General features: G+C 57.1%; 48 protein-coding genes (2 of these 48 cut by a window edge). 34 read left to right on the top strand and 14 right to left on the bottom strand.

Annotated elements, in window-relative coordinates; all coding sequences use genetic code 11:
- Nucleotides 1-95: the final stretch of a transketolase gene (locus tag GXP72_RS16010; protein ID WP_024908961.1), read on the top strand. Its footprint begins 736 nt before the window's first position; only the last 95 of its 831 coding nucleotides appear in the window; its start codon lies beyond the left edge, outside the window; it ends in the stop codon at nucleotides 93-95.
- Nucleotides 88-1,041, top strand: coding sequence for a transketolase family protein (locus GXP72_RS16005; protein WP_090419965.1), 954 nt, complete (start codon nucleotides 88-90; stop codon nucleotides 1,039-1,041). Before GXP72_RS16010 ends, GXP72_RS16005 begins: the two co-directional genes overlap by 8 nt.
- A 112-nt stretch (nucleotides 1,042-1,153) precedes the next feature.
- On the opposite strand, the gene pta is transcribed toward GXP72_RS16005, so the two are convergent.
- Together pta and ackA are read right to left on the bottom strand one after the other, a co-directional pair.
- A complete protein-coding gene (gene pta / locus GXP72_RS16000) occupies nucleotides 1,154-3,295 on the bottom strand; it encodes a phosphate acetyltransferase (protein ID WP_090419962.1) in 2,142 nt (713 codons plus the stop codon).
- 76 nt (nucleotides 3,296-3,371) lie between these two features.
- The gene (gene ackA, locus GXP72_RS15995) at nucleotides 3,372-4,574 is read right to left on the bottom strand and encodes an acetate kinase (protein ID WP_208763110.1); all 1,203 of its coding nucleotides are present in this window, start codon (nucleotides 4,572-4,574) and stop codon (nucleotides 3,372-3,374) included.
- Between the two features lie 337 nt (nucleotides 4,575-4,911).
- Between ackA and yfbV the strand changes: the two genes are divergently transcribed.
- From yfbV to GXP72_RS15975, 4 genes are all read left to right on the top strand, one after another.
- Complete coding sequence (yfbV, locus tag GXP72_RS15990; RefSeq protein ID WP_008502875.1) at nucleotides 4,912-5,367, top strand: terminus macrodomain insulation protein YfbV; 456 nt, start codon at nucleotides 4,912-4,914, stop codon at nucleotides 5,365-5,367.
- Nucleotides 5,368-5,458: 91 nt separating this feature from the next.
- Nucleotides 5,459-5,953 carry a YfbU family protein gene (locus GXP72_RS15985; protein WP_008502874.1) on the top strand — a complete coding sequence of 165 codons (495 nt, stop codon included), beginning with the start codon at nucleotides 5,459-5,461 and terminating at the stop codon, nucleotides 5,951-5,953.
- An 11-nt stretch (nucleotides 5,954-5,964) separates the two neighbouring features.
- The gene (locus GXP72_RS15980; protein ID WP_024908965.1) at nucleotides 5,965-6,624 is read left to right on the top strand and encodes a sugar phosphatase; all 660 of its coding nucleotides are present in this window, start codon (nucleotides 5,965-5,967) and stop codon (nucleotides 6,622-6,624) included.
- Nucleotides 6,625-6,699: 75 nt separating this feature from the next.
- A complete protein-coding gene (locus GXP72_RS15975) occupies nucleotides 6,700-8,532 on the top strand; it encodes an SLC13 family permease (RefSeq protein ID WP_090419959.1) in 1,833 nt (610 codons plus the stop codon).
- An 80-nt stretch (nucleotides 8,533-8,612) separates the two neighbouring features.
- Here the strand turns inward: GXP72_RS15975 and yfbR are convergent, their stop codons facing one another.
- A complete protein-coding gene (gene yfbR / locus GXP72_RS15970; protein WP_090419955.1) occupies nucleotides 8,613-9,212 on the bottom strand; it encodes a 5'-deoxynucleotidase in 600 nt (199 codons plus the stop codon).
- A 94-nt stretch (nucleotides 9,213-9,306) separates the two neighbouring features.
- The gene (gene alaA, locus GXP72_RS15965) at nucleotides 9,307-10,521 is read right to left on the bottom strand and encodes an alanine transaminase AlaA (RefSeq protein WP_008500204.1); all 1,215 of its coding nucleotides are present in this window, start codon (nucleotides 10,519-10,521) and stop codon (nucleotides 9,307-9,309) included.
- A gap of 938 nt (nucleotides 10,522-11,459) precedes the next feature.
- Here alaA and lrhA point away from each other — a divergent pair.
- From lrhA to nuoN, 14 genes are all read left to right on the top strand, one after another.
- Nucleotides 11,460-12,398, top strand: a complete 939-nt coding sequence (gene lrhA / locus GXP72_RS15960; RefSeq protein WP_021241557.1) for a transcriptional regulator LrhA — start codon at nucleotides 11,460-11,462, stop codon at nucleotides 12,396-12,398.
- A 630-nt stretch (nucleotides 12,399-13,028) separates the two neighbouring features.
- Nucleotides 13,029-13,469, top strand: coding sequence for an NADH-quinone oxidoreductase subunit NuoA (nuoA, locus tag GXP72_RS15955; protein WP_014171000.1), 441 nt, complete (start codon nucleotides 13,029-13,031; stop codon nucleotides 13,467-13,469).
- Nucleotides 13,470-13,484: 15 nt separating this feature from the next.
- Nucleotides 13,485-14,159: an NADH-quinone oxidoreductase subunit NuoB gene (nuoB, locus tag GXP72_RS15950; RefSeq protein ID WP_003861482.1), complete on the top strand. Its 675-nt coding sequence runs from the start codon at nucleotides 13,485-13,487 to the stop codon at nucleotides 14,157-14,159.
- An 89-nt stretch (nucleotides 14,160-14,248) separates the two neighbouring features.
- A complete protein-coding gene (gene nuoC, locus GXP72_RS15945; RefSeq protein ID WP_023312537.1) occupies nucleotides 14,249-16,051 on the top strand; it encodes an NADH-quinone oxidoreductase subunit C/D in 1,803 nt (600 codons plus the stop codon).
- A gap of 2 nt (nucleotides 16,052-16,053) precedes the next feature.
- Complete coding sequence (gene nuoE, locus GXP72_RS15940) at nucleotides 16,054-16,554, top strand: NADH-quinone oxidoreductase subunit NuoE (protein ID WP_006176513.1); 501 nt, start codon at nucleotides 16,054-16,056, stop codon at nucleotides 16,552-16,554.
- Entirely contained in the window at nucleotides 16,551-17,888 is a 1,338-nt protein-coding gene (nuoF, locus tag GXP72_RS15935; RefSeq protein WP_008500209.1) for an NADH-quinone oxidoreductase subunit NuoF, read from the top strand. The genes nuoE and nuoF overlap by 4 nt, the downstream gene beginning before the upstream one ends.
- 55 nt (nucleotides 17,889-17,943) lie before the next feature.
- A complete protein-coding gene (nuoG, locus tag GXP72_RS15930; protein WP_025913145.1) occupies nucleotides 17,944-20,667 on the top strand; it encodes an NADH-quinone oxidoreductase subunit NuoG in 2,724 nt (907 codons plus the stop codon).
- Nucleotides 20,664-21,641, top strand: a complete 978-nt coding sequence (gene nuoH, locus GXP72_RS15925; RefSeq protein ID WP_047346615.1) for an NADH-quinone oxidoreductase subunit NuoH — start codon at nucleotides 20,664-20,666, stop codon at nucleotides 21,639-21,641. The genes nuoG and nuoH overlap by 4 nt, the downstream gene beginning before the upstream one ends.
- A 13-nt stretch (nucleotides 21,642-21,654) precedes the next feature.
- On the top strand, nucleotides 21,655-22,197 hold the full coding sequence (gene nuoI / locus GXP72_RS15920; RefSeq protein WP_003861491.1) for an NADH-quinone oxidoreductase subunit NuoI: 543 nt from the start codon (nucleotides 21,655-21,657) through the stop codon (nucleotides 22,195-22,197).
- Between the two features lie 10 nt (nucleotides 22,198-22,207).
- Nucleotides 22,208-22,762 carry an NADH-quinone oxidoreductase subunit J gene (gene nuoJ, locus GXP72_RS15915; protein ID WP_008500212.1) on the top strand — a complete coding sequence of 185 codons (555 nt, stop codon included), beginning with the start codon at nucleotides 22,208-22,210 and terminating at the stop codon, nucleotides 22,760-22,762.
- Entirely contained in the window at nucleotides 22,759-23,061 is a 303-nt protein-coding gene (gene nuoK, locus GXP72_RS15910; protein ID WP_003861496.1) for an NADH-quinone oxidoreductase subunit NuoK, read from the top strand. Before nuoJ ends, nuoK begins: the two co-directional genes overlap by 4 nt.
- The gene (nuoL, locus tag GXP72_RS15905; RefSeq protein ID WP_024908969.1) at nucleotides 23,058-24,899 is read left to right on the top strand and encodes an NADH-quinone oxidoreductase subunit L; all 1,842 of its coding nucleotides are present in this window, start codon (nucleotides 23,058-23,060) and stop codon (nucleotides 24,897-24,899) included. The genes nuoK and nuoL overlap by 4 nt, the downstream gene beginning before the upstream one ends.
- A 76-nt stretch (nucleotides 24,900-24,975) precedes the next feature.
- A complete protein-coding gene (gene nuoM / locus GXP72_RS15900) occupies nucleotides 24,976-26,505 on the top strand; it encodes an NADH-quinone oxidoreductase subunit M (RefSeq protein ID WP_208763109.1) in 1,530 nt (509 codons plus the stop codon).
- 6 nt (nucleotides 26,506-26,511) lie between these two features.
- On the top strand, nucleotides 26,512-27,969 hold the full coding sequence (gene nuoN, locus GXP72_RS15895; protein ID WP_061714719.1) for an NADH-quinone oxidoreductase subunit NuoN: 1,458 nt from the start codon (nucleotides 26,512-26,514) through the stop codon (nucleotides 27,967-27,969).
- 92 nt (nucleotides 27,970-28,061) lie between these two features.
- Here nuoN and GXP72_RS15890 read toward each other — a convergent pair whose 3' ends face one another.
- Together GXP72_RS15890 and rbn are read right to left on the bottom strand one after the other, a co-directional pair.
- Nucleotides 28,062-29,066, bottom strand: a complete 1,005-nt coding sequence (locus GXP72_RS15890; RefSeq protein ID WP_024908219.1) for a chemotaxis protein — start codon at nucleotides 29,064-29,066, stop codon at nucleotides 28,062-28,064.
- Nucleotides 29,067-29,130: 64 nt separating this feature from the next.
- Nucleotides 29,131-30,048, bottom strand: a complete 918-nt coding sequence (gene rbn / locus GXP72_RS15885) for a ribonuclease BN (protein WP_208763108.1) — start codon at nucleotides 30,046-30,048, stop codon at nucleotides 29,131-29,133.
- A gap of 71 nt (nucleotides 30,049-30,119) precedes the next feature.
- Here rbn and GXP72_RS15880 point away from each other — a divergent pair, with 71 nt between their 5' ends.
- From GXP72_RS15880 to GXP72_RS15835, 10 genes are all read left to right on the top strand, one after another.
- Nucleotides 30,120-30,581, top strand: a complete 462-nt coding sequence (locus GXP72_RS15880; RefSeq protein WP_090419949.1) for a GNAT family N-acetyltransferase — start codon at nucleotides 30,120-30,122, stop codon at nucleotides 30,579-30,581.
- Between the two features lie 53 nt (nucleotides 30,582-30,634).
- On the top strand, nucleotides 30,635-30,940 hold the full coding sequence (gene elaB / locus GXP72_RS15875; protein WP_008500219.1) for a stress response protein ElaB: 306 nt from the start codon (nucleotides 30,635-30,637) through the stop codon (nucleotides 30,938-30,940).
- Nucleotides 30,941-31,026: 86 nt separating this feature from the next.
- A complete protein-coding gene (gene menF, locus GXP72_RS15870) occupies nucleotides 31,027-32,322 on the top strand; it encodes an isochorismate synthase MenF (RefSeq protein WP_208763107.1) in 1,296 nt (431 codons plus the stop codon).
- Nucleotides 32,323-32,410: 88 nt separating this feature from the next.
- On the top strand, nucleotides 32,411-34,081 hold the full coding sequence (gene menD / locus GXP72_RS15865; RefSeq protein ID WP_208763106.1) for a 2-succinyl-5-enolpyruvyl-6-hydroxy-3-cyclohexene-1-carboxylic-acid synthase: 1,671 nt from the start codon (nucleotides 32,411-32,413) through the stop codon (nucleotides 34,079-34,081).
- Nucleotides 34,078-34,854: a 2-succinyl-6-hydroxy-2,4-cyclohexadiene-1-carboxylate synthase gene (gene menH / locus GXP72_RS15860; protein ID WP_048992442.1), complete on the top strand. Its 777-nt coding sequence runs from the start codon at nucleotides 34,078-34,080 to the stop codon at nucleotides 34,852-34,854. Before menD ends, menH begins: the two co-directional genes overlap by 4 nt.
- Complete coding sequence (gene menB / locus GXP72_RS15855; protein WP_014832749.1) at nucleotides 34,851-35,708, top strand: 1,4-dihydroxy-2-naphthoyl-CoA synthase; 858 nt, start codon at nucleotides 34,851-34,853, stop codon at nucleotides 35,706-35,708. Before menH ends, menB begins: the two co-directional genes overlap by 4 nt.
- Nucleotides 35,708-36,673 carry an o-succinylbenzoate synthase gene (gene menC / locus GXP72_RS15850; protein WP_048992444.1) on the top strand — a complete coding sequence of 322 codons (966 nt, stop codon included), beginning with the start codon at nucleotides 35,708-35,710 and terminating at the stop codon, nucleotides 36,671-36,673. Before menB ends, menC begins: the two co-directional genes overlap by 1 nt.
- Nucleotides 36,670-38,031 (top strand): o-succinylbenzoate--CoA ligase, encoded by a 1,362-nt coding sequence (gene menE, locus GXP72_RS15845; protein ID WP_208763105.1) that lies wholly within the window; start codon nucleotides 36,670-36,672, stop codon nucleotides 38,029-38,031. Before menC ends, menE begins: the two co-directional genes overlap by 4 nt.
- Before the next feature lie 124 nt (nucleotides 38,032-38,155).
- On the top strand, nucleotides 38,156-38,695 hold the full coding sequence (locus GXP72_RS15840; RefSeq protein WP_024908211.1) for a YfaZ family outer membrane protein: 540 nt from the start codon (nucleotides 38,156-38,158) through the stop codon (nucleotides 38,693-38,695).
- Between the two features lie 93 nt (nucleotides 38,696-38,788).
- Nucleotides 38,789-39,988, top strand: a complete 1,200-nt coding sequence (locus GXP72_RS15835) for a nicotinamide mononucleotide deamidase-related protein YfaY (RefSeq protein WP_024908210.1) — start codon at nucleotides 38,789-38,791, stop codon at nucleotides 39,986-39,988.
- A 33-nt stretch (nucleotides 39,989-40,021) separates the two neighbouring features.
- On the opposite strand, the gene glpC is transcribed toward GXP72_RS15835, so the two are convergent.
- The 3 genes from glpC to glpA are packed head-to-tail and all read right to left on the bottom strand — an operon-like array spanning nucleotide 40,022 to nucleotide 44,044.
- Nucleotides 40,022-41,212, bottom strand: coding sequence for an anaerobic glycerol-3-phosphate dehydrogenase subunit GlpC (gene glpC, locus GXP72_RS15830; RefSeq protein ID WP_061714727.1), 1,191 nt, complete (start codon nucleotides 41,210-41,212; stop codon nucleotides 40,022-40,024).
- A complete protein-coding gene (glpB, locus tag GXP72_RS15825; RefSeq protein WP_208763104.1) occupies nucleotides 41,209-42,426 on the bottom strand; it encodes a glycerol-3-phosphate dehydrogenase subunit GlpB in 1,218 nt (405 codons plus the stop codon). Before glpB ends, glpC begins: the two co-directional genes overlap by 4 nt.
- Nucleotides 42,416-44,044, bottom strand: a complete 1,629-nt coding sequence (gene glpA / locus GXP72_RS15820; RefSeq protein WP_048992454.1) for an anaerobic glycerol-3-phosphate dehydrogenase subunit A — start codon at nucleotides 44,042-44,044, stop codon at nucleotides 42,416-42,418. Before glpA ends, glpB begins: the two co-directional genes overlap by 11 nt.
- 251 nt (nucleotides 44,045-44,295) lie before the next feature.
- Here glpA and glpT point away from each other — a divergent pair, with 251 nt between their 5' ends.
- Together glpT and glpQ are read left to right on the top strand one after the other, a co-directional pair.
- Nucleotides 44,296-45,648 (top strand): glycerol-3-phosphate transporter, encoded by a 1,353-nt coding sequence (gene glpT, locus GXP72_RS15815; RefSeq protein ID WP_024908206.1) that lies wholly within the window; start codon nucleotides 44,296-44,298, stop codon nucleotides 45,646-45,648.
- Nucleotides 45,649-45,659: 11 nt separating this feature from the next.
- Nucleotides 45,660-46,718, top strand: a complete 1,059-nt coding sequence (gene glpQ / locus GXP72_RS15810) for a glycerophosphodiester phosphodiesterase (RefSeq protein ID WP_208763103.1) — start codon at nucleotides 45,660-45,662, stop codon at nucleotides 46,716-46,718.
- A 104-nt stretch (nucleotides 46,719-46,822) separates the two neighbouring features.
- Here the strand turns inward: glpQ and yfaE are convergent, their stop codons facing one another.
- The 4 genes from yfaE to ubiG form a co-directional block, all read right to left on the bottom strand.
- Nucleotides 46,823-47,077, bottom strand: coding sequence for a class I ribonucleotide reductase maintenance protein YfaE (gene yfaE, locus GXP72_RS15805; RefSeq protein ID WP_023325749.1), 255 nt, complete (start codon nucleotides 47,075-47,077; stop codon nucleotides 46,823-46,825).
- The gene (nrdB, locus tag GXP72_RS15800) at nucleotides 47,077-48,207 is read right to left on the bottom strand and encodes a class Ia ribonucleoside-diphosphate reductase subunit beta (protein ID WP_023312514.1); all 1,131 of its coding nucleotides are present in this window, start codon (nucleotides 48,205-48,207) and stop codon (nucleotides 47,077-47,079) included. The genes yfaE and nrdB overlap by 1 nt, the downstream gene beginning before the upstream one ends.
- A 54-nt stretch (nucleotides 48,208-48,261) precedes the next feature.
- Entirely contained in the window at nucleotides 48,262-50,547 is a 2,286-nt protein-coding gene (gene nrdA / locus GXP72_RS15795) for a class 1a ribonucleoside-diphosphate reductase subunit alpha (protein WP_032646595.1), read from the bottom strand.
- 347 nt (nucleotides 50,548-50,894) lie between these two features.
- Complete coding sequence (ubiG, locus tag GXP72_RS15790) at nucleotides 50,895-51,623, bottom strand: bifunctional 2-polyprenyl-6-hydroxyphenol methylase/3-demethylubiquinol 3-O-methyltransferase UbiG (RefSeq protein WP_024908203.1); 729 nt, start codon at nucleotides 51,621-51,623, stop codon at nucleotides 50,895-50,897.
- Between the two features lie 146 nt (nucleotides 51,624-51,769).
- Between ubiG and gyrA the strand changes: the two genes are divergently transcribed.
- Both gyrA and rcsC read left to right on the top strand, forming a co-directional pair.
- Nucleotides 51,770-54,406, top strand: a complete 2,637-nt coding sequence (gene gyrA / locus GXP72_RS15785; protein ID WP_024908202.1) for a DNA topoisomerase (ATP-hydrolyzing) subunit A — start codon at nucleotides 51,770-51,772, stop codon at nucleotides 54,404-54,406.
- A 135-nt stretch (nucleotides 54,407-54,541) separates the two neighbouring features.
- Nucleotides 54,542-57,388 carry a two-component system sensor histidine kinase RcsC gene (gene rcsC / locus GXP72_RS15780; RefSeq protein WP_090419928.1) on the top strand — a complete coding sequence of 949 codons (2,847 nt, stop codon included), beginning with the start codon at nucleotides 54,542-54,544 and terminating at the stop codon, nucleotides 57,386-57,388.
- Nucleotides 57,389-57,477: 89 nt separating this feature from the next.
- On the opposite strand, the gene rcsB is transcribed toward rcsC, so the two are convergent.
- Nucleotides 57,478-57,671 carry the 3' end of a response regulator transcription factor RcsB gene (gene rcsB / locus GXP72_RS15775; RefSeq protein ID WP_003859405.1) on the bottom strand. The gene runs 457 nt beyond the window's last position, so 194 of the gene's 651 nt are visible here — the last part of the coding sequence; its start codon lies off the right edge, out of view — the gene reads right to left on this strand; it ends in the stop codon at nucleotides 57,478-57,480.

Genomic DNA, 57,671 nt, shown 5'->3' with positions numbered 1-57,671 from the left:
AGCAGCTCAGCAACTCGCACCACCTGCGATTGACCGCGGAGAGCAAAGCGGCCCTCAACGAGACGATTCGCCAACTGGAGGCTTCACATGATTAAGGTTGCACCGGCAGGACAGAAAGACGCCGTTGAGATGCGTAAAGTTTACGCTGGCTTCGTGGCAAAGCAGATTGAGGCCGGAAGTGACATCATTGCGCTCGAAGCAGACCTGATGAGCTCAATGGCGATGGACGGCGTGGCGCGCGATTATCCGCAGCACGTGATTAACTGCGGCATTATGGAGGCCAACGTCATTGGCACCGCGGCGGGGCTGTCGCTGACCGGACGCAAGCCGTTCGTGCACACCTTCACCGCGTTTGCCAGCCGTCGCTGCTTTGACCAGCTGTTTATGTCCCTGGACTATCAGCGCAACAATGTGAAGGTGATTGCCTCGGACGCGGGCGTGACGGCCTGCCACAACGGCGGAACGCATATGTCGTTTGAGGATATGGGCATCGTACGCGGTCTGGCGCATTCGGTGGTGCTGGAGGTGACCGACGCGGTGATGTTCGAGGACGTGCTGCGCCAGCTTATCGACCTTGAAGGCTTCTACTGGGTGCGGACCATTCGTAAGCAGGCGCCGAGCGTGTATGCCCCGGGCTCCACCTTCACCATCGGCAAAGGCAACGTGCTGCGTGAAGGAACCGATATTACGCTGATTGCCAACGGCATCATGGTGGCGGAAGCGCTGGAAGCGGCGCGCCAGCTTGAGCAGGAGGGCGTCAGCGCGGCGGTCATCGACATGTTTACCCTGAAGCCCATCGACCGGATGCTGGTGAAAAACTACGCCGAGAAAACCGGACGCATCGTCACCTGTGAAAACCACAGCATTCACAACGGCCTGGGGTCGGCGGTGGCGGAAGTGCTGGTGGAAACCTGCCCGGTGCCGATGCGGCGGGTGGGCGTCAAGGAGCGCTACGGTCAGGTAGGGACGCAGGATTTCCTGCAGAAGGAATATGGCCTGACGGCACATGACATTGTGTCGGCGGCGCGCGAGTTGCTGTAAATAAAAAAGGCGACCGGTTAAGTGGTCGCCTTTCTTGCCGGATGGCGCTTCGCTTATCCGGCCTACAAAACCGTAGGCCCGGTAAGCGCTAGCGCCACCGGGCTTTTTAACATTACTGCTGCTGCGAAGACTGAATCGCGGTCAGAGCGATGGTATAGACGATATCGTCAACCAGCGCGCCACGGGACAGGTCGTTCACAGGTTTGCGCATCCCTTGCAGCATCGGCCCGATGGAGATCAGGTCTGCAGAACGCTGTACCGCTTTGTAGGTGGTGTTACCGGTGTTCAGATCCGGGAAGATGAACACGGTAGCGCGACCTGCAACCGGCGAGTTCGGCGCTTTGGATTTCGCAACGTCAGCCATAACCGCGGCGTCATACTGCAGCGGGCCGTCGATCATCAGATCAGGACGTTTTTCCTGAGCAATACGGGTCGCTTCACGCACTTTCTCTACGTCGCTACCTGCACCAGAAGTACCGGTGGAGTAGGAGAGCATCGCTACGCGCGGTTCGATACCGAAGGCAATCGCAGAGTCCGCGGACTGGATAGCGATCTCAGCCAGCTGTTCTGCAGTTGGATCCGGGTTGATCGCGCAGTCGCCGTAAACGTAAACCTGTTCAGGCAGCAGCATGAAGAACACGGAAGACACCAGAGAGCTGCCTGGCGCGGTTTTGATCAGCTGCAGCGGTGGACGGATGGTGTTCGCCGTGGTGTGAACCGCACCGGAAACCAGACCGTCAACTTCGTCCTGCTCCAGCATCAGCGTGCCCAGCACCACGTTGTCTTCCAGCTGCTCACGCGCAACGGCTTCGGTCATGCCCTTGCTCTTACGCAGCTCAACCAGACGGGCAACGTAGCTTTCGCGAACCACTTCAGGGTCAACGATTTCGATGCCTGCGCCCAGCTCAACGCCCTGAGAGGCCGCTACGCGGTTGATCTCATCCGGGTTACCCAGCAGAACACAGGTCGCGATGCCGCGCTCTGCACAGATAGCAGCCGCTTTAACGGTACGTGGTTCGTCGCCTTCTGGCAGAACAACGCGTTTGCCTGCTTTACGCGCCAGCTCGGTCAGCTGGTAACGGAATGCTGGAGGAGACAGACGACGGCTGCGCTCGGAGGTCGCCGTCAGGGATTCGACCCAATCTGCGTTGATGTAGCCTGCAACGTATTCCTGAACTTTCTCAATACGCTCGTGGTCATCAACCGGCACTTCCAGGTTGAAGCTCTGCAGGCTCAGGGAGGTCTGCCAGGTGTTGGTGTTCACCATGAAGACCGGCAGGCCGGTGGCGAACGCGCGTTCGCACAGCTTGCTGACGCGTGGGTCCATCTCGTAGGCACCGGTCAGCAGGATCGCACCGATTTCCACGCCGTTCATCGCGGCCAGGCAGGCTGCAACCAGCACGTCAGGGCGGTCTGCGGAAGTCACCAGCAGGGAACCTGCGCGGAAGTGTTCCAGCATGTGCGGAATGCTGCGCGCACAGAAGGTCACGGACTTCACGCGGCGGGTGTTGATGTCGCCTTCGTTAACCACGGTGGCGTTCAGGTGACGTGCCATATCGATTGCACGGGTGGCAATCAGATCGAAGCTCCATGGCACCGCGCCCAGTACTGGCAGCGGGCTGGATTCCTGCAGCTTAGCCGGGTCAACTTTGATGACTTTCGCTTTTGACGAGTCGTCGAAGATCTCGGACAGGTCAGGGCGAGTACGACCCTGCTCATCCACCGGTGCGTTCAGTTTGTTCACGATCACGCCGGTGATGTTGGTGTTTTTCGCGCCGCCGAAGCTGCTGCGCGTCAGTTCGATACGCTCATTCAGCTGCTCTGGGGTGTCGGTGCCCTGAGACATCACGAAAACGATCTCTGCGTTCAGGGTTTTCGCGATTTCAAAGTTCAGAGACTGGGCGAACTGGTGTTTGCGCGTCGGGACCAGGCCTTCAACCAGCACCACTTCCGCGTCTTGCGCGTTAGCATGGTAGTTGGCGATGATCTCTTCCATCAGCACATCTTTCTGGTTGCTGGACAGCAGAGACTCAACGTGGCTCATCTTCAGCGGTTCAGCCGCTGGCAGATTGGAATTCTTGCGAACGATGGTGGTGGTCTGGTCTGGCGCATCGCCACCGGCACGTGGCTGGGCGATTGGCTTAAAGACGCTCAGACGAACGCCTTTGCGTTCCATAGCACGGATAACGCCAAGGCTGACGCTGGTCAGGCCGACGCTGGTTCCGGTAGGGATCAGCATAATAGTACGGGACACGGTTTATCCTCTTTCGTTACCGCCCAAATGTAGCGGGTTACAAAACAGCACCGCCAGCATTGCTGGCGGTGTGGAATCAGGCAGTCAGGCGGTGCGCGTCTTGCGCAATGACCAGCTCTTCGTTAGTTGGGATAACGATAGCCGGGCGGGTGCCTTCTTTGTTGATGAAGCCAGACTTGCCGAAGCGGGCAGCCAGGTTACGCTCGTGATCAACTTCGAAGCCCAGAACGCCAAGTTTACCCAGGGACAGTTCACGAACCATCGCTGCGTTCTCACCGATACCACCGGTGAAGATAACCGCGTCCAGACGGCCTTCCATCAGCGCAGTATAAGAACCGATGTACTTCGCCAGACGGTGGCAGTAAACGTCCATTGCACGTTTAGCGTCTTCTTTGTCTGCGTAGTTGTCTTCAACATAACGGCAGTCGCTGGTGACTTCGGTCAGACCCAGCAGGCCAGACTCTTTGGTCAGCATTTTGTTGATCTGGTCAACGCTCATGCCCAGGGTGTCGTGCAGGTGGAAGATGATCGCCGGATCGATGTCACCGGAACGCGTACCCATCACCAGACCTTCCAGCGGGGTCAGACCCATGGAGGTATCAACACATTTACCGTTACGGATAGCAGAAACAGAACCACCGTTGCCCAGGTGGCAAGTGATGATGTTCACTTCTTCAACCGGCTTGTTCAGCACTTTTGCCGCTTCCTGAGTTACATAGAAGTGGCTGGTGCCGTGTGCGCCATAACGACGTACGCCGTGTTCTTTGTACAGGCTGTACGGCAGGGCATAGAGGTAAGATTCTTCCGGCATGGTCTGATGGAACGCGGTGTCGAACACGGCCACGTTTTTGTCTTTCAGATTCGGGAAGGATTTCAGCGCTTCAGCGATACCGATCAGGTGAGCCGGGTTGTGCAGCGGTGCGAAGGATGCAGAGTCTTTGATACCCTGAATCACAGACTCGTCGATAACGACAGAGCTGGTGTATTTTTCGCCGCCGTGGACGATACGGTGACCAATCGCAGTCAGCTGAGCAGACAGTTCTGGTTTTTGTGCCAGAATAGTGTTAACGATAAAGTTCAGCGCTTCACTGTGAGCGGCGCCTGCACCTAAAGCCGCTTCTTGTTTGCTGCCGTCCATCTTCCACTTGATACGTGCTTCAGGCAGATGGAAACATTCGGCCAAACCAGAGAGGTATTCGTCACCGTTGAGCGCATCGATGATGGCGAATTTCAGTGAGGAGCTACCGCAGTTCAGAACCAGTACTAACTTACTCGACATGGAAGTACCTATTATTGATACGTGGCTAAAAAAACGTCAGTGAGTCTAACAGCGTAACGCATGATGACTCAGACATTTATGATTAACATCATGCCAAACGAACATTGTGGCATGATGGAAGAAATAACTATGATTTTATGCCATTTTGCACAATTTTCAGCCAATGGCATAATATGCAATAATTTGACGAGTTAATGATTCTCGTCTATGGCCCTATCAGGCTGGCACAGGATACCCGATACGGGGTAGAGATGACAAAATATTTTGAACGTTGTCATAGCTTGTTGTGGTTTTGCACGAAAATTTTAATTTTTATATGTGAAGTTGAGGTACAGCCATGTCGACACCAGAGAACCCGTCCGTAAATTTCTTTAGTCTGTTTCGTCGGGGACAGCATTACGCAAAGACGTGGCCGATGGAAAAGCGCCTTGCGCCTATGTTTATTGAGAATCGCACCATCCGCGCCACGCGCTATGCGATTCGCTTTATGCCGCCTGTCGCTATCTTTACGCTGTGCTGGCAGATTGCGTTGGGTGGGCAGCTTGGACCTGCGGTCGCCACGGCGCTCTTCGCATTAAGCCTGCCGATGCAGGGACTGTGGTGGTTAGGTAAACGGTCCATCACCCCACTTCCTCCTTCTATTTTACACTGGTTTTATGAAGTGCGCGGTAAGCTGGAAGAGGCCGGGCAGGCGCTCGCCCCGGTGGAAGGCAAGCCGGATTACCAGGCGCTGGCGGACACGTTAAAGCGTGCTTTTAAGCAACTCGATAAAACATTCCTCGATGACTTGTGATTGATCATCGAAACGACGACGAAAAGAAGGCACAGTAACAATCAGTTACCGTGTCTTTTTTTTAAGTGCAATGCGCTACAGGAGTCGAAAGATGGAAATGACCCATGCTCAACGTCTGATTTTGTCCAATCAGTACAAAATGATGACTATGCTTGATCCCGATAACGCTGCGCGCTACAGCCGCCTGCAGACCATCGTCGAACGCGGTTTTGGTTTGCAAATGCGCGAACTGGACCGCGAGTTTGGCGAGCTGAAAGAAGAAACCTGCCGCATCGTGATCGACATTATGGAGATGTATCACGCCCTGCACGTCTCCTGGACGAATCTCAAAGATCAGCAGTCCATTGACGAGCGCCGCGTGACCTTCTTAGGCTTTGATGCGGCAACGGAAGCGCGTTATCTGAGCTATGTTCGCTTTATGGTGAATACGGAAGGGCGCTATACCCACTTTGACGCGGGCACCCACGGCTTCAACGCGCAGACTCCGATGTGGGATAAATATCAGCGTATGCTGAGCGCGTGGCATGCCTGCCCGCGTCAGTACCATTTAAGCAGCAACGAAATTCAACAAATCATTAATGCCTGACGGAGGTGCGTGTGCAGTGTAGAGGTTTTCTGTTTGATCTGGACGGTACGCTGGTGGATTCGCTGCCGGTTGTGGAGCGTTCCTGGTGCCATTGGGCTGACAGACATGGCATCGACCATCAGGACGTGCTGAATTTTATCCATGGCAAACAGGCCATTACCTCGTTACGGCACTTCCTGGCCGGACGTTCTGAGGAAGAAATTCAGGCGGAGTTCAAATACCTGGAACACATTGAAGCCACGGATACGGACGGCATTACTGCGTTACCGGGCGCGCGCGAGCTGCTTGAGCATCTGAACGAGGCGCAGATCCCGTGGGCTATCGTCACCTCAGGCTCCATTCCGGTTGCCCACGCCCGTCATAAGGCAGCTGGTTTACCGAAACCGGAAGTGTTTATCACCGCGGAGCGCGTTAAGCGCGGCAAACCTGAACCCGATGCATTTTTACTGGGGGCTGAACTGCTGGGCCTCGACCCCGCAGAGTGTGTGGTGGTGGAAGACGCGGCCGCTGGCGTACTGGCCGGGCTGAACGCAGGAAGTCACGTCATCGCCGTTAACGTTCCGGCCGGATCTCCCCGGCTGGACGAGGCAGATTTGGTGCTGGATTCACTGACGGCCCTGTCTGTTTCAAAAGCCTCTGACGGAGTTGTAACCGTCTCGCTAAAAGTGTAATCCCATGATATGGCCCCACATTGCTGGGGCTTTTTTATGGCAAAATTCCTCATCTTCCACTGACAAGGATAAGTTGTGAACGGTGAACTGATTTGGGTCCTGAGCCTGCTTTTAATCGCCATCCTTCTTTTTGCAACGGGCAAGGTACGCATGGACGCCGTCGCCCTGTTTGTCATCGTCGCGTTTGTGCTGAGCGGTACGCTCACGCTACCGGAAGCCTTCTCCGGATTTAGCGATCCCAACGTTATCCTCATTGCCGCCCTGTTTATCATCGGGGATGGGCTGGTGCGCACCGGTGTGGCGACCATCATGGGGTCGTGGCTGGTGAAGGTGGCGGGCAACAGCGAAACCAAAATGCTGATCTACCTGATGGTGACCGTCGCCGGGCTGGGGGCGTTTATGAGCTCCACGGGCGTGGTCGCCATCTTTATCCCGGTGGTGCTGAGCGTCTCCATGCGGATGCAGAGCTCGCCGTCACGCCTGATGATGCCTCTGAGTTTTGCCGGTTTGATCAGCGGCATGATGACGCTGGTGGCAACGCCGCCGAACCTGGTCGTCAACAGCGAACTGATCCGCGAAGGATTTGAGGGCTTCAGCTTTTTCAGCGTCACCCCGCTGGGGCTGGTCATTCTGGTGTTGGGCGTGGTCTACATGCTGCTGACCCGGTTTGCCCTAAAAGGTGAAAAACAGGACAAAAACAAAGAAGGGTGGAAGCGACGCACCTTCCGCGATTTGATTAAAGAGTACCGCCTTACCGGGCGCGCGCGCCGTCTGGCTATTCGTCCTGGCTCGCCGATGGTGGGGCAGCGGCTGGATGACCTGAAGCTGCGTGAGCGCTATGGCGCGAATGTGATCGGCGTAGAGCGCTGGCGTCGTTTTCGCCGGGTGATTGTCAACGTCAACGGGGTGTCGGAATTCCGCGCACGGGACGTCCTCCTGATTGATATGTCCACTGCGGACGTGGATCTGCGCGAGTTTTGCAGCGAACAGCTGCTGGAACCAATGGTGCTGCGTGGGGAGTATTTCTCCGATCAGGCGCTGGATGTTGGCATGGCCGAGGTGTCGCTGATCCCTGAATCGGAACTGTTGGGCAAAACCGTGCGGGAAATGGGGTTCCGAACCCGCTATGGCCTGAATGTCGTGGGGCTGAAGCGCGATGGCGTAGCGATGGAAGGGGCGGTGGTGGATGAACCGATCCTGCTGGGCGATATTTTTCTCGTCGTCGGTAACTGGAAGCTCATTAGCCAGCTCGGACAAAAAGGGCGTGACTTTGTGGTGCTCAACATGCCTGTTGAGGAGAGCGATGCCTCCCCGGCGCACAGCCAGGCCCCCCACGCGATTTTTTGTCTGGTGCTGATGGTGGCGCTGATGCTGACCGATGAGATCCCCAATCCGGTCGCCGCAATCATTGCCTGTCTGTTGATGGGTAAATTCCGCTGTATTGACGCCGAAAGCGCCTATAAAGCCATTCACTGGCCGAGCATCATTCTCATTGTCGGGATGATGCCCTTCGCCCTGGCGCTGCAAAAAACCGGCGGGGTGGATCTGATCGTTAAAGGCTTAATGGACGTGGGCGGCGGGTATGGGCCGTACATGATGATGGTCTGCCTGTTTATCATGTGCGCCACTATCGGTCTGTTTATCTCCAATACCGCGACGGCGGTACTGATGGCGCCGATTGCACTGGCGATGGCCAAATCCATGGGCGTGTCGCCGTATCCTTTTGCGATGATGGTCGCAATGGCGGCCTCAGCGGCATTTATGACGCCAGTTTCTTCACCTGTGAACACGCTGGTGCTGGGGCCGGGGAACTACACATTCAGTGATTTCGTGAAGCTGGGCGTGCCGTTCACCGTGCTGGTGATGGTGGTATGCGTGATATTGATACCGGTTCTGTTCCCGTTCTGAGCATTTTGCCGGGTGGCGGCTACGCCTAACCCGGCCTACAACCCCGTAGGCCCTGCAAGCGCAGCGCCGCTGGGCGACAGTCAGAGGGGAGAATCCTGGCTAATCTCATCCAGCGATAGATGGAAGCTCGGCACAAACACCTGCATAAAGTAATCCATCTCTTCGCTGCGGCGGGATTCCAGTGTTTTTTCCAGACGCGTTTTTGCCAGTAAAAATTCGTTATTCCCCGCGGACAGCTCTTCCAGACACTTGAGGTAGGCGCAGAGCGCGTCGGCCTGTTTGACCAGCGACTTTTCATCTTCCGTGTATTGATGCTCATCGATGAGCGGCTCAAAGATGTCGCGCAGTTCTTCGGGCACCATCTCAATCAGCTTCTGCTGGGCAATTTTCTCGATGGCCTTATATTCCTGCGCAATCTGCGAGTTGAAATACTTTACCGGCGTAGGCAGGTCGCCGGTCAGCACTTCTGACGCATCGTGGTACATCGCCAGCAGGGCAATGCGCTCTGGATTGACCTGACCGTTGAATTTGCGGTTTTTAATGGCGGCCAGCGCGTGAGCGACCATCGCAACCTGCAGACTGTGCTCTGACACATTTTCCGTGCGGACATTGCGCATCAGCGGCCAGCGGTTGATGAGTTTCAGGCGGGAGAGGTGGGCAAAGAAATGACTCTGACTCATAGGGTACCTTTTGTCTTCACTGCGACAGGCGTTCATTGTGCGGGGAGGGGAGGGAAGATGCAAATCAGGCTACCGAAGTAGCCTGATTTTAAGATTACTGATGGTATCCGGAGAGGAAGCGCCCGAAGCGGCTGATGGCCATTTCCAGATCATCTTCGCGCGGCAGCGTCACGATACGCACGTGATCCGGCCACGGCCAGTTAAACGCCGTACCCTGAACCAGCAGCACTTTTTCCTGCAGCAGGAAATCGAGCACCATTTTCTGGTCGTCATGAATATTGAAGCGCTTCGCGTCAATTTTCGGGAACATGTAGAGCGCGCCATTCGGCTTCACGCAGGAGACGCCCGGAATATCGTTGATCAGTTCCCACGCACGGTTGCGCTGTTCGTACAGGCGACCACCGGGAACGATGAACTCGCTAATGCTCTGATAGCCACCCAGCGCCGTCTGGATCGCGTGCTGCGCCGGAACGTTGGCGCATAAACGCATGGAGGCCAGCATCTCCAGCCCTTCAATATAGCCTTTGGCGTGCTTTTTCGGACCGTTCAGTACCATCCAGCCCTGACGGAAACCGGCCACGCGATAGGTTTTAGACAGGCCGTTAAAGGTGACGGTCAGCAGATCCGGGGCCAGCGCAGCGATTGAGTGGTGCTGTGCCGCGTCGTACAGGATCTTGTCGTAGATTTCGTCGGCGAAAATGATCAGGTTGTGCTGACGGGCCAGCTCGACGATCTCCATCAGCAGCTCTTTCGAGTATACCGCGCCCGTTGGGTTGTTCGGGTTAATGATCACGATGCCGCGCGTGCGGGGCGTAATTTTCGCGCGAATATCATCGAGGTCCGGGAACCAGTCAGAGGACTCGTCGCACAGGTAGTGCACCGCTTTACCGCTGGACAGTGACACGGCTGCCGTCCACAGCGGATAGTCCGGCGCGGGTACCAGCATTTCGTCACCGCTGTTCAGCAGTGCCTGCATCGCCTGCACGATCAGTTCGGAGACGCCGTTGCCGATATAGATATCTTCAACGGTAACATCACGCATACCGCGTGCCTGGTAGTGCTGCATGATGGCTTTACGTGCGGAGTAAAGTCCTTTTGAATCGCAATAGCCTTGTGCAGTAGGAAGGTTGCGGATCACATCAACCAGAATTTCATCCGGCGCTTCAAAACCAAATGGCGCTGGGTTACCAATGTTGAGTTTCAGAACCTTGTTGCCTTCTTCTTCAAGGCGTTTTGCCTCTTTCAGAACCGGGCCGCGGATGTCATAACAGACGTTATCTAGCTTGCTGGATTTTTCGATAGGGGACATGAACCTTTAACCTTTTCGCTATGATTGCCACTCCCTGCCGTGGAAGTCAGCACGGAATAATGTACTCCCCCCTCGCTTCGTTTTGAAGGGTGTGCAGTAGAAGATTTTGTGCCGGGAGCAAAATTTTGATAAATCTTTTTCTCTGGGTGTATGCTTTTATGCTGGCTTAAAGTTGTGCGCACGGTGCCATATTGGGTTAAATGTGCTATTCATTTGTCAAAATTGTGTATATTGTGCTGGTAAAAATAGGTGGAAAGCAGGACAAAGGTGGCAATCACCTTGAGTGACATTTCGTTAAACCTGAATGCTTGATACCTGTTTCTGTAATAGCATGCTGTGGCTAAAAGTTACTCATGTGAAATTAATGTTAAGTGCCATTAATGAATGGTCTTAATCTAAATTAAAATTTATTTATTATTAACCTAAAAAATGCAACTTTAGTTAATTCTAATAAAATTAGTTTAGAAGCTTAACATTCTTCTTTAATCCTCAATATTGCAATAAGACTTATAAATAAAGTGGATTTGGGTTAAGATGTCTTCCAGGAAAGCAGAGTGCAGATACACGTTTTTTGTATATCTGTGACTGGTTTTCCTCATTAATTGATTGTTATTGTTGGAGTTATCTCTGGCTGGAATGTGTCGAACATCTCCTGCTACGTTGACAGCGCTGCGATACAGATGGCAGAAAAGGTGTTATACCTTTAATGTAATTTACATAAACCTGCGAACATCTAAATATCCTGAACGTTTAAGAGAATAAAAATAACGTCATGAAACGTGCTTTCTGACTGTTGATATAAAGCAGCACAATAACTATCTGTCAGGCAGTCTGCCGGGCCGGGATGCGAGGGAAAATCTTCAGAGGGAATTGCTTAACTGTACACACACAGCTTCAACCCGGGCAGCTCCGCACGAGCAACCTGAAAGTGAATAGATATGATAAATGCAAATCGTCCGATAATGAATCTCGACCTCGATCTGCTGAGAACGTTTGTTGCGGTCGCCGATCTCAACACTTTTGCAGCCGCTGCTGCCGCCGTTTGCCGAACTCAGTCTGCCGTCAGCCAGCAAATGCAGCGGCTGGAGCAACTGGTTGGTAAAGAGCTTTTTGCGCGTCATGGGCGTAATAAGCTCTTAACGGAACACGGTATTCAGCTTCTGGGTTATGCCAGGAAAATTCTTCGCTTTAATGATGAAGCATGTATGTCATTAATGTTTAGCAACCTTCAAGGGGTGCTAACGTTAGGCGCATCTGATGAGTCAGCGGATACTATATTGCCGTTTCTACTCAATCGTATTAGTTCGGTTTATCCGAAGCTTGCGCTGGACGTTAGCGTAAAGCGTAATGCCTTTATGGTTGAGATGTTAAATGAGAATAAAGTTGACCTGGTGGTCACCACGCATCGTCCCGGGCAGTTTGACTGCCTGACGCTGCGTACATCGCCTACGCACTGGTATTGCGCGGCCGAATATGTGCTGCAAAAAGGGGAGCCGGTTCCACTGGTCTTACTGGATGACCCGAGCCCGTTCCGCGATATGGTGCTCACGGCACTGAATGAGGCCAACATTCCGTGGCGTCTGGCGTATGTGGCTTCCACGCTGCCAGCGGTCCGTGCTGCCGTGAAGGCCGGTCTGGGTGTGACGGCCCGTCCGGTTGAGATGATGAGCCCCGATCTGCGCGTCCTGGGAAAATCCGATGGTCTTCCTGCGCTGCCGGATACGGAGTATCTGCTCTGCCACAATTCGTCCAGCCATAACGAGTTGGCCAAAGTGGTGTTCGAGGCGATGGAAAACTACCATAACCCGTGGCAGTTCGAACGCGTTACCTCCGAAGGGGGGGATGATTCCCTGATCGTTGAAGGGGATTTCGAGTGATCGATAGCTCAAAATTCTGGTAACAAAATGTAAGTGTAAAAAAAAGCCACTCGTGTGATTTTCACATGCAGTGGCTTTTTTTTAGCAAAAATATCCGCTTATGGCGTATGGGTTTTCAGGATACTTCATATTTATCAACATGCTAAATGCTTTTGCTTAAAACTTGTCCGTTTTCCGTTCTAACTTCAACCACCTACCTCCCATGTTAAAAAAACAGGAAATATGTTGCCGTTTTCCTGGTTGAATTAACAAAAGCGTGTCACAGATCAAGAAAATACTCCTATTTGGGGGGAGGAATCGTTGGCAAATCCTGTCAAAATAGGAGGGTTATTTTTTTTACTTCCGAAACGGACACGATTCAACAACATACATTTGACGGAAAGTCATGGACCCACCAGGGTTAAAGGGCACCAAATGTTAATGAGAATCGCTCGATGTAATTTAATGTGAAGAAACCTTTGTTAAAGTTGACAATAGGTTATAGAAAGGAGTAAAAAACCCCATCATTTTGCTGTCTACGTCTCATTTCTGACAGTTAGTGTAAGGTTATTTGTTCCTCCCCATGAATCGATGTGATGCCCATCTGCCAGCAAGAGCAGTGTCGTTGGTATCACTTTTGATGAGTAAGCAATGAGTATGTCAACATCCACAGAAGTCATCGCTCATCACTGGGCATTCGCAATCTTTCTTATTGTAGCCATTGGCCTGTGCTGCCTGATGTTAGTCGGCGGCTGGTTCCTGGGCGGTCGCGCCCGCGCAAGGCACAAAAACACACCTTTCGAATCAGGTATTGATTCAGTAGGTTCCGCTCGCTTACGCCTGTCTGCCAAGTTCTATCTGGTAGCCATGTTCTTCGTCATCTTCGACGTGGAAGCGCTTTACCTTTTCGCATGGTCAACGTCCATCCGCGAAAGTGGTTGGGTGGGCTTTGTCGAGGCCGCAATTTTCATTTTAGTGCTACTGGCCGGTCTGGTTTATCTGGTGCGTATTGGCGCGCTTGACTGGACGCCTGCGCGTTCACGTCGTGAACACATCAACCCGGAAAACAGTATCTCTAATCGTCAGCAGTAACAGCGAGGCAATAAGATGGATTATACGCTCACCCGCATAGATCCTAACGGTGAGAATGACCGTTACCCCCTGCAAAAACAGGAGATCGTAACCGACCCCCTGGAGCAAGAAGTCAATAAAAGCGTGTACATGGGCAAACTCGAACATGCCATGCACGATATGGTCAACTGGGGTCGTAAGAACTCCATCTGGCCGTACAACTTTGGCCTTTCTTGCTGCTACGTTGAAATGGTGACGTCATTCACTGCGGTGCATGACGTTGCGCGTTTTGGGGCCGAGGTACTGCGTGCTTCACCACGTCAGGCTGACCTGATGGTGGTAGCCGGTACCTGCTTTACCAAGATGGCACCTGTTATTCAGCGTCTTTATGACCAGATGCTGGAGCCTAAATGGGTTATCTCCATGGGCGCATGTGCAAACTCTGGCGGTATGTACGACATCTATTCCGTCGTGCAGGGCGTAGATAAGTTTATTCCAGTGGATGTGTACATCCCGGGTTGTCCGCCTCGTCCGGAAGCCTACATGCAGGCGCTGATGCTGCTGCAGGAGTCTATCGGTAAAGAACGTCGCCCACTGTCGTGGGTTGTTGGCGATCAGGGTGTGTATCGCGCGAACATGCAGTCTGAGCGCGAGCGTAAACGTGGTGAACGTATTGCCGTCACCAATCTGCGTACGCCTGACGAAATTTAATTTGCGCCTGTAGGCCTGGAGAACACCTTCGCATATCACTACTCAAATAGCGCGAAGCCAGGCTCAACAGTCACCACGGACCATTTGCAATGGTGAACAATATGACCGACTTAACCGCGCAAGAAGCCGCCTGGCAGACCCGGGATCATCTGGATGACCCAGTCATTGGCGAACTGCGCAACCGTTTTGGGCCGGATGCCTTTACTGTTCAGGCTACCCGCACCGGGGTACCCGTTGTTTGGGTGAAGCGTGAGCAATTGCTGGAAGTTGTCGATTTCCTCAAGAAATTGCCAAAACCGTACGTCATGCTGTTTGACTTACACGGCATGGATGAACGTCTGCGTACCCACCGCCAGGGTCTCCCTGCTGCGGATTTTTCCGTTTTCTACCACCTGATCTCAATAGACCGTAATACGGATATCATGCTCAAGGTGGCATTGTCTGAAAACGACATGCATCTGCCGACGATCACCAAACTTTTCCCGAACGCCAACTGGTACGAGCGTGAAACCTGGGAAATGTTCGGCATGACCTTTGACGGCCACCCGCACCTGACGCGCATCATGATGCCGCAGACCTGGACAGGCCACCCGCTGCGTAAAGACTACCCGGCACGTGCCACCGAATTCGATCCGTTTGAGCTGACCAAAGCCAAGCAGGATCTGGAGATGGAAGCGCTGACCTTCAAACCGGAAGACTGGGGCATGAAGCGCGGTACCGACAACGAGGACTTCATGTTCCTTAACCTCGGTCCGAACCACCCGTCTGCGCACGGTGCATTCCGTATTATTCTTCAGCTTGATGGCGAAGAGATTGTCGACTGCGTACCTGACATCGGTTACCACCACCGTGGTGCTGAGAAGATGGGCGAGCGTCAGTCCTGGCACAGCTACATTCCGTATACCGACCGTATTGAGTACCTCGGCGGCTGCGTCAACGAGATGCCATACGTGCTGGCCGTTGAGAAACTGGCGGGTATCGTTACGCCGGATCGCGTTAACGTGATTCGCGTCATGCTGTCAGAGCTGTTCCGTATCAACAGCCACCTGCTGTATATCTCCACCTTCATTCAGGACGTCGGCGCGATGACCCCGGTCTTCTTCGCCTTCACCGACCGTCAGAAAATCTACGATCTGGTGGAAGCGATTACCGGTTTCCGTATGCACCCGGCCTGGTTCCGTATCGGCGGTGTGGCACACGATCTGCCGCGCGGCTGGGACCGTCTGCTGCGTGAATTCCTCGACTGGATGCCAAAACGTCTGGCCTCTTACGAGAAAGCCGCGCTGCGCAATACCATCCTGAAAGGCCGTTCCCAGGGCGTTGCTGCCTACGGCGCGAAAGAAGCGCTGGAGTGGGGGACGACAGGTGCAGGTCTGCGTGCGACCGGTATTGATTTCGACGTGCGTAAAGCCCGTCCTTACTCTGGCTATGAGAACTTCGACTTTGAAGTCCCGGTGGGCGGCGGTGTTTCCGACTGCTACACCCGCGTGATGCTGAAAGTAGAAGAGCTGCGCCAGAGTCTGCGCATCCTTGAGCAGTGCCTCAACAACATGCCGGAAGGCCCGTTCAAGGCGGATCACCCGCTGACGACGCCGCCACCGAAAGAGCGCACGCTGCAACATATCGAAACCCTGATCACCCACTTCCTGCAGGTTTCCTGGGGTCCGGTCATGCCGGCGCAAGAATCCTTCCAGATGATTGAAGCGACCAAGGGTATTAACAGTTACTACCTGACCAGTGACGGCAGCACCATGAGCTACCGTACCCGCGTGCGTACGCCGAGCTTTGCGCACCTGCAGCAGATCCCGTCCGCCATCCGCGGCAGTCTGGTCTCCGACCTGATTGTGTATCTGGGTAGTATCGATTTTGTTATGTCAGATGTGGACCGCTAATTATGCACGAGAATCAACAACCACAAACCGAGGCTTTTGAGCTGAGTGAAGCAGAACGTGCCGCCATTGAGCACGAGATGCACCACTACGAAGACCCGCGTGCGGCGTCCATTGAAGCGCTGAAAATCGTACAGAAACAGCGTGGTTGGGTGCCGGATGGGGCGATCTATGAGATCGCGAAAGTGCTGGGTATTCCGGCAAGTGACGTAGAAGGCGTAGCCACGTTCTACAGCCAGATCTTCCGTCAGCCGGTAGGCCGCCATGTGATCCGCTACTGTGACAGTGTAGTCTGCCACATCACCGGTTATCAGGGCATTCAGGCTGCGATTGAGAAGAAGCTCAATATCAAGCCGGGCCAGACCACGTTCGATGGACGCTTTACTCTGCTGCCAACCTGCTGCCTGGGTAACTGCGACAAGGGGCCGACCATGATGATTGATGAGGACACTCACAGCCATCTGACGCCGGAAGCGATTCCTGACCTGCTGGAGCAGTACAAATGAAAACTGTAATTCGTACTGCTGAGACGCATCCGCTGACCTGGCGTCTGCGCGATGACAAACAGCCGGTATGGCTCGACGAATACCAGAGCAAAAACGGCTATGCCGGCGCGCGTAAAGCCCTTGGCGGCATGGCGCCGGACGACATCGTTAACGCGGTAAAAGAGTCTGGCCTGAAAGGCCGCGGCGGCGCGGGCTTCTCCACCGGTCTGAAGTGGAGCCTGATGCCAAAAGACGAATCCATGAATATCCGTTACCTGCTGTGTAACGCCGATGAAATGGAGCCGGGCACCTATAAAGACCGCCTGCTGATGGAACAACTGCCGCACCTGCTGGTGGAAGGCATGCTGATCTCCGCGTTTGCGCTGAAAGCGTACCGTGGCTACATCTTCTTGCGCGGTGAGTACATCGAAGCGGCGGAAAACCTGCGTCGCGCGATTGCCGAAGCCACCGAAGCGGGCCTGCTCGGTAAAAACATCCTGGGCACCGGCTTTGACTTCGAACTGTTCGTGCACACCGGTGCCGGGCGTTATATCTGCGGTGAAGAAACGGCGCTGATTAACTCCCTGGAAGGCCGCCGCGCGAACCCGCGTTCCAAGCCACCGTTCCCGGCAAGCTCCGGCGTATGGGGTAAACCGACCTGCGTAAACAACGTCGAAACCCTGTGTAACGTTCCGGCTATCCTCGCCAACGGCGTGGAGTGGTATCAGGGCATCTCCTCAAGCAAAGATGCCGGTACCAAGCTGATGGGCTTCTCCGGTCGCGTTAAAAATCCTGGCGTCTGGGAACTGCCGTTCGGTACTACCGCACGTGAAATTCTTGAAGACTACGCGGGCGGCATGCGCGATGGCCTGAAATTCAAAGCCTGGCAGCCGGGTGGGGCAGGGACTGACTTCCTGACCGAAGCCCACCTTGACCTGCCGATGGAATTCGAAAGCATTGGTAAAGCAGGCAGCCGTCTGGGTACGGCGCTGGCGATGGCCGTCGACCACGAGATCGGCATGGTCTCGCTGGTGCGTAACCTGGAAGAGTTCTTCGCCCGCGAGTCCTGCGGCTGGTGTACACCGTGCCGTGATGGTCTGCCGTGGAGCGTGAAGATCCTGCGTGCAATCGAACGTGGCGAAGGCCAGCCTGGGGATATCGAGACGCTTGAGCAACTGTGTCGATTCTTAGGCCCGGGTAAAACCTTCTGTGCCCACGCACCGGGTGCCGTCGAACCTCTGCAGAGCGCGATCAAATATTTCCGCGACGAGTTCGAAGCAGGCATCAAGCAGCCGTTCAGCAATACCCATGCGATCAATGGGATTCAGCCGAACCTGCTTAAAGCGCGCTGGTAACGACAAGAATTTTGATTAACGCTCGGTTTCGACCGAGCCAACTGGAAGCATGCTAATGGCTACGATTCATGTAGACGGCAAAGAATACGAAGTCAACGGGGCGGACAACCTGCTGGAAGCTTGTCTGTCTCTTGGCCTCGATATTCCGTACTTTTGCTGGCATCCGGCGCTGGGCAGCGTCGGTGCTTGCCGCCAGTGTGCGGTGAAGCAATATCAAAACGCGGAAGACACGCGTGGTCGCCTGGTGATGTCCTGTATGACGCCAGCCACCGAAGGCACCTTTATTTCGATTGATGACGAAGAAGCCAAACAGTTCCGCGAAAGCGTGGTGGAGTGGTTGATGACCAACCACCCGCACGACTGTCCGGTTTGTGAAGAGGGCGGTAACTGCCACCTTCAGGATATGACCGTGATGACCGGTCACAGCTTCCGTCGCTATCGCTTTACCAAGCGTACCCACCGTAACCAGGACCTGGGGCCGTTCATCTCTCACGAAATGAACCGCTGCATCGCCTGCTACCGCTGCGTGCGTTACTACAAAGACTATGCAGACGGTCAGGATCTGGGCGTGTATGGCGCGCATGACAACGTCTACTTCGGTCGTCCGGAAGACGGCGTGCTGGAGAGCGAATTCTCCGGTAACCTGGTAGAAATCTGCCCGACCGGCGTCTTTACGGATAAAACTCACTCCGAGCGTTACAACCGTAAATGGGACATGCAGTTTGCGCCAAGCATCTGCCAGCAGTGTTCCCTCGGCTGTAACACCAGCCCGGGTGAGCGCTACGGCGAACTGCGCCGTATCGAAAACCGTTACAACGGTACCGTTAACCACTACTTCCTCTGCGACCGCGGTCGTTTCGGCTATGGCTATGTGAACCTCAAAGACCGTCCGCGTCAGCCGGTTCAGCGCCGTGGCGACGACTTCATTACCCTGAACGCTGAACAGGCGATGCAGGGCGCGGCAGATATTCTGCGCCAGTCGAAGAAAGTGATCGGTATCGGCTCCCCGCGCGCCAGCATCGAAAGCAACTTCGCGCTGCGCGAGCTGGTTGGGGCGGAAAACTTCTATACCGGTATCGCTCAGGGCGAGCAGGAACGTCTGCAGCTGGTACTGAAAGTGCTGCGTGAAGGCGGTATCCATACCCCTGCGCTGCGCGAAATCGAATCCTATGATGCGGTCCTGGTGCTGGGTGAAGACCTGACCCAGACCGGCGCCCGCGCGGCTCTGGCGGTTCGTCAGGCGGTGAAGGGTAAAGCACGTGAAATGGCAGCGGCGCAGAAAGTGGCTGACTGGCAGATTGCGGCGATCCTGAACATCGGTCAGCGCGCGAAGCATCCTCTGTTTGTGACCAACGTCGACAACACCCGTCTGGACGACATCGCGGCGTGGACCTACTGCGCACCGGTTGAAGATCAGGCGCGCCTTGGCTTTGCCATTGCCCACGCGCTGGACAACAACTCACCGGCGGTAGAACTGGATCGCGACCTGCAGAACAAGGTTGACGTGATTGTTCAGGCCCTGGCCGGTGCGAAGAAACCGCTGATTATTTCCGGGACCAACGCCGGCAGCGCTGAGATCATTCAGGCGGCAGCCAACGTGGCCAAAGCCCTGAAAGGCCGCGGTGCTGACGTCGGCGTGACCATGATTGCCCGTGCGGTGAACAGCATTGGTCTGGGCATGATCGGCGGCGGCTCGCTGGAAGCTGCGTTAAGCGAACTGGAATCCGGTGCCGCTGACGCCGTGGTGGTGCTGGAAAACGACCTGCATCGTCATGCTTCTGCCGCTCGCGTTGACGCCGCGCTCTCCAAAGCGCCGCTGGTGATGGTGATTGACCATCAGCGCACCGCGATCATGGACAAAGCGCACCTGGTGCTCTCTGCGGCAAGCTTCGCAGAAAGCGACGGTACCGTTATCAACAACGAAGGCCGCGCGCAGCGTTTCTTCCAGGTTTATGACCCGGCTTACTACGACAGCAACACCGTGATGCTGGAAAGCTGGCGCTGGCTGCACTCCCTGCACAGCACCGTGCAGAGCCGTGAAGTGGACTGGACGCAGCTCGACCACGTTATCGACGCGGTGGTGGAAAAACTGCCTCAGCTGGCAGGCATTAAAGATGCCGCGCCTGAAGCAAGCTTCCGCATTCGCGGCCAGAAACTGGCGCGTGAACCGCACCGTTACAGCGGCCGTACCGCAATGCGCGCCAATATCAGCGTGCACGAACCGCGCCAGCCGCAGGATAAAGACACCATGTTTGCCTTCTCCATGGAAGGGAACAACCAGCCGTCTGCACCGCGTTCGCAAATCCCGTTCGCATGGGCACCGGGCTGGAACTCCCCGCAGGCATGGAACAAGTTCCAGGCTGAAGTGGGCGGCTCCCTGCGCCACGGCGATCCGGGCGTGCGTCTGATTGAAGCTTCCGAAACCGGTCTGGACTTCTTCACCACCGTACCGGCGAGCTTCCAGGCGCAGGACGGTAGCTGGCGTATTGCGCCGTACTACCACCTGTTCGGTAGCGACGAGCTGTCCCAGCGTTCACCGGTCTTCCAGACCCGTATGCCGCAGCCGTACATCAAGCTTAACCCGGCGGATGCCGCGAAGCTTGGCGTTAACGCGGGTGCGAACATCGCCTTTAGCTATGACGGCCAGACCATCAGCCTGCCGCTGATTATTTCTGAAAGCCTGACAGCAGGGCAGGTCGGTCTGCCGATGGGTATGCCTGGCATCGCGCCAGTTCTGGCGGGTGCGCGTCTTGATAATCTGCAGGAGGCAAAAGCATGAGTTGGTTAACGCCGGATCTTATCGACATCCTGCTGAGCATTCTGAAAGCGGTTGTGATTCTGCTGGTGGTGGTCACCTGCGGCGCGTTCATGAGCTTTGGTGAACGTCGTCTGCTCGGTCTGTTCCAGAACCGTTACGGACCGAACCGCGTGGGCTGGGGTGGTTCACTCCAGCTGGTCGCGGACATGATCAAGATGTTCTTTAAAGAGGACTGGATCCCGCGCTTCTCGGATCGCGTGATCTTTACTCTGGCACCGATGATCGCCTTCACCTCGCTGCTGCTGGCGTTTGCTATCGTGCCGGTCAGCCCGACCTGGGTGGTCGCTGACCTGAACATCGGCATTCTGTTCTTCCTGATGATGGCAGGCCTCGCGGTTTACGCGGTCCTGTTCGCAGGCTGGTCCAGTAACAACAAATACTCGCTGCTGGGTGCGATGCGTGCTTCCGCGCAGACCCTGAGCTACGAAGTGTTCCTGGGTCTCTCCCTGATGGGCGTGGTGGCGCAGGCCGGTTCATTCAACATGACCGACATCGTCAACAACCAGGCCGACATCTGGAACGTTATTCCGCAGTTCTTTGGGTTTATTACCTTTGCCATCGCGGGCGTGGCAGTGTGTCACCGTCACCCGTTTGACCAGCCAGAAGCCGAACAGGAACTGGCCGACGGTTACCACATCGAATATTCCGGTATGAAATTCGGTCTGTTCTTCGTGGGCGAGTACATCGGTATCGTCACCATTTCCGCGTTGATGGTAACGCTGTTCTTCGGTGGCTGGCATGGCCCGTTCTTACCGCCGTTCATCTGGTTCGCGCTGAAAACCGCGTTCTTCATGATGATGTTCATTTTGATTCGCGCAGCGTTACCGCGTCCGCGTTATGACCAGGTAATGTCCTTCGGCTGGAAAGTGTGCCTGCCGCTGACGCTCGTCAACTTGTTGGTAACGGCCGCTGTCATTCTCTGGCAGCAGCCATAAGGGGCAATAGACCATGACCTTAAAAGAATTACTGGTAGGCTTCGGTACCCAGGTACGCAGTATCTGGATGATCGGCCTGCACGCGTTTGCCAAACGCGAAACCCGGATGTACCCGGAAGAGCCGGTATATCTGCCGCCGCGCTACCGTGGCCGTATCGTGCTGACGCGCGACCCGGACGGTTCCGAGCGCTGCGTTGCCTGTAACCTGTGTGCGGTAGCGTGTCCGGTAGGCTGTATCTCTCTGCAGAAAGCCGAGACGGTAGACGGCCGCTGGTACCCTGAGTTCTTCCGCATCAACTTCTCACGCTGCATCTTCTGCGGTCTGTGTGAAGAAGCGTGCCCAACCACGGCGATTCAGCTGACTCCAGACTTCGAGCTGGGTGAGTACAAGCGTCAGGACCTGGTGTACGAGAAAGAGGATCTGCTGATTTCCGGTCCGGGCAAATACCCGGAATATAACTTCTACCGGATGGCGGGTATGGCAATCGACGGCAAAGATAAGGGCGAAGCAGAGAACGAAGCTAAGCCTATCGACGTCAAGAGCCTGTTACCGTAAGGAGAGGGCAATGGAATTCGCTTTTTATATCTGTGGCCTTATCGCCATCCTGGCTACGCTGCGAGTGATCACGCACACCAATCCGGTGCATGCGCTGCTGTACTTAATCATCTCGCTGCTGGCCATTTCCGGGGTGTTCTTTGCACTGGGCGCGCACTTCGCCGGTGCGCTGGAAATCATCGTCTACGCCGGGGCCATTATGGTGCTGTTCGTGTTCGTGGTGATGATGCTGAACCTGGGCGGCTCTGAAATTGAGCAGGAACGTCAGTGGTTAAAACCGCAGGTGTGGATTGGCCCGGCAATTCTGTCGGCCATCATGCTGGTGGTGATCGTTTATGCCATTCTGGGTGTTAACGATCAGGGCATCGACGGCACGCCGATTGGCGCGAAAGAGGTCGGTATCACGCTCTTTGGCCCATACGTTCTGGCAGTGGAACTGGCCTCAATGCTGCTGCTGGCAGGTCTGGTTGTGGCTTTCCACGTTGGCCGCGAAGAGCGTGCTGGCGAGGTGCTGAGCAACCGCACTGACGACCGCGCGAAAAGAAAAACGGAGGAGCGCGCATGATCCCCTTAACACATGGACTGATCCTCGCTGCGATTTTATTCGTTCTGGGTCTGACCGGTCTGGTTATCCGCCGCAATCTGCTGTTTATGCTGATCGGGCTGGAAATCATGATTAACGCCTCCGCGCTGGCCTTCGTGGTCGCCGGAAGCTACTGGGGCCAGACCGATGGTCAGGTGATGTACATTCTCGCCATCAGCCTCGCGGCTGCCGAAGCGAGTATTGGCCTGGCGCTGTTGCTACAGCTCCATCGTCGCCGCCAGAATCTGAACATCGATTCAGTAAGTGAGTTGCGTGGATGAACATGCTTGCCTTAACCATTATTTTTCCGCTGATTGGCTTCGTGCTGCTGGCGTTTTCTCGCGGCCGCTGGTCTGAGAATCTGTCTGCAACCGTCGGCATGGGCTCTGTTGGCCTGGCCGCGCTGGTGACAGCGTATGCGGGTATCGACTTCTTTAACAACGGGCGTCAGCCTTTCAGCGTGCCGCTGTGGACGTGGATGTCGGTCGGTGATTTCAACATCGGTTTCAACCTGGTGCTGGACGGCCTCTCGCTGACCATGCTTTCCGTGGTTACCGGCGTTGGCTTCCTGATCCACATGTTCGCCTCCTGGTATATGCGCGGTGAAGAGGGGTACTCCCGCTTCTTCGCCTACACCAACCTGTTTATCGCCAGCATGGTGGTTCTGGTCCTGGCCGATAACCTGCTGCTGATGTATCTGGGCTGGGAAGGCGTGGGTCTGTGTTCTTACCTGCTGATCGGTTTCTACTATACCGATCCGAAGAATGGCGCAGCGGCCATGAAAGCGTTCATCGTGACCCGCGTGGGTGACGTCTTCCTCGCTTTCGCGCTGTTCATTCTTTACAACGAACTGGGCACGCTGAACTTCCGCGAAATGGTGGAACTGGCGCCAGCGCACTTCGCCGCAGGCAATAACATGCTGTGGTGGGCAACGCTGATGCTGCTGGGTGGTGCTGTGGGTAAATCCGCGCAGCTGCCATTGCAGACATGGCTGGCCGACGCGATGGCGGGTCCAACCCCTGTCTCCGCGCTGATCCACGCTGCGACCATGGTTACCGCCGGTGTCTACCTGATTGCGCGTACCCATGGCCTGTTCCTGATGACCCCGGAAATTCTGCATCTGGTGGGTATCGTCGGTGCGGTCACGCTGGTGCTGGCAGGCTTTGCCGCGCTGGTGCAGACCGACATCAAGCGCGTTCTCGCGTACTCCACCATGAGCCAGATTGGTTACATGTTCCTGGCGCTGGGCGTTCAGGCGTGGGACGCGGCCATTTTCCACCTGATGACGCACGCGTTCTTTAAAGCGCTGCTGTTCCTCTCATCCGGTTCGGTGATTCTGGCCTGCCATCACGAGCAGAACATCTTCAAAATGGGCGGACTGCGTAAGTCTATCCCGCTGGTCTATGTCTGCTTCCTGGTGGGCGGCGCGGCGCTGGCGGCACTGCCGCTGATCACCGCGGGCTTCTTCAGTAAGGACGAAATCCTTGCGGGTGCCATGGCGAATGGTCATATCAATCTGATGGTTGCGGGTCTGGTCGGTGCGTTCATGACCTCCCTGTATACCTTCCGTATGATTTTCATCGTATTCCACGGTAAAGAACAAATTCACGCTCACGCAGGGAAGGGGATTACCCATCACCTGCCGCTGATTGTGCTGCTGGTACTGTCCACCTTCGTTGGCGCGATGATTGTACCGCCGCTGCAGGGCGTACTGCCAGACACCACCGAGCTTGAGCACGGTCGCGTTCTGACGCTTGAAATCACCTCCGGTGTGGTCGCTATCGCGGGCATCCTGATCGCTGCATGGCTGTGGCTGGGCAAACGTACGCTGGTGACTGCCGTGGCCAACAGTGCGCCAGGCCGCCTGCTGGGCACCTGGTGGTACAACGCGTGGGGCTTCGACTGGCTGTACGACATGATCTTCGTTAAGCCGTTCCTGGGCATTGCGTGGCTGGTGAAGCGCGACCCACTGAACAGCCTGATGAATATCCCGGCGATCCTCTCCCGCTTTGCAGGTAAAGGCCTGCTGTACAGCGAGAACGGTTACCTGCGCTGGTATGTGGCGTCCATGAGCATCGGTGCGGTTGTCGTGCTGGCGCTGCTGATGGTGTTGCGTTGATCGTTAAGTGAATTTTATTCGAATTCGTTGAAAATCAGGCCCCTGCTGGGGGCCTTAAAAAGGAATGTAAATCGCCATGTTACTACCCTGGCTAATATTAATTCCCTTCATCGGCGGCTTCCTGTGCTGGCAGACTGAACGCTTTGGCGTGAAGATGCCGCGCTGGATTGCGCTGATCACCATGGGATTGACGCTCGCGCTTGGCCTGCAACTGTGGTTGCAGGGCGGTTACTCACTGACCCAGTCTGCGGGCATTCCGCAGTGGCAGTCTGAGTTCATCCTGCCGTGGATCCCACGTTTCGGCATTACGATCCACCTGGCGATTGACGGTCTGTCGCTGCTGATGGTGGTGCTGACCGGTCTGCTCGGTGTTTTGGCGGTACTCTGCTCCTGGCGTGAAATCGAAAAATACCAGGGCTTCTTCCACCTGAACCTGATGTGGATCCTGGGCGGCGTGATCGGCGTGTTCCTTGCCATCGACATGTTCCTGTTCTTCTTCTTCTGGGAGATGATGCTGGTGCCGATGTACTTCCTGATCGCGCTGTGGGGCCACAAGGCGTCCGACGGTAAAACGCGTATCACGGCGGCAACCAAGTTCTTCATCTATACCCAGGCGAGTGGTCTGGTGATGTTGATTGCCATTCTGGCGCTGGTGTTTGTTCACCACAACGCGACCGGTACCTGGACCTTCAACTACGAAGACCTGCTGAAGACCCCAATGTCTCACGGCGTGGAATACCTGCTGATGCTGGGCTTCTTCATCGCCTTCGCGGTGAAAATGCCGGTGGTTCCGCTGCACGGCTGGCTGCCAGACGCGCACTCTCAGGCACCAACGGCGGGTTCCGTTGACCTGGCGGGCATCTTGCTGAAAACGGCGGCCTACGGTCTGCTGCGTTTCGCTCTGCCGCTGTTCCCGAACGCCTCCGCAGAATTCGCACCGATTGCCATGTGGCTGGGTGTGATCGGTATCTTCTACGGTGCCTGGATGGCCTTCACGCAGTACGACATCAAGCGTCTGATTGCCTACACCTCCGTTTCCCACATGGGCTTCGTGCTGATTGCTATCTACACCGGCAGCCAGCTGGCGTACCAGGGGGCGGTGATCCAGATGATTGCGCACGGTCTGTCCGCAGCCGGTCTCTTCATCCTGTGCGGCCAGCTGTATGAACGTCTGCACACCCGTGACATGCGTATGATGGGCGGTCTGTGGAGCAAAATTAAGTGGCTGCCAGCGCTCTCCATGTTCTTCGCGGTGGCGACTCTGGGGATGCCGGGTACCGGTAACTTCGTCGGCGAATTTATGATTCTTTTCGGCAGCTTCAAAGTGGTACCGGTGATTACCGTGATCTCCACCTTTGGTCTGGTGTTCGCTTCCGTCTACTCGCTGGCGATGCTGCACCGCGCGTACTTCGGTAAAGCGAAGAGCGAAATTGCTGCACAAGAACTGCCGGGGATGTCGCTGCGTGAGCTGTTCATCATCCTGCTGCTGGTCGTACTGCTGTTGCTGCTGGGCTTCTTCCCGCAGCCGATTCTGGATACCTCGCACAGCGCGATGGGCAATATCCAGCAGTGGTTTGTTAATTCTGTTTCTACTACAAGGCCGTAATTCGCCATGACAATAACTCCACAACAACTGATCGCGCTGCTACCGCTGCTGATCGTCGGATTGACGGTGGTGGTTGTGATGCTCTCCATTGCGTGGCGACGCAATCACTTCCTGAATGCCACGCTGTCGGTCATCGGCCTGAACGCCGCGTTAGTCTCTCTCTGGTTTGTTGGCCAGGGTGGGGCGATGGACGTCACTCCGCTGATGCGCGTTGACGGTTACGCCATGCTGTATACCGGTCTGGTGCTGCTGGCGAGCCTGGCAACCTGTACCTTTGCGTACCCATGGCTCGAAGGCTACAACGACAACAAAGAAGAGTTTTACCTGCTGGTTCTGATTGCCGCGCTGGGCGGCATTCTGCTGGCGAATGCGAACCACCTGGCCGCGCTGTTCCTCGGTATTGAGCTGATCTCTCTGCCGCTGTTCGGTCTGATTGGTTACGCCTTCCGCCAGAAGCGCTCCCTGGAAGCAAGCATCAAGTACACCATCCTGTCTGCGGCGGCGTCCTCGTTCCTGCTGTTTGGTATTGCGCTGGTGTACGCACAGTCCGGTAACCTCTCCTTTATGGCGCTCGGCAAGAGCCTCGGTGACGGCATGCTGCATGAGCCGCTGCTGCTGGCGGGTCTGGGCATGATGATTGTTGGCCTTGGCTTTAAACTCTCTCTGGTGCCGTTCCACCTGTGGACGCCAGACGTATACCAGGGCGCGCCAGCGCCGGTGTCGACCTTCCTGGCGACGGCGAGCAAAATCGCCATCTTCGGGGTGGTTATGCGTCTGTTCCTGTACGCACCGGTGGGTGACAGCGAAGCGGTTCGCGTGGTGCTGGGCATTATTGCGTTCGTCTCCATCATCTTCGGTAACCTGATGGCGCTGAGCCAGACCAACATCAAACGTCTGCTGGGCTACTCGTCTATCTCTCATCTGGGCTACCTGATGGTGGCGCTGATTGCGCTGCAGAGCGGTGAGATGTCGATGGAAGCCGTGGGCGTCTATCTGGCCGGTTACCTGTTCAGCAGCCTCGGCGCCTTCGGCGTGGTGAGCCTGATGTCCAGCCCGTACCGTGGTCCGGATGCCGATTCACTGTTCTCCTACCGTGGTCTGTTCTGGCACCGTCCGATCCTGTCTGCGGTGATGACGGTGATGATGCTCTCTCTGGCAGGTATTCCGATGACGCTCGGCTTTATCGGTAAGTTCTACGTGCTGGCCGTCGGTGTGCAGGCGCACCTGTGGTGGCTGACTGCGGGCGTGGTGATTGGCTCCGCGATTGGTCTCTACTACTACCTGCGCGTGGCCGTGAGCCTGTACCTGAGCGCACCTCAGCAGCTCAACCGCGATGCCCCAACCAACTGGCAGTACAGCGCCGGTGGTATCGTAGTGCTTATCTCCGCGCTGCTGGTGCTCATCTTCGGTATCTATCCGCAACCGCTGATTGAGATCGTGCAGCGAGCAATGCCATTAATGTAAAAACAAAAAACCCGCCTCGGCGGGTTTTTTTATGGTTTTCTCCCTCTCCCTGTGGGAGAGGGCCGGGGTGAGGGCACCAGCCCGCACCATGCTTAAGCCAGCTGCTTCCGGCTAATCAACGGCCCGTCAATCTTCTTCATCGAGCGGTCCAGCACTTCCTCAATCACTGACGACAGCTCGTTCAGCTCAAACTTCGCCACATACCCGTCCGCCTTCACCTTGCGAATATGGTCTTCGTTGGCGTTGCCGGAAAGGGAAGAGTGGATCACCACCGGAATATCTTTCAGTACCGGGTCGGTTTTGATTTTGCGCGTCAGCGTAAAGCCGTCCATTTCTGGCATTTCGAGGTCGGTCAGCACCAGCGCGATCTTATCGGTGATGGGAACCCCTTCAGCCTGGGCCTGTGCCGCCAGCACGCCAATTTTCTCCCACGCTTCTTTGCCGGTGATATGCAGCTGGGCCGGGATCTCCATTGCCTGCAGACCTTTCTCCAGCATCGAGCGCGCCACTTTGGAGTCTTCCGCGACGATGGCGACAGCGCCTGGCTTGATATGGAATTTGGTGGTCTTCAGGTTCGTGGCGTGCAGATCGTGATTGGCCGGGGTGATGTCATACAGGATCTGCTCAACGTCCAGCACCATCGCCAGATCGTTGGTATCGGTCTTCTCGTCAAGACACGCGATACTGGTGATGTAGCGGCCGCTGACGGCGGTTTCCGCCGCGTGCACCTGCTTCCAGTCCAGACGCATGATGTTCTCAACCGATTCCACGGCAAACGCCTGCACGCTGCGCGCATATTCGGTGATCAGCAGAATGTTCAGCCCGGTGGTGGGCTTACAGCCCGCCACGGCGGCCAGGTCAATCACCGGGATCACCTGATCGCGAATATTCACCATTCCCATCAGCGGTGACTTCATCCCGGCGGGTTTCGTGAACTCCGGCATCGGCACAATTTCACGCAGCTTAAAGACGTTAATGCCAAACAGCTCAGATTTATTTTCGTTCAGAGAGGTGCCAAGACGGAACAGCAACAGTTCAAAACGGTTCGACAGGGTCAGATTCGCCCTGTCATCAATATCTTTCTGGAAATTATCCATTCTACCCTCGAGAGAAATGCTGACCTTTTAATCGTTATCGGCATCCTGAGGGAAAAATGAAGGACTAAACGCTGACCTGAGCGAAATCTTCGGCCAGCTCACATTCCGGAAACAGCGTGCGGCACTCTGTCAGCAGGCTTGCGCATCCCCGCGCGTCGTAGCGCGAGCTGACGTGGGTGACGATGAGCCTCCCGACGCCCGCGTCACGGGCAAGCTGCGCCGCCTGACGCGTGGAGCTATGGCCCCGACTGTTGGCTTTCTCTTCCATCGCCGTTTCAAGCGTCGCTTCATGCACCATCACGTCCACGCCCTGGGCCAGCGTGAGCGCCGCCGGGCACGGGGCCGTATCGCCAAAAATCGCCAGCTTTTTGCCGGGCTGTGGGGCGGCGAGATAATCCTGGCCGTTGATGACGCGCCCGTCCTCCAGCGTGACGGTCTCACCGTGCTTCAGGCGCTGGAACAGCGGTCCGGGTTTTACGCCGTCGGCCATCAGCGCGGCGGCGTCCAGCGCGCCGGGTTTGTCATGCGCGTCAATGCGATAGCCATAGCACTCGACAGGGTGATTGAGCGGCTGAGCGCTCACCTTATAATCGCCGTCATCGAAAACCAGTCCTTCGCTAATCTCAACGACCTCCAGCGGATAATCCGTCCACGACCCGCTCAGGCGCAGCGTGGTTTCAACAAATTCACGAATACCCGCAGGCCCGTAAATCGTCAGCGGGTTGGCGTTACCGGCCATCGAGCGGCTGCACAGCAGGCCGGGAAGGCCAAACAGATGGTCGCCATGCAGATGGGTGATAAAAATTTTATCCAGCTTGCCGGGGTGATAAGCGGTGTGTAACAGCTGATGCTGCGTCCCTTCACCACAGTCAAACAGCCACAGCCCACCGCGGGTGGGGTGTTTAAGATCCAGCAGAATCGCCGTCACGTTCCGTGAGCGGGTTGGCACGCCAGCGGACGTACCCAGAAAAATCAGTTCCATAACGCAATCAGCCCTTTGCCGAACGGGGAGGGGTTTAGTATAACGTGATGAACCCCAGGAAGGAGACTGACATGATCCAGTGGCAAGATTTACACCATAGTGACCTCACCGTTCATTCACTTTACGCTGTGCTGAAACTGCGCTGCGAAGTGTTCGTGGTTGAACAGACCTGCCCGTATCAGGACATCGACGGCGACGATCTCGTCGGCGAGAACCGCCATATCCTCGGCTGGCGGAATAACGAGCTGGTGGCGTATGCGAGGATTCTGAAAAGCGAAGACGATTTTGAGCCTGTCGTCATTGGCCGCGTCATCATCAGCGGCAAAGCGCGTGGTGAAAAACTCGGCTATCAGCTGATGGAAAAAACGCTGGAGGCGTGCCAGAAACAGTGGCCGAACAAGGCGTTATACCTGGGTGCGCAGGCGCACCTGCAGTCCTTCTACGGCCACTTTGGTTTCGTGCCCGTCACCGAGGTGTACGATGAAGATGGTATTCCCCACGTCGGCATGGCGCGAGAAGCGAAGCAGGCGTAATAGCGAGTCGTTGGCTATAGTTAGCGGACTGGTGTACTAACATGGAGAAAAATATGTCATTTCAATCCTGGGATACCCGTATCGACGACGACCTGGCCTTACTGAGCGAAACGCTGGAAGAGGTGTTACGTTCCTCGGGCGACCCTGCCGATCAGAAATATATTGAGCTAAAAGCCCGCGCCGAGCAGGCGCTGCATGAAGTGAAAAACCGCGTCAGCCATGCGTCTGATACCTACTACTACCGCGCCAAAAAAGCGGTGTACCGTGCCGATGATTACGTGCATGAAAAACCGTGGCAGGGCATTGGAGTGGGTGCTGCCGTAGGCCTGGTGCTGGGGCTGCTGTTGGCCCGTCGTTAAGCCGCTTAACCACTCCCTATACGTGGGTACTGCAATTTATTGCCAGTACCCCGTATAATACGAAGTTTTAACAGGGAGAGGTTCGCGTGAATTCGATTTTCCTCGCGCTGGAGCAATTGCGTACCCAGCTTTCGCAAGCGTTACCCGCAACACCCGGCATACGTCATTTCGACGTCTCTTTCCCGTTAAACGACGCTTTCGACCCTCTCGCCTGGCTTGGGGCGCAGCAGTGCTATCCGCAGTTTTACTGGCAGCAGCGTAACGGCGATGAAGAGCTGGCCGCGCTGGGGGCTGTCACCCAATTTCCTTCTCTGGCGTTAGCCTCGCAGTTTTTGCGCGAGCAAAACGCAGCAGGTGATACCCGCATCTGCGGCCTGAACGCCTTTACTCCGGAGCAGGGCAGCCTCTTTTTACCGCGGCTGCTCTGGCGACGCACCGCCGGCACCGCCACGCTGCGCCTGCAGCTGTGGAGCGATTATTCACTTCAGGAAGATGCCCACGCCGCGCGGGATTTTTTACAGCAGCTCCGTCCTGCGAGATCTATCCGTCCACTGTCCGTTCAGGTTGAGCACGAAACCCATCAGCCGCAGCAGGCCGAATGGCTAAAACTTATCCGCAGGGCGACGGAGACCATCGCGCGCGGTGATTTTGAAAAAGTGGTTCTCGCCCGGGCAACCGATCTGCAGTTCACGCAGCGCGTTAACCCTGTCGCGCTGATGGCGGCCAGCCGCGCCCTGAATTTACACTGCTACCATTTCTGCATGGTATTCGACGCCAGCAACGCGTTTCTTGGCTCGACGCCCGAGCGTCTCTGGCGGCGGCGCGGCACGCTGCTGCGCACGGAAGCGCTGGCGGGCACCGTTGCCAGCCATACCGATGATAGCCAGGCGCAGCGTCTCGGCGAGTGGTTGCTTAACGACGATAAAAACCAGCGCGAAAATATGCTGGTCGTGGAAGATATCTGCCAGCGTCTTCAGCACTACACGCAGACGCTTGAGGTACTGCCCCCTCAGGTGGTGCGCCTGCGTAAAGTGCAGCATTTGCGCCGCTGTATCTGGACCGAGCTCAAACAGGCCGATGATGAGCAGTGTCTGCTCATGCTACAGCCGACCGCGGCCGTAGCCGGATTACCCCGACAGCCTGCGCGCGAGTTTATCCAGAAGGTTGAGCCCTTTAACCGCGAGTGGTACGCCGGTTCTGCCGGGTATTTATCCCCCGATCAGAGTGAGTTCTGCGTGGCGTTGCGCTCCGCGCGCGTCCAGGATGACTCCCTGCGGCTCTATGCCGGTGCCGGCATTGTCAGCGGGTCTGACCCGGAACAGGAGTGGCAGGAGATCGAAAACAAAGCGGCCGGATTGCGCTCTCTGCTCCTAAGGGATTAATACTGAATCGCGCAATCCCGATTCATATCAAAATTCCAATTTTTTCTATTATTTATACTGTGTCGCATTCTTGATACCGGACAATCTCATGTCAGTAAGTTCTTTTAACCGACGCTGGGCGGCGGTGATCCTTGAAGCCCTGACGCGCCACGGCGTCAGGCACGTGTGTATTGCACCGGGTTCTCGCTCAACGCCGCTGACGCTGGCGGCCGCCGAAAACCGGGCGTTGATTCATCACACCCACTTTGATGAGCGTGGCCTCGGGCATCTCGCGCTGGGTCTGGCGAAGGTCAGCAAAGAGCCCGTGGCGGTGATCGTCACTTCCGGTACCGCCGTGGCGAACCTCTATCCGGCTCTGATTGAAGCCGGGTTAACCGGTGAAAAACTGATCTTACTGACGGCCGATCGCCCCCCTGAGCTTATCGACTGCGGCGCCAATCAGGCCATCCGTCAGCCGGGGCTCTTTTCTTCTCATCCTTCGCAGACGATTTCGCTGCCCCGTCCCACCCAGGATATTCCGGCAAGCTGGCTGGTCTCCACCGTCGATCACGCTCTGGAGACGTTGCGCAGCGGGGCGCTGCATATTAACTGCCCGTTTGCCGAGCCGCTGTACGGTGAGCTGGACGATACGGGTCTTGACTGGCAGCAATCCCTTGGCGACTGGTGGGAGAGTGAAAAACCGTGGCTTCGCGAGCAGACGCACCTTGAGAGCGCGAAGCAGCGCGACTGGTTCTTCTGGCGGCAGAAGCGCGGCGTGGTGATTGCCGGGCGCATGAGCGCCGCCGAAGGCAAGCTTGTCGCCGAATGGGCGCAAACCCTGGGCTGGCCGCTGATAGGCGACGTGCTTTCCCAGACCGGTCAGCCGCTGCCGTGCGCCGACCTCTGGCTGGGTAATGCCAAAGCGGTCACCGAGTTGTCGCAGGCGCAGATTGTGGTTCAGCTTGGATCGAGTTTGACCGGCAAACGCTTACTGCAGTGGCAGGCCACCTGCACGCCGGAAGAGTACTGGCTGGTGGACGCGCTGGAAGGGCGGCTTGACCCGGCGCACCACCGCGGACGTCGTCTGATCAGCCGTATCGACGCCTGGCTGACGCTTCATCCGGCTGAAAAACGCAAGCCCTGGGCGGTTGCCATCCCGGACCTTTCGCGCCAGGCGTGGGAACTGACCAAAGCGCACTGTGAGGCGTTTAGCGAGGCCGGGCTGGCGCACCGTATTCGCCAGTGCCTGCCTGAACAGGGGCAGCTGTTTGTCGGCAACAGCCTGGTCGTGCGGCTGATTGACGCCTTTTCGAAGCTGCCCGCGGGCTACCCGGTGTACAGCAATCGTGGCGCCAGCGGTATCGACGGGCTGATCTCCACGGCGGCGGGCGTGCAGCGCGCCAGCGCGAAATCAACGCTGGCGATCGTGGGCGATCTCTCCGCGCTCTACGATCTCAACGCGCTGGCGCTGCTGCGTCAGGCGTCAGCCCCGTTCGTGCTGATTGTGGTCAACAACAACGGCGGGCAGATTTTTTCCCTGCTGCCTACGCCGCAGAGCGAGCGCGAGCGCTTCTATCTGATGCCGCAGAACGTGCAGTTCGAACACGCCGCGGCGATGTTTAGCCTGAAATACCATCGCCCGGAAAGCTGGGAACAGCTGGACGCGGCGTTAAGCAGCGCCTGGAAGCAGCCGGGTGCGACGCTGATTGAGCTGGTGGTAAACGATGCTGACGGTGCGCAGACCCTGCAAAGCCTGCTGGCGCAGGTGAGCCAGCTGTGATCCTCTCGGGCGTGCAGCAGGCCGGAAAACCAGGCTATCCCTGGCTGGTCTTTTTGCACGGTTTTTCCGGCGATTGCCGCGAGTGGCAGGTTGTTGGTGAGCGACTCCGTGACTACCCCCGGCTGTATCTGGATCTGCCGGGGCACGGTGGATCCCGGAATCTGGGCGTCACGGGCTTTGACGAGATGAGCAGGCTACTCACCCAAACTCTTATTAGTTACAACATACTGAATTTCTGGCTCATCGGGTACTCCCTCGGCGGCCGCATTGCGATGTTCCATGCCTGCCAGCAGCCAAAGGGGCTGTTGGGCCTGACGGTAGAAGGGGGACATCCGGGCCTGCAGGATGCCGATGCGCGACAGGCGCGGCTGGCATCCGACCGCCGCTGGGCAGCACGTTTTCGCAGCGAACCGCTGGATAACGTATTCGCTGACTGGTACCAACAGCCTGTGTTTGCCTCCCTGACTGACGCCCAGCGCGAGGCGCTGATTACCCTGCGCAGCCAGAACGACGGCGCGATGCTGGCGATGATGCTCGAGTCGACCTCGCTGGCCGTGCAGCCCGACCTGCGTACTGCCCTGAGCGAGCGCGATTTCTCTTTTGATTATTTCTATGGCGAACGTGATGAGAAGTTCGCGGCCCTTGCCGCGGAAGTGAACGCCGTTTGCCATGCAATTCCCAACGCCGGACACAACGCCCACCGGGAAAACCCCGATGCGGTTGCGGCAAGTCTGGCTCAGATACTGCGTCTTCGAATAAAGGACACTCTATGATCTACCCTGATGAAAACATGCTTTACGCCCCGGTTGAATGGCAGGACTGCTCCGAAGGCTACACCGACATTCGTTACCACAAATCCACCGACGGCATTGCCAAAATCACCATCAACCGCCCGCAGGTGCGTAACGCCTTCCGCCCGCTGACCGTGAAAGAGATGATTCAGGCCCTGGCGGATGCGCGCTACGACGATAACATCGGCGTGATTGTCCTGACCGGCGAAGGCGAGAAAGCGTTCTGCTCCGGTGGCGATCAGAAAGTGCGCGGTGACTACGGCGGATACCAGGACGATGCGGGTACGCATCACCTGAACGTCCTCGATTTCCAGCGTCAGATCCGCACCTGTCCAAAACCGGTGGTGGCGATGGTGGCGGGCTACTCTATCGGCGGCGGCCACGTCCTGCACATGATGTGTGACCTGACCATTGCCGCCGAGAACGCCATTTTCGGCCAGACCGGCCCGAAAGTAGGATCCTTCGACGGCGGCTGGGGTGCCTCCTACATGGCGCGCATCGTCGGGCAGAAAAAAGCCCGCGAAATCTGGTTCCTGTGCCGTCAGTACAACGCGCAGGAAGCGCTGGATATGGGCCTGGTGAATACCGTGGTACCGATTGCCGATCTCGAAAAAGAGACCGTTCGCTGGTGCCGTGAAATGCTGCAAAACAGCCCGATGGCGCTGCGCTGCCTGAAGGCCGCGCTCAATGCCGACTGCGACGGTCAGGCGGGTCTGCAGGAGCTGGCGGGCAACGCCACCATGCTGTTCTACATGACCGAAGAGGGTCAGGAAGGGCGCAACGCGTTTAACGAAAAACGCCAGCCGGACTTCAGCAAATACAAACGGAATCCGTAATGCGTCGCGCGCAGGTTTACCGCTGGCAGATACCGATGGACGCGGGCGTGGTGCTGCGTGAACGGCGGTTAAAAACCCGTGACGGCTTCTTCGTGCATCTGCAGCAGGGCGAGCGGGAAGGCTGGGGCGAGATTTCGCCTCTGCCGGGCTTTAGCCAGGAGTCACTGGATGACGCGCAGACGGCCTTGCTGGCTTGGGCGGACGCGTGGCGCGGGGGGGCGGATCCGGTGCTGCCGGAGGTGCCTTCCGCGGCCTTTGGTATCAGCTGCGCGCTGGCGGAGCTGGACGGCAGCCTGCCGGAAGCGGGGAATTACCGCGCGGCGCCGCTCTGTACGGGCGATCCTGACGAGCTGTTCGCGCTGCTCTCCGCCATGCCGGGCGAGAAGGTGGCGAAAATTAAAGTCGGTCTCTATGAAGCGGTGCGCGACGGCATGGTCGCCAACCTGCTGCTGGAGGCGATCCCCGATCTGCATCTGCGTCTGGACGCCAACCGCGCCTGGACGCCGCTCAAGGCGCAGCAGTTTGCGAAGTACGTCAACCCGGCCTACCGCAGCCGCATTGCCTTCCTCGAAGAACCGTGCAAAACCCGCGACGATTCGTGCGCGTTTGCCCGCGAAACCGGGATTGCCATCGCCTGGGATGAAAGCCTGCGCGAGGACGATTTTGAATTTGTCGCCGAGCCCGGCGTCAGCGCGGTGGTGATTAAACCGACGCTGACCGGCAGTCTGGCGAAGGTGCGCGAGCAGGTCGCAGCAGCGCACGCCTCAGGGCTGACGGCGGTCATCAGCTCGTCGATTGAGTCCAGCCTTGGGCTGACCCAGCTGGCGCGCATTGCCGCCTGGCTAACGCCGGATACGGTTCCTGGCCTTGACACGCTGAACCTGATGCAGGCTCAGCTTATCCGCCCGTGGCCGGACAGCGCGCTGCCGTGCCTCGACGTCGAGGCGCTGGAGCCGCTGCGATGAGTTTTACCGACTGGCCGTGGCGGCACTGGTGCGCGCTGTCTGCTGATAAACCGGCCCTCAGGCTGAACGATGAGGTGCTCAGCTGGCAGCAGCTGTGCACCCGCGTCGACCGGCTTGCGGCAGAGTTTCACCGGCAGGGCGTGGAGGAGGGCAACGGCGTGCTGCTGCTGGCCCATAATCATCCGCAAACCCTGCTGGCGTGGCTGGCGCTCCTCCAGTGCGGGGCGCGCATTCTTCCCGCTAATCCACAGCTTCCGCGCCCGCTGCTGGACGTGCTGCTTCCGCAGATGACGCTGTGCTTTGCGCTGGTGCTGGACGGCAGCTACGACGCTCTTCCTGCCCTGCGCATGCACGAGGCAGCCGATGCGTATTGCGCTGCGTGGCAACCGGCGCGGCTGGCCTCCATGACGCTGACCTCCGGCTCCACCGGGCTACCGAAAGCGGCGGTGCATACGTGCGGGGCGCATCTCGCCAGCGCGCGCGGTGTTTTGTCGCTGATTCCCTACGGTGAAGACGACGACTGGCTGCTCTCGCTACCGCTGTTTCACGTTTCCGGCCAGGGAATTTTATGGCGCTGGCTGCAGGCCGGCGCGCGGTTAACCGTACGCGAGAAACAGCCTCTTGAGCAGGCGTTGCGCGGCTGCACCCACGCCTCGCTGGTGCCGACCCAGCTCTGGCGCTTGCTGAATGCGCACCAGCCTGTCGCACTGAAAGCGGTGCTGCTGGGCGGGGCGGCCATCCCTGTTGAATTGACCGAACAGGCGCGAGAGCAGGATATACGCACCTTCTGCGGCTACGGTCTGACCGAGTTTGCCTCTACCGTTTGTGCGAAAGAGGCGGACGGCGAGCCGGACGTGGGCTGTGCGCTGCCGGGCAGAGAGGTGCAGGTGGTTAACGGTGAAGTCTGGATCCGGGCGCAAAGCATGGCCTCAGGCTACTGGCGAGACGGCGAAATGATTCCGCTGACCAACGCGCAGGGTTGGTTCGCCACACGCGATCGCGGCGAATGGCATGACGGCCGTCTGACGATCCTCGGCCGCATGGACAACCTCTTTTTTAGCGGCGGAGAAGGGATCCAGCCGGAATCGCTGGAGCGCGTTATCGCCACGCACCCGCAGGTTAACCAGGTGTTTATCGTCCCGCTGGACGACGCTGAGTTCGGGCAACGTCCGGTGGCGGTGGTGGAGTGCGAACCGGGAACGGATATCACCTGCTTACCCGACTGGGTCAGGGATAAGGTCGCGCGTTTTGAGCAACCCGTCCGCTGGCTGCTGTTGCCGACTGAACTCAAAAATGGCGGCATCAAAGTCTCACGCCGCGCGCTGCAGCAGTGGGTGAACGCATCGCTGAAGGGATAATAGCCGTTTCAAATAGTTACAATCTACTGACCGGCCGCACGCAGAGTGCTTGATCCCCGGGAGACTCCGGTTAAAATCTCGCGGTTTTGGGACTTCTTTATAATAATTGTGCGGGATCACGACAATGAAAAAAGTGGCATTACTGGGCTTCGGCCTGATGGTTGTATCGGCGGCGGCGAACGCCATCAGCATTAACGGCTCGGCGGGTCAGGATTATACCCACCTGGGCTTTGGCATGGGTACCGAGACATCCGGTCTGGCGATGACCGGCGGCTGGACGCATAACGATGACGACGGCGACGCGGCCAGCCTCGGCCTGGGTCTCAACGTTCCTCTTGGCCCGTTCCTGGCCACCGTTGGCGGTAAAGGTATCTATACCAACCCAAATGACGGTGATGAAGGGTACGCGGCGGCAGTGGGTGGCGGCCTGCAGTGGAAAATTGGCGACAGCTTCGGCCTGTTTGGTGAGTACTACTATTCGCCGGACTCCCTCTCCAGCGGTATCGAAAGTTATGAAGAGGCCAACGCCGGTGCGCGCTGGACCATCATGCGTCCGATTACCATCGAAGCTGGCTATCGCTATCTGAACCTGGCCGGTAAAGACGGCAACCGTGACAATGCGCTGGCCGACGGCCCGTACGTGGGCGTTAGCGCAGGCTTCTAATCACTCCGGCGCGGCGTTCTGTCGCGCCAGTTTCTCTCTTCTCCCCCCCGCGTTTGCGCTATAGTGTTTTGACCATATAAGCGGGAGAACATAATGATTAACGTGGAGATGTTATCCACCGGCGACGAAGTGCTGCATGGACAAATTATTGATACCAATGCTGCCTGGCTGGCCGATCTTTTCTTTGAGCAAGGATTACCGTTAACGCGCCGCAATACCGTAGGCGACAATCTTGAGTCGCTGGTCGCTATTCTGCGTGAGCGCAGCGAGCACTGCGACGTGCTGATTGTGAACGGCGGACTCGGCCCCACCGGTGACGATCTCAGCGCCCTGGCCGCCGCGACCGCAAAAGGCGAAGGGCTGGTGCTGCACGAGGCGTGGCTTTCGCAGATGGAGCGCTTTTTCTCCGAACGTGGCCGCGTCATGGCCCCAAGCAACCGCAAACAGGCTGAAATTCCCGCCAGTGCTGAACTGGTCGATAACCCGGTGGGTACCGCGTGCGGGTTTGCTATGCAGCTGAACCGCTGCCTGATGTTCTTTACGCCGGGTGTGCCCTCAGAATTTAAAGTGATGGTTGAGCAGCAGATCCTGCCGCGCCTTCGCGATCGTTTTACCCTGCCTGAACCGCCGCTGTGCCTGCGTCTGACCACCTTTGGCCGCTCGGAAAGCGATCTGGCCCAGAGCCTCGATCATCTTCCGCTGCCGCCAGGCGTGTCCATGGGCTATCGCTCCTCCATGCCGATCATTGAACTTAAGCTGACAGGCCCGGCCGAACAGAAAGAGGCGATGCTGGCCCTGTGGCCCGAGGTGCAGCGCGTGGCGGGCGAAAGCCTGATCTTTGAAGGGACGGAAGGGTTGCCCGCGCAGATTGCGACGCATCTACAGGCGCGTCAGCTGAGCGTGACCTTAAGCGAGCAGTTCACCGGTGGCCTGCTGGCGCTGCAGCTGTCGCGCGTCAACGCGCCGCTGCTGGCCAGCGAAGTGGTGCCGTTCCAGCAGGAGACTCTCGCGCAAACCGCCCGCTGGGCGTCCGAGAGAAGGGTGAAGCATTTTGCCGGTCTGGCGCTGTTTGTCGGGGGGCTGGACGAGGAATACCTTAACTTCGCGCTGGCGACGCCGGAAGGCACCTGGGCGCTGCGGGTTAAAATGAGCATCACCCGCCACAGCCTGGCGGTGCGTCAGGAGGTTTGCGCGATGATGGCGTTGAACATGCTGCGCCGCTGGCTGAATGGCAAAGAGGTTGCCAGCGAGCACGGCTGGATCCATGTGGTCGAGTCGCTGTTCATCGAGTAAAACCTGTGCCGGGGCCTTTCGCCCCGGCACTGTTCAGCCCAGCGCCTTCGCCAGCAGGGTAATCGGATGTTCACAGCGCTTGCTGGTGGACATTTCAATCTGCCACTTGCAGGTTTCGCAGTCCGTTACCACGATATCCGCGCCGCTCTCTTCAATCTGACGGAACAGCGGGGCGCCAATTGCCTGTGACGTTTCGTAGTTTTCACGCTTAAAGCCGTAGGTCCCCGCAATCCCGCAGCAGCGCGAATCCAGCACCGTCAGCTCCAGGCCTGGAATAAGCCGCAGCAGCTCAAGCGTATAGAGCGACCAGCCCATTTTTTCCATGTGACACGGCGTGTGATAGACCACTTTCAGCGGCAATTTTCCCAGCGGCAGCGTCTGCCCGCTATCCAGTTTGCGCCACAGGAAGCGCGTCGCCAGCTCGATGTGCTCGCGCAGGCCGGTGTTATCCACGTCCAGCAGATGCGGATACTCATCGCGAAGGGTGAAGGTACAGGTGGACGAGGTCGCCAGCACCGGAATACCTTTATCGACAATGGCTTCGCGCAGAGAGGTGACATTGCTTTGAGCCTGCCTGCGCGCTTTATCGGTAAACCCGTTGGCAATTAGCGGTACGCCGCAGCACTTCTCTTTGTTCAGTAACTGAACGCCCGTGCCCATGGCGTTCAGCACCTTCAGCAGGTCTTTACCCAGCTGCGGGTGGTTGTAGTTCACATAGCAGCCGTGGAAAAAGGCCACCTGGTCGGCGTACTGCGCCTGTTGCGCCGCGACGGATTTGTACCAGCGGCGGAAGGTGCCGTGAGAATATTTCGGCAGGCTGCGGTGATGGTCTATCTTCAGCGTGGCATCCAGCAGCTGACGCACCGGTTTGAGAGCGGTCGCGGCATTCACGATGGGGGCAAAGGGCGTCGAGACGCTGCCCATCAGATCGGTGTGGCTCAGGATCGCATCGCGCAGTGTCGGTTTTTGCGTGCTGTAGCGCGCCCGGGCGCGCTGAATGATATCGCCGATTTTCACATCCGACGGGCAGGCGACTTCGCAGCGTTTGCAGTTAATGCAGTATTTCAGCGCTTCATCGTACAGCTTGCCGTCCTTCAGGCGCAGGCGCTCGCCGTCCGGCCCGGCCTGCTTTGGTCCGGGATAGCGTGGGTTAACGCCGCTGACCGGGCAGACGGTGGTACACACCGTGCATTTGATGCAGCTTTCAAAACGGGTGTCGTTCATTGTTCAGCCTCCGTGCGCTGGCTAATCTGCTCTGCCACATACAGCGCCGTGACGGCGCAGACCCCGCCACCGCATCCCTGGGCAATGGGATCGTACCCGCCCAGCAGCGAGCCGATGGCAAAGAGATTCCTGACGGGTTTACCGGAAAGCTGCGGATGCAGCTGGTTATCGACAATCACGCCGAACTGTTGCCAGGGCTGCGGCGAGAAGAAATCACTCTGATACCAGTCCGCGCGTGAGGCACGCTGGCGAACATCCAGCCCCATAATGGCTTCCCGGATGCCCTCCCGGCTGCTCAGCAGTCCGTTGCTGAAGAAGCTGCCGCTTGCCAGCACCGTATAGCGGGCGCGAAGCGGAATATCGTCGTGGTTGCGCGTCCAGATTTCGCTCACCGCGCCGTCGGTCAGGGTGATTTTTTTCACCTCATCACCCGCCATCCACACGCCGCCCTGCGCGACAAACTGACGCTGGAGCTGGGTATGCAGGCGAATGCCCGGCACGGACGGGGGTAGCGTGGGCAGCAGGCCGAGCGAGCAGGGCAGACGATCCGAGAGCCGGCGCCAGAGTCGGTTGTCGCGTAAACCGAAGCAGGCGGGCATCAGCAGGGCATCGCAGGTTTCGCCGAGCGGCCTGAGCGCGTCATACAGCAGTGGCCATTTGTCCTCGTTATCAAGAAAACGGGCGATATTCACCGCGCGAAACTCGCTCGGGTTATCGCGCAGGACATCAAGCTCGGGCAGCTCTATCTCTGCCGTTTCCGCGTTAACACCCTGGCGACAGAGCGACGCCGCTGCGAGATGGGGCTGGAAATCCAGAAAGCCGCTAATCCCTACCACCCGCACACGTCCCGCGCGAATGGGGGCAATGGGCACCTCCTCCGGGCTGAGCCACGCGGAACGCAGGGTGCCGAGCGGCGTAACGCGCTGGTGATTGAGCCGGGCGCTGCCCTGCAGACGTGCGCCGCAGTCCGCCAGCAGCGCTTCGGTTTCCAGCGCAAAGCGGTCAATATGCTGCGCGCCAATCAGGTGATACGGGTGTTCCGGCGGCAGCTTATCGCGGTACGCTTCGTCCACCAGATCCAGCGAGCCCGACGAGAAGTGCAGGGCGCTCTGGCCCCGGGTGATAATGGCGCAGCGCAGCCCCTGCTTCGTGAGTTTGATGCCGCAGAGCAGGCCTGCCAGCCCGCCGCCGACGATGACGGTATCAAATTTCATCGCGTTGCTCCTTCTCAAGACCGCAAAGCCCCTGGTAGACCCAGCGGGTAAATTCGCTTTCGCGCAGGGCATCGCCCCAGGCGACAGGCTGAATGCCTTTCCAGCGCTCGTTTAAAAACGCGCTGAGCTGATCGAGCGACTGGGTGGCGGTGGTGGTGTGAAAACGCTGCAGCAGACCGGCGGCACGACAGGCGCACAGCTCGCCCTGACAGGTGCCCATTCCGACGCGGGTGCGGCGGCGAAGATCGAGCAGGCTGTTGACCGTCAGATTCTCCACTGCGTACTGCACCTCACCGGCGGTGACGGCTTCGCACTCGCACACCAGGCTGCGGCTCAGTCGTCCTTCACCGAGCCACTGTGGCGTTCTGTCGCCGTGGCGGTAAATAGCGGACCCGCGCAGCGGCGCGGGCAGGGAGATAATTTTTTGCAGCGTCTTCTCGGTGGACTGACGCGAGCCGGGCAGGGCTTGTTCTGCCGTCACGCACCGTTCGGTATTGCCCAGCTTGCGGCAGACGGCATCGGTCGCCCACTCGGCCATCAGGCGGTAGGTCATCAGCTTGCCGCCGGTGATGGTGATAAACCCGTCCATGCCGTCGCGTTCGGCGTGATCGAGCAGCACGATGCCCCGGCTGACGTTACGTCCGCTCGGGTCGTTGTCGCTGGCGACCAGCGGACGCACGCCCGCGTAGGCGCGAAGAATACGCGTCTGGGCCATCACCGGCGCCAGTTTTTCCCCTTCGCGCAGCAGGATGTCCACCTCTTCAGCAGTGACGCGGTTGTAGTCAATCTCACTGTAGTCCACGTGGGTTGAGGTCGTCCCGATTAACGAAATGGTATCTCCCGGCACGAGGATATCGGCGTCAGACGGTTTGCGGCAGCGGTTGATCACGTGGTTATTGATGCGGTGGTCTAGGATCAGCAGCGAGCCTTTCGCCGGGAACATGCGCACCGACAGGTCCGCGTATTCCGCAATCCGCTGCCCCCAGATCCCCGCCGCGTTGACCACAACGGCGGCATACAGCTCGCTGTGTTCGTTATATTGCGTATCAAGGATCCGCACGCCGCAGATACGATGGCCTTCGCGGATAAGCCCGGTCACTTCATGCCCGGTCAGGATGTGCGCGCCATGCTCGCGGGCGTCCAGCATATTGGCGGCGGTCAGGCGGAACGGATCGACGGTGCCGTCAGGGACCTTCACCGCGCCGATAAGCGCCGGGTTAACCGACGGTTCCAGCCACCGCGCCAGCGCCGGATCCAGGGCCTCAGCCTGAATGCCCGCGGCGCTGCAGGCGGTAATAAAGGTGTCCTGAAAGGCGAGATCATCTTCGGGAAGGGTAATAAAGAGGCCGTCGGTCGGCTCAATGCAGTGGCGGGCGATACGCTTGAGGATCTGGTTTTCAGCAATACATTCGCGCGCGGATTCAGCGTCGGTGACCGCATACCGCGCGCCGCTGTGCAGCAGGCCGTGGTTACGCCCGGTTGCGCCCGTAGCGATATCATGGCGTTCCAGAAGCGTGACGCTCAGGCCGCGAAGGGCGCAATCGCGTGCGATCCCGGCGCCGGTTGCGCCACCGCCAATGATTATCACATCGCTGTAGCGAGGATCGTGAATGGTCATTGTTTACCCTCTATGTTCGTTTTTTATCATTTAGCCATATTAATTTTGTGGTTTGTTTGATTTCGAACATAAACGCGCGGAATTCGAAAGTGAAACGTGATTTCATGCGCTTTTTTGCGCATTCTGTCATATTTCTGTAACAATCTGTGCGTTGATTCACAGTAACAATCACCGTGATTTCTTAACATCCCCGCCTCTGGAATTCAGGTGCGAGCCACCTGCTCATTCATTTCAAGGCCACGGAGGCTGTTATGCTCAGTATCTTCAAACCTGCGCCCCACAGGGCGCGTCTGCCAGAGGCAGAAATAGATCCGCTCTATCGCCGTCTGCGTTGGCAAATCTTCCTGGGGATCTTCTTCGGGTACGCGGCGTACTACCTTGTACGTAAAAACTTCGCGCTCGCCATGCCGTATCTGGTGGAGCAGGGCTTTTCCCGCGGCGATCTGGGGTTCGCGCTGTCGGGGATCTCCATCGCCTACGGTTTTTCCAAATTCATCATGGGCTCCGTGTCGGATCGCTCGAATCCGCGCGTGTTCCTGCCCGCCGGTCTGATCCTGGCGGCCGCGGTGATGCTGTTCATGGGCTTTGTGCCGTGGGCAACCTCCAGCATTGCCATCATGTTCGTGCTGCTGTTCCTCTGCGGCTGGTTCCAGGGGATGGGGTGGCCGCCGTGCGGACGCACCATGGTGCACTGGTGGTCGCAGAAGGAGCGCGGCGGCATCGTGTCGGTGTGGAACTGTGCCCATAACGTGGGTGGCGGTATTCCGCCGCTGCTGTTCCTGCTGGGGATGGCCTGGTTCAACGACTGGCACGCTGCGCTGTATATGCCTGCCTTTGGCGCCATCGTGGTGGCGATTTTCGCTTTCGCGCTGATGCGTGATACGCCGCAGTCCTGCGGCCTGCCGCCGATTGAAGAGTACAAAAACGACTATCCGGATGATTACAGCAAGGAGCACGAAGAGGAGCTGACCGCAAAACAGATCTTCATGAAGTACGTCCTGCCGAACAAGCTGCTGTGGTACATCGCGGTGGCGAACGTGTTCGTTTACCTGCTGCGCTACGGCATCCTCGACTGGTCGCCAACCTACCTGAAAGAGGTAAAGCACTTTGCGCTGGATAAATCGTCCTGGGCCTATTTCCTGTATGAATATGCCGGGATCCCGGGCACGCTGCTTTGTGGCTGGATGTCGGACAAGGTGTTTAAGGGTAACCGCGGTGCGACGGGCGTCTTCTTTATGACCCTGGTGACCATCGCGACCGTTGTTTACTGGCTCAACCCGCCGGGCAACCCATCAGTAGACATGGCCTGCATGATCGTCATCGGTTTCCTGATTTACGGTCCGGTAATGCTGATCGGTCTGCATGCGCTGGAGCTGGCACCGAAAAAAGCGGCGGGCACGGCGGCAGGCTTTACCGGTCTGTTCGGTTACCTCGGCGGTTCGGTCGCGGCGAGCGCCATTGTGGGCTACACCGTTGACTTCTTCGGCTGGGACGGCGGATTTATGGTGATGATCGGCGGTAGCGTGCTGGCGGTACTGCTGCTGATTGTTGTGATGATCGGTGAGAAACGTCACCACGCGGAAGTGCTGGCACGTCGTCAATAAGGAGCTTTACGATGAAATTAACTCAGTTAGCGACAGGCCTGCTGCTGGCGGGCCTGATGACAGGCTCCGCGCTGGCGGCGGATAAAATCGTTATTGCCCACCGTGGCGCGAGTGGCTATCTGCCGGAGCATACGCTGCCGGCGAAAGCGATGGCCTATGCGCAGGGCGCGGATTACCTCGAACAGGATCTGGTGATGACGAAGGACGACCAGCTGGTGGTCCTGCATGACCACTATCTGGACCGCGTGACGGACGTGGCGGAGCGTTTCCCGGACCGCGCGCGAAAAGATGGCCGCTACTACGCCATTGATTTCACCCTGGCGGAGATCCGTTCCCTGAAGTTTACCGAAGGCTTCGAGATTGAAAACGGCAAGAAGATGCAGGTCTATCCGGGACGTTTCCCGATGGGCAAATCTGACTTCCGCATTCATACCTTCCAGGAAGAGATTGAGTTTGTTCAGGGGCTGAACCACTCAACCGGTAAAAATATCGGTATCTACCCGGAGATCAAAGCGCCGTGGTTCCATCATCAGGAAGGGAAAGACATTGCCGCGAAGACGCTGGAGGTGCTGAAGCAGTACGGCTACACCAGCAAGAAGGACAAAGTCTACCTGCAGTGTTTTGATGCCGCCGAGCTGAAGCGCATCAAAACCGAGCTGGAGCCGAAGATGGGCATGAACCTCAACCTGGTGCAGCTGATTGCCTACACTGACTGGAATGAAACTCAGGAGAAACAGCCGGACGGGAAGTGGGTGAACTACAACTACGACTGGATGTTTAAGCCGGGCGCGATGAAGCAGATTGCGCAGTACGCCGACGGCATCGGGCCGGATTATCACATGCTGGTGGCGGAGGGTTCAGCGCCGGGCCACGTGAAGCTGACGGCGATGGTGAAAGAGGCGCACGCCAGCAAGATGCAGGTGCATCCGTATACCGTGCGTGCAGACCAGCTGCCGCCGTATGCCACGGATGTGAATCAGCTTTATGAGGTGTTGTATAACCAGGCAGGCGTGGACGGACTGTTTACGGATTTCCCGGATAAAGCGGTTGAATTCATTCACCGGAAGTAGGTTTTGTAGGTCGGGTAAGGCGAAAGCCGCCACCCGACAATCAGGCTCTGCGGCCTGATGCCCTCACCCTAACCCTCTCCCACAGGGAGAGGGAATAAGGGCAATCACATCTCGATTTCGATATCGCCTTTTGCCCGGCAGCAGCAGGGCAAAATTTCCCCTTCGTTGATAAAGGCCAGCGGCTCGGTCAGCCAGTCTACCTGGCCTGCGACCAGACGGCAGCGGCAGGAGCCGCAGTAGCCGGAACGACACTGGTACTCTACTTCTACCTGATGCGCCTCAAGCGCCACCAGCAGAGAAGGGTGCTCCTCCCGACACAGTACCTCAGTGCCGGAAAGACTTAACGTGACGCGTGGCATCAGAGCTGGAAGTTGCTCAGGTCGTCGGTGTTGACTTCAGAATCAATCTGACCGACCAGATAAGAACTCACTTCCACTTCCTGCGGCGCGACCTGCACGTTATCGGACACCAGCCAGGTGTTGATCCACGGGATTGGGTTAGAGCGCGTCTGGAACGGCAGGTCGAGACCGACAGCCTGCATGCGGATGTTGGTGATGTACTCAACGTACTGGCACAGGATGTCTTTGTTCAGGCCAATCATGGAGCCGTCGCGGAACAGGTAATCTGCCCACTCTTTCTCCTGCTGAGCCGCCAGTACGAACAGGTCGTAGCACTCCTGCTTGCACTCTTCGGCGATTTCCGCCATCTCCGGATCGTCCGTACCGCTGCGCAGCAGGTTCAGCATGTGCTGGGTACCGGTGAGGTGCAGGGCTTCATCGCGGGCAATCAGACGGATAATCTTGGCGTTGCCTTCCATCAGCTTGCGCTCGGCAAAGGCGAAGGAGCAGGCGAAGCTCACGTAGAAGCGGATCGCTTCCAGCGCGTTGACGCTCATCAGGCACAGGTACAGCTGCTTTTTCAGCGCACGCAGGTTTACGGTGATGGTTTTACCGTTCACGTTGTGGGTGCCTTCGCCCAGCAGATGCCAGTAGCTGGTCATCTCGATCAGCTCGTCGTAGTAATGGGCAATGCCTTCCGCGCGCTTCTGGATCTGCTCGTTGGTGACGATATCGTCAAACACCACCGCCGGATCGTTCACGATGTTGCGGATGATGTGGGTGTAAGAGCGGGAGTGGATCGTCTCGGAGAACGCCCAGGTTTCCACCCAGGTTTCCAGCTCTGGAATGGAGATCAGCGGCAGCAGCGCCACGTTCGGGCTACGGCCCTGAATAGAGTCCAGCAGCGTCTGGTACTTCAGGTTGCTGATGAAGATATGCTTTTCGTGATCCGGCAGCGACTGGTAGTCAATACGGTCGCGGGAGACATCCACTTCTTCCGGGCGCCAGAAGAAGGAGAGTTGCTTTTCAATCAGCTTTTCGAAGATGTCATATTTTTGCTGATCGTAGCGTGCCACGTTGACCGGCTGGCCGAAGAACATCGGCTCTTTGAGCTGGTCGTTTTTCGTCTGTGAAAAGGTGGTATATGCCATGAGTGTGTCCTAAAAACGTAGGCCGGGTAAGCGTAGCGCCACCCGGCATTTACATTAGATCTTACATGCGCCGCTTTCGCAGCCATCGTCCTGAATTGACGGAACCAGGTCGTCCTGCGCGTCTTCCGCACCGTCACGGGTGTTGTGATAGTACAGCGTTTTCACGCCAAACTTGTAGGCGGTGAGCAGGTCTTTCAGCAATTGCTGCATCGGAACCTTGCCTGACGGGAAGCGCGTCGGGTCATAGTTGGTATTGGCAGAGATCGACTGGTCGATAAACTTCTGCATGATACCCACCAGCTGCAGGTAGCCGTCGTTGTTTGGCATTTCCCACAGCAGCTCGTAGTTGTTGCCCAGCGTTTCGTAGTCCGGTACGACCTGACGCAGCACGCCGTCTTTCGACGCTTTGATGCTGACGTGGCCGCGCGGCGGTTCGATACCGTTGGTGGCGTTAGAGATCTGCGAAGAGGTCTCGGACGGCATCAGAGCTGAGAGCGTGGAGTTACGCAGGCCGTGCGTTTTAATGGACTCGCGCAGGCCTTCCCAGTCGAGATGCAGCGGCTCGCTGACGATCGCATCCAGGTCTTTTTTGTAGGTGTCGATCGGCAGAATGCCTTTCGCATAGGTGGTTTCGTTGAACCACGGGCACGCGCCTTGCTCTTTCGCCAGCTCGTTAGAGGCTTTCATCAGGTAGTACTGAATGGCTTCAAACGTCTGGTGCGTCAGGTTGTTAGCGCTGCCGTCGGAGTAACGCTTGCCGTTTTTCGCCAGCCAGTAGGCGAAGTTGATCACGCCGATACCCAGGGTACGGCGGCCCATCGCACCGCGTTTCGCTGCCGGGATTGGGTAATCCTGGTAGTCCAGCAGGGCGTCGAGGGCACGAACCGCCAGCACGGCCAGCTCTTCCAGCTCGTCCAGGCTTTTAATCGCGCCCAAGTTGAACGCGGACAGCGTACACAGCGCGATTTCGCCGTTTTCGTCGTTCACGTCTTCCAGCGGTTTGGTCGGCAGAGCGATCTCCAGGCACAGGTTAGACTGGCGCACTGGTGCAACAACCGGGTCAAACGGGCTGTGGGTGTTGCAGTGGTCAACGTTCTGGATGTAGATACGGCCCGTAGAGGCACGTTCCTGCATCATCAGGGAGAACAGGTCTACCGCCTTCACGCGCTGCTTGCGGATGCTGTCGTCTTTTTCATATTTGGTGTACAGACGCTCGAACTCGTCCTGATCGGCGAAGAACGCGTCATACAGGCCTGGAACGTCGGACGGGCTGAACAGGGTGATGTCTTCACCTTTCAGCAGACGGGTGTACATCAGCTTGTTGATCTGCACGCCGTAGTCCATGTGACGTACGCGGTTGCCTTCGACACCACGGTTGTTTTTCAGAACCAGCAGGCTCTCCACTTCCAGGTGCCACATCGGGTAGAACAGGGTCGCAGCACCGCCGCGCACGCCGCCCTGAGAGCAGGATTTTACTGCCGTCTGGAAGTGCTTATAGAACGGGATACAGCCGGTGTGGAACGCTTCACCGCCGCGAATCGGGCTGCCCAGCGCACGGATGCGTCCGGCGTTGATGCCGATACCGGCACGCTGGGAAACGTATTTCACGATGGCGCTGGAGGTGGCGTTGATGGAATCCAGGCTGTCACCACACTCGATCAGGACGCAGGAGCTGAACTGACGGGTAGGGGTGCGCACGCCAGACATGATTGGCGTCGGCAGAGAAATTTTGAACGTTGATACCGCATCGTAGAAACGCTTCACGTAATCCAGACGGGTATCACGCGGGTAGTTAGAGAACAGGCAGGCGGCCACCAGAATGTAGAGGAACTGGGCGCTTTCGTAGATCTCACCGGTTACACGGTTCTGAACCAGGTATTTGCCTTCGAGCTGCTTCACCGCCGCGTAGGAGAAGTTCATGTCGCGCCAGTGATCGATAAACCCGTTCATCTGCTCGAACTCTTCTTCCGTATAGTCTTCCAGCAGATGCGTGTCGTATTTGCCCAGCTCAACCATTTTCACCACGTGATCGTAAAGCTTCGGCGGCTCAAACTGGCCGTAGGCTTTTTTACGTAGGTGGAAAATCGCCAGACGTGCAGCGAGGTACTGATAATCCGGTGCTTCGCGGGAGATGAGGTCAGCCGCTGCTTTAATGATCGTTTCGTGGATATCAGACGTTTTGATGCCGTCGTAGAACTGAATGTGGGAACGCAGTTCAACCTGGGAGATAGATACGTTGTTCAGTCCTTCTGCTGCCCAGTCGAGAACTCGATGGATTTTGTCCAGATTGATACGCTCGGTAGTACCGTCGCGCTTTGTCACCAGCAGACTCTGATTCATGTGGGTTTTACCTGTCCGTGAAATAAAAAATATCCCCCGCTTATCCACAGATCCGTCTTGTGACTAACTCTGTGGATAAATACTACATATAGGGGGTTTGCGATAAGAAAAACGCTATATGGTGAGTATTCTAGTATCGAATCTTTTCAGCACAAGGGTTGATTTTGACGTTAAATTGAGGTTGTGAAAGGGTAAAAAAGGCTAAGTCCTCGTACCGTAAGGCCTGGAAGACATGTCAATAATTAAGAAAAAAAATTCAAAATTTGATCGAGTGCTGATTTCTTCAACGAGAGGTCAGAATTGCGCAACATGATGTCGCGCAATCTTTATAAGAATAACGAATGACGTTAGTCGTTTTTGGCGGTTGTGTGCAACATATAGTTAACATCAACGCCCGGTGCGAGTTTGAATTTATTGGTCAGCGGATTGTAGTGCAGGCCGATGATGTGCTGCTCTTTGAGCCACGTTTGATCAACCCAGCTTAACAGCTCTGCAGGCTTAATGAATTTCTTCACGTCGTGGGTCCCTTTCGGCACCATGCGCAGCACATACTCCGCGCCGACGACGGCCATCAGCCAGGCTTTAGCGTTGCGGTTGAGGGTTGAGAAGAAGACCTGGCCGCCCGGTTTTACCAGTTTTGCACAGGCGTGCACCACCGACTGCGGATCGGGAACGTGCTCCAGCATCTCCATGCAGGTCACCACATCGTACTGATGGGCGTGTTTTGCCGCGTGCTCTTCTACGGTTTCCTGCACGTATTCCACCTGTATACCAGACTCCAGCGCATGAAGGCGGGCCACCTGCAGCGGTTCAAAGCCCATATCCAGGCCCGTAACATTCGCCCCTTCGCGCGCCATGCTTTCCGCCAGGATACCGCCGCCGCAGCCGACGTCGAGCACTTTCTTACCGAACAGACCGCCGGAACGCTCCGCGATATAGCCCAGACGCAGCGGGTTAATACGGTGCAGCGGTTTGAACTCACCTTCGAGATCCCACCAGCGGGACGCCACCGCTTCAAATTTGGCAATCTCTTCGTGGTCAACGTTGTGAACCACCGGGGATTTTTCGGCATTCATGGGCGCTTTTACTCCTTATTTAGCAAGACGAATGAGTATATCAGGCAATCCCCGTGAATAAAGCGTATAGGTTTACCTCAATCACCTCGGCTGTGTTATAATTTGCGACCTTTGAATCCGGGATACAGTAGAGGGATAGCGGTTAGATGAGCGACCTTGCGAGAGAAATTACACCGGTTAACATCGAGGAAGAGCTGAAGAGCTCCTATCTGGACTATGCGATGTCGGTCATTGTTGGCCGTGCGCTGCCGGACGTCCGCGATGGCCTTAAGCCGGTACACCGTCGCGTACTATACGCCATGAACGTATTGGGCAATGACTGGAATAAAGCCTATAAAAAATCTGCCCGCGTCGTCGGTGACGTCATCGGTAAATATCACCCGCATGGTGATACCGCCGTTTATGACACCATCGTTCGTATGGCGCAGCCATTCTCCTTGCGCTACATGCTGGTAGATGGCCAGGGTAACTTTGGTTCAGTCGACGGCGACTCCGCTGCGGCGATGCGTTATACGGAAATCCGTATGTCGAAAATCGCTCATGAGCTGATGGCCGACCTGGAAAAAGAGACCGTTGATTTCGTCGATAACTACGACGGCACCGAGCGCATCCCAGATGTGATGCCCACCAAGATCCCGAACCTGTTGGTTAACGGTTCGTCCGGTATCGCGGTCGGTATGGCAACCAACATTCCGCCGCACAATATCACCGAGGTGATCAACGGCTGCCTGGCCTATATCGACGATGAAGACATCAGCATTGAAGGGCTGATGGAACACATCCCGGGCCCGGACTTCCCGACGGCGGCGATCATCAACGGTCGTCGTGGTATAGAAGAAGCGTACCGCACCGGTCGCGGCAAGATTTACATCCGTGCCCGCGCCGAAGTGGAAGCGGACGCTAAAACCGGCCGTGAAACCATCATTGTTCACGAGATCCCGTATCAGGTGAACAAAGCGCGTCTGATTGAAAAAATCGCCGAGCTGGTAAAAGAAAAACGCGTTGAAGGCATCAGCGCGCTGCGTGACGAGTCTGACAAAGACGGTATGCGCATCGTGATTGAGATTAAACGCGACGCGGTGGGTGAGGTTGTGCTGAACAACCTGTACTCCCAGACTCAGCTTCAGGTCTCCTTCGGTATCAACATGGTTGCACTGCACCATGGTCAGCCGAAGATCATGAACCTGAAAGAGATCCTGAGCGCGTTCGTGCGTCACCGCCGTGAAGTGGTGACCCGCCGTACCATCTTCGAACTGCGCAAAGCGCGCGACCGTGCGCACATCCTTGAAGCGCTGGCGGTTGCGCTGGCCAACATCGACCCGATCATCGAACTGATCCGTCGTGCGCCAACCCCGGCGGAAGCGAAAGCTGCCCTGATTTCCCGTCCGTGGGATCTGGGTAACGTCGCCGCGATGCTGGAACGTGCGGGCGATGACGCAGCGCGTCCTGAGTGGCTGGAACCTGAATTCGGCGTGCGTGACGGTCAGTATTACCTGACTGAACAGCAGGCCCAGGCGATTCTGGATCTGCGTCTGCAGAAACTGACCGGCCTTGAGCATGAAAAACTGCTCGACGAATACAAAGAGCTGCTGGAACAGATTGCTGAGCTGCTGCACATCCTGGGTAGCGCAGAGCGTCTGATGGAAGTGATCCGTGAAGAGCTGGAGCTGGTCCGCGATCAGTTCGGCGACGAGCGCCGGACCGAAATCACCGCGAACAGCTCTGATATCAACATTGAAGATCTGATCAACCGCGAAGACGTGGTGGTTACCCTGTCTCACCAGGGCTATGTGAAGTATCAGCCGCTGACCGACTACGAAGCACAGCGTCGTGGCGGTAAAGGCAAGTCTGCGGCACGTATTAAAGAAGAAGACTTTATTGACCGCCTGCTGGTGGCTAACACCCATGACACGATCCTCTGCTTCTCCAGCCGCGGTCGTCTGTACTGGATGAAAGTCTATCAGCTGCCGGAAGCGAGCCGTGGCGCACGTGGTCGTCCAATCGTTAACCTGCTGCCGCTGGAAGCGGACGAACGTATCACCGCCATCCTGCCGGTACGCGAGTACGAAGAGGGCGTGAACGTCTTTATGGCGACCGCCAGCGGTACCGTGAAGAAAACCGCGCTGACCGAGTTCAGCCGTCCGCGTTCTGCCGGTATTATCGCCGTGAACCTGAACGAAGGCGACGAGCTGATCGGTGTGGATCTGACCTCCGGTTCTGATGAAGTGATGCTGTTCTCTGCGGCCGGTAAAGTGGTGCGCTTTAAAGAGAACGCCGTCCGTGCGATGGGTCGTACCGCGACGGGCGTGCGTGGTATCAAGCTGGCTGGCGAAGACAGCGTGGTTTCTCTGATTATTCCGCGCGGTGAAGGGGCTATCCTGACCGTAACGCAGAATGGTTACGGTAAACGTACGGCGGAAGGGGAATACCCAACCAAGTCTCGCGGCACGCAGGGCGTTATCTCTATCAAAGTTACCGAGCGCAACGGTTCCGTTGTGGGCGCGGTGCAGGTGGACGATGCGGACCAGATCATGATGATCACCGATGCCGGTACGCTGGTGCGTACCCGCGTGTCTGAGATCAGCGTGGTAGGGCGTAATACCCAGGGCGTAATCCTCATCCGTACAGCGGAAGATGAGAACGTGGTGGGTCTGCAGCGTGTTGCTGAGCCGGTGGATGATGAAGAGCTTGATTCCATCGACGGTAGCGTTGCGGAAGGCGATGATGATATCGCGCCGGAAGTCGACACTGACGATGACGCAGCGGATGACGCTGACGAGTAATGTCTTCTGATGCAAAAAAGGGCCGGATTCCGGCCCTTTTCTTTTGCACAAGCAGATAAGTCAACGTTGCGACCTGGCGCGTTTACCGCTACCTTAACCACATTCTTTTGACCCCGACGGCGGAGCCTCGCCCCCTTGAAATACCTCGTCTCCTTTCGTACTACGCTGAAAGTCTCTCGCTATCTGTTTCGGGCGCTGGCGCTCTTGCTTTGGCTGCTGGTGGCCCTGTTCTCGGTGTTTTACATCGTTAACGCGCTGCACCAGAAAGAAGCGGAGATCCGCCAGGAGTTTAACTTAAGCTCCGACCAGGCCCAGCGCTACATTCAGCGAACGTCTGACGTGATGAAGGAGCTGAAGTATATTGCCGAAAATCGTCTGACGGCGGAAAACGGCATCCTTGCGCTTCGCGGGCGTGATGACAAAACCGAAGTCCCGGACTTCCAGCCGCTGTTCCCGGATTCCGATTGCTCCACCATGAGCAATACCTGGCGCGGCTCTCTGGAATCGCTCGCCTGGTTTATGCGCTACTGGCGCGACAATTTCTCCGCCGCCTACGACCTGAACCGTGTCTTCCTGATTGGCAGCGAGAATCTCTGCATGGCTGACTTTGGCCTGCGCGACGTGCCCGTTGAGCGTGACGATGCGCTGAAAAGCCTGCATGAACGTATTGTCAAATACCGCAATGCACCGCAGGACGAGCGCGGCAATAACATCTTCTGGGTGAGCCAGGGCCCACGTCCGGGCGTGGGCTATTTCTACGCCCTGACGCCGGTTTATCTGGGCAATCGCCTGCAGGCGCTGCTGGGGATTGAGCAGACCATTCGCATGGAAAACTTCTTCACCCCGGGCAGCCTGCCCATGGGCGTGACCATTCTGGATGAAAACGGTCATCAGCTGATCTCGCTTGCCGGGCCTGATAACCGTCTAAACGTCGAACCGCACTGGATGCAGGAGCGGTCGTGGTTTGGCTATACCTCAGGTTTCCGCGAGCTGGTGCTGAAGAAGAGCCTGCCGCCTTCGTCGCTCAGTATCGTCTATTCGCTGCCGGTGGATATGGTGCTTGAGCGGATACGCATTCTTATTATGAATGCCATTCTGCTGAACCTGATCGCGGGTGGGGCGCTGTTCACCCTGGCGCGCATGTATGAGCGGAAAATCTTTATTCCTGCCGAGAGCGACGCCCAGCGACTGGAGGAACACGAGCAGTTTAACCGCAAGATTGTTGCCTCGGCGCCGGTGGGGATCTGTATTCTGCGTACCCAGGACGGGACCAATATCCTGAGTAACGAACTGGCACATAACTACCTGAACATGCTGACGCACGAAGACCGGCAGAGGCTGACGCAAATTATCTGCGGTCAGCAGGTTAACTTTGTCGACGTGTTGACGAGTACGCACACCAACCTGCAGATCAGCTTTGTGCATTCCCGCTATCGCAATGAAAACGTGGCGATTTGCGTGCTGGTGGATGTCTCCGCGCGCGTGAAGATGGAAGAGTCCTTGCAGGAGATGGCGCAGGCGGCAGAGCAGGCCAGCCAGTCGAAGTCCATGTTCCTTGCCACCGTCAGCCACGAGCTGCGTACGCCGCTGTACGGGATCATCGGTAACCTCGACCTGCTGCAGACTAAAGAGCTGCCGAAAGGCGTCGACCGGCTGGTGACGGCGATGAACAATTCTTCCAGCCTGCTGCTGAAGATCATCAGCGATATTCTCGACTTCTCTAAAATCGAGTCCGAGCAGCTGAAAATCGAGCCGCGCGAGTTTTCGCCGCGCGAGGTGATGAACCATATCAGCGCCAACTATCTCCCGCTGGTGGTGCGTAAACAGCTGGGGCTCTACTGCTTTATTGAGCCGGACGTGCCTCTGACGCTGCACGGCGATCCGATGCGCCTGCAACAGGTCATCTCTAACCTGCTCAGCAACGCCATTAAATTCACCGATACCGGCTGTATTGTGCTGCACGTCTGCCGGGCGGGGGATTACCTGAGCATTCGCGTGCGCGACACGGGCGTCGGCATCCCGGCGAAGGAGGTGGTTCGTCTGTTCGATCCGTTCTTCCAGGTCGGTACCGGCGTGCAGCGTAACTTCCAGGGAACCGGACTGGGGCTGGCGATTTGTGAGAAGCTCGTCAGCATGATGGACGGTGATATCTCCGTGGATACCGAGCCCGGCATGGGCAGCCAGTTCACCATCCGCATTCCGCTCTATTCGGCGCAGTATCCGGCAAAAGCCACGGTAGACGGGCTGAGCGATAAGCGCTGCTGGCTGGCGGTGCATAACGCCTCGCTGAATGACTATCTGACGGCGCTGCTTGCCCACAGCGGCGTGAGGGTGTGCCGCTATGAAGGTCAAACACCGGACGTGGACGATGTGCTGATCGCCGATGAGATGCCGGAACAGCCGTGGCAGGGGAGAGGGTCAGTGCTCTTCTGCCGTCGCCACATCGGTATCCCGGTTGAGCGTGCGCCAGGAGAATGGGTACACAGTGTCGCCACCCCGCACGAGCTGTTGAGCCTGCTGGCACGCATCTACAAAGTGGAACTGGAAGAGAGCGACGGCGCGGGCGGACTGCCGTCACCGGAGTCTCTGGCGTCGGTGAATGACGATATGATGATTCTGGTGGTGGATGACCATCCGATTAACCGTCGCCTGCTGGCTGACCAGCTTGGATCGCTGGGCTACCAGTGCAAAACCGCCAATGACGGCGTGGATGCGCTGAACGTGCTGAGTAAGAATCATATTGATATCGTGCTGAGCGACGTCAACATGCCTAACATGGACGGCTACCGTCTGACGCAGCGCATCCGACAGCTTGGCCTGACGTTGCCAGTGGTGGGCGTAACGGCGAACGCGCTGGCGGAAGAGAAGCAGCGCTGTCTGGAGTCAGGCATGGACAGCTGTCTGTCGAAACCGGTGACGCTGGACGTGCTGAAGCAGACATTGTCGATTTACGCGGAGCGCGTGAGAAAAACAAGAATATAAAAAAGGCCCGCAAGGGCCTTTTAAGCTTTTCACCCTCTCCCGGTGGGAGAGGGGCGGGGTGAGGGCATCAGGCCGCACACCCGTTGAGATCAATCCTTGTCCGTTGCGCTCAGCGTGACGGAGGAGAGATAGTTCAGCAGTGCAATATCGTTGTCCACGCCCAGTTTCATCATCGCTGATTTCTTCTGGCTGCTGATGGTTTTAATGCTGCGGTTCAGCTTCTTGGCGATCTCGGTCACCAGGAAACCTTCGGCGAACAGGCGCAGAACTTCACTCTCTTTCG

The sequence above is a fragment of the Enterobacter sp. SES19 genome (genome assembly GCF_011765665.1).
GTDB classification, from domain to species: Bacteria; Pseudomonadota; Gammaproteobacteria; order Enterobacterales; family Enterobacteriaceae; genus Enterobacter; species Enterobacter pseudoroggenkampii.
This window is presented reverse-complemented; position numbering and strand designations above follow the sequence as displayed.

Excerpts from the sequence above, each read along its gene's own strand:
- nuoM (WP_208763109.1), top strand. The coding sequence starts at position 24,976 with ATGTTACTACCCTGGCTAATATTAATTCCCTTCATCGGCGGCTTCCTG.
- nuoH (WP_047346615.1), top strand. The coding sequence starts at position 20,664 with ATGAGTTGGTTAACGCCGGATCTTATCGACATCCTGCTGAGCATTCTG.
- menB (WP_014832749.1), top strand. The coding sequence starts at position 34,851 with ATGATCTACCCTGATGAAAACATGCTTTACGCCCCGGTTGAATGGCAG.
- yfbV (WP_008502875.1), top strand. The coding sequence starts at position 4,912 with ATGTCGACACCAGAGAACCCGTCCGTAAATTTCTTTAGTCTGTTTCGT.
- GXP72_RS15890 (WP_024908219.1), bottom strand. The coding sequence starts at position 29,066 with ATGGATAATTTCCAGAAAGATATTGATGACAGGGCGAATCTGACCCTG.
- glpC (WP_061714727.1), bottom strand. The coding sequence starts at position 41,212 with ATGAACGACACCCGTTTTGAAAGCTGCATCAAATGCACGGTGTGTACC.
- lrhA (WP_021241557.1), top strand. The coding sequence starts at position 11,460 with ATGATAAATGCAAATCGTCCGATAATGAATCTCGACCTCGATCTGCTG.
- nuoF (WP_008500209.1), top strand. The coding sequence starts at position 16,551 with ATGAAAACTGTAATTCGTACTGCTGAGACGCATCCGCTGACCTGGCGT.
- nuoK (WP_003861496.1), top strand. The coding sequence starts at position 22,759 with ATGATCCCCTTAACACATGGACTGATCCTCGCTGCGATTTTATTCGTT.
- gyrA (WP_024908202.1), top strand. The coding sequence starts at position 51,770 with ATGAGCGACCTTGCGAGAGAAATTACACCGGTTAACATCGAGGAAGAG.
- elaB (WP_008500219.1), top strand. The coding sequence starts at position 30,635 with ATGTCATTTCAATCCTGGGATACCCGTATCGACGACGACCTGGCCTTA.
- GXP72_RS15880 (WP_090419949.1), top strand. The coding sequence starts at position 30,120 with ATGATCCAGTGGCAAGATTTACACCATAGTGACCTCACCGTTCATTCA.
- alaA (WP_008500204.1), bottom strand. The coding sequence starts at position 10,521 with ATGTCCCCTATCGAAAAATCCAGCAAGCTAGATAACGTCTGTTATGAC.
- yfbR (WP_090419955.1), bottom strand. The coding sequence starts at position 9,212 with ATGAGTCAGAGTCATTTCTTTGCCCACCTCTCCCGCCTGAAACTCATC.
- nuoA (WP_014171000.1), top strand. The coding sequence starts at position 13,029 with ATGAGTATGTCAACATCCACAGAAGTCATCGCTCATCACTGGGCATTC.
- ackA (WP_208763110.1), bottom strand. The coding sequence starts at position 4,574 with ATGTCGAGTAAGTTAGTACTGGTTCTGAACTGCGGTAGCTCCTCACTG.
- nuoB (WP_003861482.1), top strand. The coding sequence starts at position 13,485 with ATGGATTATACGCTCACCCGCATAGATCCTAACGGTGAGAATGACCGT.
- nuoC (WP_023312537.1), top strand. The coding sequence starts at position 14,249 with ATGGTGAACAATATGACCGACTTAACCGCGCAAGAAGCCGCCTGGCAG.
- glpQ (WP_208763103.1), top strand. The coding sequence starts at position 45,660 with ATGAAATTAACTCAGTTAGCGACAGGCCTGCTGCTGGCGGGCCTGATG.
- glpA (WP_048992454.1), bottom strand. The coding sequence starts at position 44,044 with ATGACCATTCACGATCCTCGCTACAGCGATGTGATAATCATTGGCGGT.
- GXP72_RS15985 (WP_008502874.1), top strand. The coding sequence starts at position 5,459 with ATGGAAATGACCCATGCTCAACGTCTGATTTTGTCCAATCAGTACAAA.
- glpT (WP_024908206.1), top strand. The coding sequence starts at position 44,296 with ATGCTCAGTATCTTCAAACCTGCGCCCCACAGGGCGCGTCTGCCAGAG.
- GXP72_RS15835 (WP_024908210.1), top strand. The coding sequence starts at position 38,789 with ATGATTAACGTGGAGATGTTATCCACCGGCGACGAAGTGCTGCATGGA.
- ubiG (WP_024908203.1), bottom strand. The coding sequence starts at position 51,623 with ATGAATGCCGAAAAATCCCCGGTGGTTCACAACGTTGACCACGAAGAG.
- menC (WP_048992444.1), top strand. The coding sequence starts at position 35,708 with ATGCGTCGCGCGCAGGTTTACCGCTGGCAGATACCGATGGACGCGGGC.
- menE (WP_208763105.1), top strand. The coding sequence starts at position 36,670 with ATGAGTTTTACCGACTGGCCGTGGCGGCACTGGTGCGCGCTGTCTGCT.
- nuoL (WP_024908969.1), top strand. The coding sequence starts at position 23,058 with ATGAACATGCTTGCCTTAACCATTATTTTTCCGCTGATTGGCTTCGTG.
- nuoN (WP_061714719.1), top strand. The coding sequence starts at position 26,512 with ATGACAATAACTCCACAACAACTGATCGCGCTGCTACCGCTGCTGATC.
- GXP72_RS15840 (WP_024908211.1), top strand. The coding sequence starts at position 38,156 with ATGAAAAAAGTGGCATTACTGGGCTTCGGCCTGATGGTTGTATCGGCG.
- nuoG (WP_025913145.1), top strand. The coding sequence starts at position 17,944 with ATGGCTACGATTCATGTAGACGGCAAAGAATACGAAGTCAACGGGGCG.
- nuoE (WP_006176513.1), top strand. The coding sequence starts at position 16,054 with ATGCACGAGAATCAACAACCACAAACCGAGGCTTTTGAGCTGAGTGAA.
- glpB (WP_208763104.1), bottom strand. The coding sequence starts at position 42,426 with ATGAAATTTGATACCGTCATCGTCGGCGGCGGGCTGGCAGGCCTGCTC.
- GXP72_RS16005 (WP_090419965.1), top strand. The coding sequence starts at position 88 with ATGATTAAGGTTGCACCGGCAGGACAGAAAGACGCCGTTGAGATGCGT.
- nrdA (WP_032646595.1), bottom strand. The coding sequence starts at position 50,547 with ATGAATCAGAGTCTGCTGGTGACAAAGCGCGACGGTACTACCGAGCGT.
- nuoI (WP_003861491.1), top strand. The coding sequence starts at position 21,655 with ATGACCTTAAAAGAATTACTGGTAGGCTTCGGTACCCAGGTACGCAGT.
- rbn (WP_208763108.1), bottom strand. The coding sequence starts at position 30,048 with ATGGAACTGATTTTTCTGGGTACGTCCGCTGGCGTGCCAACCCGCTCA.
- nrdB (WP_023312514.1), bottom strand. The coding sequence starts at position 48,207 with ATGGCATATACCACCTTTTCACAGACGAAAAACGACCAGCTCAAAGAG.
- menD (WP_208763106.1), top strand. The coding sequence starts at position 32,411 with ATGTCAGTAAGTTCTTTTAACCGACGCTGGGCGGCGGTGATCCTTGAA.
- nuoJ (WP_008500212.1), top strand. The coding sequence starts at position 22,208 with ATGGAATTCGCTTTTTATATCTGTGGCCTTATCGCCATCCTGGCTACG.
- yfaE (WP_023325749.1), bottom strand. The coding sequence starts at position 47,077 with ATGCCACGCGTCACGTTAAGTCTTTCCGGCACTGAGGTACTGTGTCGG.